The organism is Winogradskyella rapida (assembly GCF_042675845.1).
Taxonomy (GTDB): Bacteria; Bacteroidota; Bacteroidia; order Flavobacteriales; family Flavobacteriaceae; genus Winogradskyella; species Winogradskyella rapida.
Map to the genome: position 1 here is coordinate 1,140,189 of NZ_JBHTKM010000063.1, position 57,671 is coordinate 1,197,859.

At 36.6% G+C, this 57,671-nt stretch carries 52 protein-coding genes and 1 tRNA gene (2 of these 53 cut by a window edge); 32 read left to right on the top strand and 21 right to left on the bottom strand.

Features of this window, described 5'->3' with window-relative positions; all coding sequences use genetic code 11:
• A protein-coding gene (locus ACFQ13_RS12275) for a glycosyltransferase family 117 protein (RefSeq protein WP_386117730.1) crosses the window boundary here: on the top strand, positions 1-2,403 show its 3' portion. 1,014 nt of this gene lie to the left of the window's left edge; only the last 2,403 of its 3,417 coding nucleotides appear in the window; its start codon lies beyond the left edge, outside the window; the stop codon is at positions 2,401-2,403.
• A gap of 6 nt (positions 2,404-2,409) precedes the next feature.
• The gene (locus ACFQ13_RS12280; protein ID WP_386117731.1) at positions 2,410-3,066 is read left to right on the top strand and encodes a polysaccharide deacetylase family protein; all 657 of its coding nucleotides are present in this window, start codon (positions 2,410-2,412) and stop codon (positions 3,064-3,066) included.
• A 62-nt stretch (positions 3,067-3,128) separates the two neighbouring features.
• On the opposite strand, the gene ACFQ13_RS12285 is transcribed toward ACFQ13_RS12280, so the two are convergent.
• Both ACFQ13_RS12285 and ACFQ13_RS12290 read right to left on the bottom strand, forming a co-directional pair.
• On the bottom strand, positions 3,129-3,425 hold the full coding sequence (locus ACFQ13_RS12285; RefSeq protein WP_386117733.1) for a thioredoxin family protein: 297 nt from the start codon (positions 3,423-3,425) through the stop codon (positions 3,129-3,131).
• A gap of 99 nt (positions 3,426-3,524) precedes the next feature.
• Positions 3,525-4,754, bottom strand: coding sequence for a metallophosphoesterase (locus tag ACFQ13_RS12290; protein WP_386117735.1), 1,230 nt, complete (start codon positions 4,752-4,754; stop codon positions 3,525-3,527).
• 301 nt (positions 4,755-5,055) lie between these two features.
• Here ACFQ13_RS12290 and ACFQ13_RS12295 point away from each other — a divergent pair, with 301 nt between their 5' ends.
• Positions 5,056-6,729, top strand: a complete 1,674-nt coding sequence (locus ACFQ13_RS12295; protein WP_386117738.1) for an MFS transporter — start codon at positions 5,056-5,058, stop codon at positions 6,727-6,729.
• Positions 6,730-6,765: 36 nt separating this feature from the next.
• Here the strand turns inward: ACFQ13_RS12295 and ACFQ13_RS12300 are convergent, their stop codons facing one another.
• Entirely contained in the window at positions 6,766-8,178 is a 1,413-nt protein-coding gene (locus tag ACFQ13_RS12300; RefSeq protein WP_386117740.1) for an aldehyde dehydrogenase family protein, read from the bottom strand.
• A 275-nt stretch (positions 8,179-8,453) separates the two neighbouring features.
• On the opposite strand from ACFQ13_RS12300, the gene ACFQ13_RS12305 reads away from it, so the two are divergent.
• The 4 genes from ACFQ13_RS12305 (at position 8,454) to ACFQ13_RS12320 (ending at position 14,329) form a co-directional block, all read left to right on the top strand.
• Complete coding sequence (locus tag ACFQ13_RS12305) at positions 8,454-8,714, top strand: hypothetical protein (RefSeq protein WP_386117742.1); 261 nt, start codon at positions 8,454-8,456, stop codon at positions 8,712-8,714.
• A 318-nt stretch (positions 8,715-9,032) separates the two neighbouring features.
• Positions 9,033-11,885 (top strand): DNA polymerase I, encoded by a 2,853-nt coding sequence (gene polA / locus ACFQ13_RS12310; protein WP_386117745.1) that lies wholly within the window; start codon positions 9,033-9,035, stop codon positions 11,883-11,885.
• 102 nt (positions 11,886-11,987) lie between these two features.
• The gene (locus tag ACFQ13_RS12315; protein ID WP_386117746.1) at positions 11,988-13,253 is read left to right on the top strand and encodes a DNA cytosine methyltransferase; all 1,266 of its coding nucleotides are present in this window, start codon (positions 11,988-11,990) and stop codon (positions 13,251-13,253) included.
• Positions 13,250-14,329: an HpaII family restriction endonuclease gene (locus ACFQ13_RS12320; protein ID WP_386117748.1), complete on the top strand. Its 1,080-nt coding sequence runs from the start codon at positions 13,250-13,252 to the stop codon at positions 14,327-14,329. Before ACFQ13_RS12315 ends, ACFQ13_RS12320 begins: the two co-directional genes overlap by 4 nt.
• A 287-nt stretch (positions 14,330-14,616) precedes the next feature.
• Here the strand turns inward: ACFQ13_RS12320 and ACFQ13_RS12325 are convergent, their stop codons facing one another.
• Positions 14,617-14,856 carry a hypothetical protein gene (locus ACFQ13_RS12325; RefSeq protein WP_386117749.1) on the bottom strand — a complete coding sequence of 80 codons (240 nt, stop codon included), beginning with the start codon at positions 14,854-14,856 and terminating at the stop codon, positions 14,617-14,619.
• A gap of 174 nt (positions 14,857-15,030) precedes the next feature.
• Here ACFQ13_RS12325 and ACFQ13_RS12330 point away from each other — a divergent pair, with 174 nt between their 5' ends.
• From ACFQ13_RS12330 to ACFQ13_RS12350, 5 genes are all read left to right on the top strand, one after another.
• Positions 15,031-15,171: a hypothetical protein gene (locus ACFQ13_RS12330; protein WP_386117751.1), complete on the top strand. Its 141-nt coding sequence runs from the start codon at positions 15,031-15,033 to the stop codon at positions 15,169-15,171.
• A 40-nt stretch (positions 15,172-15,211) separates the two neighbouring features.
• A complete protein-coding gene (locus tag ACFQ13_RS12335; RefSeq protein ID WP_386117753.1) occupies positions 15,212-16,102 on the top strand; it encodes a YitT family protein in 891 nt (296 codons plus the stop codon).
• The gene (locus ACFQ13_RS12340; protein WP_386117754.1) at positions 16,102-16,683 is read left to right on the top strand and encodes an HD domain-containing protein; all 582 of its coding nucleotides are present in this window, start codon (positions 16,102-16,104) and stop codon (positions 16,681-16,683) included. The genes ACFQ13_RS12335 and ACFQ13_RS12340 overlap by 1 nt, the downstream gene beginning before the upstream one ends.
• Before the next feature lie 212 nt (positions 16,684-16,895).
• Positions 16,896-17,390, top strand: coding sequence for a hypothetical protein (locus tag ACFQ13_RS12345; RefSeq protein ID WP_386117756.1), 495 nt, complete (start codon positions 16,896-16,898; stop codon positions 17,388-17,390).
• Positions 17,391-17,399: 9 nt separating this feature from the next.
• On the top strand, positions 17,400-19,316 hold the full coding sequence (locus ACFQ13_RS12350; protein ID WP_386117758.1) for an adenylate/guanylate cyclase domain-containing protein: 1,917 nt from the start codon (positions 17,400-17,402) through the stop codon (positions 19,314-19,316).
• 19 nt (positions 19,317-19,335) lie between these two features.
• Here ACFQ13_RS12350 and ACFQ13_RS12355 read toward each other — a convergent pair whose 3' ends face one another.
• Positions 19,336-21,321, bottom strand: a complete 1,986-nt coding sequence (locus ACFQ13_RS12355) for a YgiQ family radical SAM protein (RefSeq protein WP_386117761.1) — start codon at positions 21,319-21,321, stop codon at positions 19,336-19,338.
• A 400-nt stretch (positions 21,322-21,721) separates the two neighbouring features.
• Positions 21,722-23,353, bottom strand: a complete 1,632-nt coding sequence (locus ACFQ13_RS12360) for an ABC-F family ATP-binding cassette domain-containing protein (protein WP_386117763.1) — start codon at positions 23,351-23,353, stop codon at positions 21,722-21,724.
• Positions 23,354-23,525: 172 nt separating this feature from the next.
• On the opposite strand from ACFQ13_RS12360, the gene ACFQ13_RS12365 reads away from it, so the two are divergent.
• The 13 genes from ACFQ13_RS12365 (at position 23,526) to ACFQ13_RS12425 (ending at position 36,901) form a co-directional block, all read left to right on the top strand.
• The gene (locus tag ACFQ13_RS12365) at positions 23,526-23,675 is read left to right on the top strand and encodes a hypothetical protein (protein ID WP_181858339.1); all 150 of its coding nucleotides are present in this window, start codon (positions 23,526-23,528) and stop codon (positions 23,673-23,675) included.
• 44 nt (positions 23,676-23,719) lie between these two features.
• Positions 23,720-24,691: an L-threonylcarbamoyladenylate synthase gene (locus ACFQ13_RS12370; RefSeq protein ID WP_386117764.1), complete on the top strand. Its 972-nt coding sequence runs from the start codon at positions 23,720-23,722 to the stop codon at positions 24,689-24,691.
• A 160-nt stretch (positions 24,692-24,851) separates the two neighbouring features.
• Positions 24,852-25,307, top strand: a complete 456-nt coding sequence (gene rplM, locus ACFQ13_RS12375; RefSeq protein ID WP_114307813.1) for a 50S ribosomal protein L13 — start codon at positions 24,852-24,854, stop codon at positions 25,305-25,307.
• A complete protein-coding gene (gene rpsI / locus ACFQ13_RS12380) occupies positions 25,307-25,693 on the top strand; it encodes a 30S ribosomal protein S9 (protein ID WP_092446510.1) in 387 nt (128 codons plus the stop codon). The genes rplM and rpsI overlap by 1 nt, the downstream gene beginning before the upstream one ends.
• A 221-nt stretch (positions 25,694-25,914) precedes the next feature.
• Positions 25,915-26,691 carry a 30S ribosomal protein S2 gene (rpsB, locus tag ACFQ13_RS12385; protein WP_114307814.1) on the top strand — a complete coding sequence of 259 codons (777 nt, stop codon included), beginning with the start codon at positions 25,915-25,917 and terminating at the stop codon, positions 26,689-26,691.
• Positions 26,692-26,775: 84 nt separating this feature from the next.
• Positions 26,776-27,750, top strand: coding sequence for a translation elongation factor Ts (gene tsf / locus ACFQ13_RS12390; RefSeq protein ID WP_114307815.1), 975 nt, complete (start codon positions 26,776-26,778; stop codon positions 27,748-27,750).
• A gap of 278 nt (positions 27,751-28,028) precedes the next feature.
• Positions 28,029-28,736: a UMP kinase gene (gene pyrH / locus ACFQ13_RS12395; RefSeq protein ID WP_386117767.1), complete on the top strand. Its 708-nt coding sequence runs from the start codon at positions 28,029-28,031 to the stop codon at positions 28,734-28,736.
• A 42-nt stretch (positions 28,737-28,778) separates the two neighbouring features.
• Positions 28,779-29,333, top strand: a complete 555-nt coding sequence (gene frr, locus ACFQ13_RS12400; RefSeq protein ID WP_114307817.1) for a ribosome recycling factor — start codon at positions 28,779-28,781, stop codon at positions 29,331-29,333.
• A 79-nt stretch (positions 29,334-29,412) separates the two neighbouring features.
• The gene (locus ACFQ13_RS12405; protein ID WP_386117769.1) at positions 29,413-30,687 is read left to right on the top strand and encodes a DUF5686 family protein; all 1,275 of its coding nucleotides are present in this window, start codon (positions 29,413-29,415) and stop codon (positions 30,685-30,687) included.
• A 166-nt stretch (positions 30,688-30,853) separates the two neighbouring features.
• Positions 30,854-33,268, top strand: a complete 2,415-nt coding sequence (locus ACFQ13_RS12410) for an efflux RND transporter permease subunit (protein ID WP_386117771.1) — start codon at positions 30,854-30,856, stop codon at positions 33,266-33,268.
• Between the two features lie 31 nt (positions 33,269-33,299).
• Positions 33,300-34,733, top strand: coding sequence for an asparagine--tRNA ligase (gene asnS / locus ACFQ13_RS12415; RefSeq protein ID WP_386117773.1), 1,434 nt, complete (start codon positions 33,300-33,302; stop codon positions 34,731-34,733).
• 79 nt (positions 34,734-34,812) lie between these two features.
• Positions 34,813-36,282, top strand: a complete 1,470-nt coding sequence (gene rpoN / locus ACFQ13_RS12420; RefSeq protein WP_386117775.1) for an RNA polymerase factor sigma-54 — start codon at positions 34,813-34,815, stop codon at positions 36,280-36,282.
• Between the two features lie 10 nt (positions 36,283-36,292).
• Positions 36,293-36,901, top strand: a complete 609-nt coding sequence (locus ACFQ13_RS12425) for a hypothetical protein (protein ID WP_386117777.1) — start codon at positions 36,293-36,295, stop codon at positions 36,899-36,901.
• Here the strand turns inward: ACFQ13_RS12425 and ACFQ13_RS12430 are convergent.
• The 9 genes from ACFQ13_RS12430 to ACFQ13_RS12470 form a co-directional block, all read right to left on the bottom strand.
• Positions 36,896-37,594: a porin family protein gene (locus ACFQ13_RS12430; RefSeq protein ID WP_386117779.1), complete on the bottom strand. Its 699-nt coding sequence runs from the start codon at positions 37,592-37,594 to the stop codon at positions 36,896-36,898. The two genes, ACFQ13_RS12425 and ACFQ13_RS12430, sit on opposite strands and share 6 nt — an antisense overlap.
• Positions 37,595-37,688: 94 nt before the next feature.
• On the bottom strand, positions 37,689-38,153 hold the full coding sequence (locus ACFQ13_RS12435) for an ExbD/TolR family protein (protein ID WP_114307824.1): 465 nt from the start codon (positions 38,151-38,153) through the stop codon (positions 37,689-37,691).
• A 12-nt stretch (positions 38,154-38,165) separates the two neighbouring features.
• Entirely contained in the window at positions 38,166-38,801 is a 636-nt protein-coding gene (locus ACFQ13_RS12440) for an ExbD/TolR family protein (protein WP_386117781.1), read from the bottom strand.
• A gap of 8 nt (positions 38,802-38,809) precedes the next feature.
• Positions 38,810-39,247: a hypothetical protein gene (locus tag ACFQ13_RS12445; RefSeq protein ID WP_386117783.1), complete on the bottom strand. Its 438-nt coding sequence runs from the start codon at positions 39,245-39,247 to the stop codon at positions 38,810-38,812.
• Between the two features lie 9 nt (positions 39,248-39,256).
• Positions 39,257-40,021 (bottom strand): MotA/TolQ/ExbB proton channel family protein, encoded by a 765-nt coding sequence (locus tag ACFQ13_RS12450; RefSeq protein ID WP_114307827.1) that lies wholly within the window; start codon positions 40,019-40,021, stop codon positions 39,257-39,259.
• Positions 40,022-40,094: 73 nt separating this feature from the next.
• Positions 40,095-40,182, bottom strand: a tRNA-Ser gene (locus ACFQ13_RS12455).
• Positions 40,183-40,256: 74 nt separating this feature from the next.
• Complete coding sequence (locus ACFQ13_RS12460) at positions 40,257-41,285, bottom strand: asparaginase (RefSeq protein ID WP_386117785.1); 1,029 nt, start codon at positions 41,283-41,285, stop codon at positions 40,257-40,259.
• A gap of 1 nt (position 41,286) precedes the next feature.
• Positions 41,287-42,054 (bottom strand): TatD family hydrolase, encoded by a 768-nt coding sequence (locus ACFQ13_RS12465; RefSeq protein ID WP_386117787.1) that lies wholly within the window; start codon positions 42,052-42,054, stop codon positions 41,287-41,289.
• A gap of 120 nt (positions 42,055-42,174) precedes the next feature.
• A complete protein-coding gene (locus tag ACFQ13_RS12470) occupies positions 42,175-43,470 on the bottom strand; it encodes a hypothetical protein (RefSeq protein WP_386117789.1) in 1,296 nt (431 codons plus the stop codon).
• Between the two features lie 238 nt (positions 43,471-43,708).
• Here ACFQ13_RS12470 and ACFQ13_RS12475 point away from each other — a divergent pair, with 238 nt between their 5' ends.
• Both ACFQ13_RS12475 and ACFQ13_RS12480 read left to right on the top strand, forming a co-directional pair.
• Positions 43,709-44,149, top strand: coding sequence for a retropepsin-like aspartic protease (locus ACFQ13_RS12475; protein WP_114307831.1), 441 nt, complete (start codon positions 43,709-43,711; stop codon positions 44,147-44,149).
• Between the two features lie 152 nt (positions 44,150-44,301).
• Positions 44,302-44,931: a response regulator gene (locus tag ACFQ13_RS12480; protein ID WP_386117791.1), complete on the top strand. Its 630-nt coding sequence runs from the start codon at positions 44,302-44,304 to the stop codon at positions 44,929-44,931.
• Positions 44,932-45,470: 539 nt separating this feature from the next.
• Here ACFQ13_RS12480 and odhB read toward each other — a convergent pair.
• Together odhB and ACFQ13_RS12490 are read right to left on the bottom strand one after the other, a co-directional pair.
• Positions 45,471-46,685, bottom strand: a complete 1,215-nt coding sequence (gene odhB, locus ACFQ13_RS12485) for a 2-oxoglutarate dehydrogenase complex dihydrolipoyllysine-residue succinyltransferase (protein WP_386117793.1) — start codon at positions 46,683-46,685, stop codon at positions 45,471-45,473.
• 78 nt (positions 46,686-46,763) lie between these two features.
• Positions 46,764-49,523: a 2-oxoglutarate dehydrogenase E1 component gene (locus ACFQ13_RS12490; protein ID WP_386117794.1), complete on the bottom strand. Its 2,760-nt coding sequence runs from the start codon at positions 49,521-49,523 to the stop codon at positions 46,764-46,766.
• Positions 49,524-49,646: 123 nt separating this feature from the next.
• Between ACFQ13_RS12490 and ACFQ13_RS12495 the strand changes: the two genes are divergently transcribed.
• On the top strand, positions 49,647-50,183 hold the full coding sequence (locus ACFQ13_RS12495; protein WP_386117796.1) for an alpha-ketoglutarate decarboxylase: 537 nt from the start codon (positions 49,647-49,649) through the stop codon (positions 50,181-50,183).
• An 8-nt stretch (positions 50,184-50,191) separates the two neighbouring features.
• Here the strand turns inward: ACFQ13_RS12495 and ACFQ13_RS12500 are convergent, their stop codons facing one another.
• From ACFQ13_RS12500 to ACFQ13_RS12515, 4 genes are all read right to left on the bottom strand, one after another.
• Positions 50,192-50,641, bottom strand: coding sequence for a pyridoxamine 5'-phosphate oxidase family protein (locus ACFQ13_RS12500; protein ID WP_386117798.1), 450 nt, complete (start codon positions 50,639-50,641; stop codon positions 50,192-50,194).
• A gap of 21 nt (positions 50,642-50,662) precedes the next feature.
• Positions 50,663-51,487, bottom strand: coding sequence for a universal stress protein (locus tag ACFQ13_RS12505; RefSeq protein WP_386117800.1), 825 nt, complete (start codon positions 51,485-51,487; stop codon positions 50,663-50,665).
• Positions 51,488-51,666: 179 nt separating this feature from the next.
• Positions 51,667-52,017, bottom strand: a complete 351-nt coding sequence (locus ACFQ13_RS12510; RefSeq protein WP_386117802.1) for a hypothetical protein — start codon at positions 52,015-52,017, stop codon at positions 51,667-51,669.
• A complete protein-coding gene (locus ACFQ13_RS12515; RefSeq protein WP_386117804.1) occupies positions 52,017-52,991 on the bottom strand; it encodes a polyprenyl synthetase family protein in 975 nt (324 codons plus the stop codon). The genes ACFQ13_RS12510 and ACFQ13_RS12515 overlap by 1 nt, the downstream gene beginning before the upstream one ends.
• A gap of 184 nt (positions 52,992-53,175) precedes the next feature.
• Here ACFQ13_RS12515 and ACFQ13_RS12520 point away from each other — a divergent pair, with 184 nt between their 5' ends.
• The 4 genes in view from ACFQ13_RS12520 to ACFQ13_RS12535 are tightly spaced (at most 14 nt apart) and all read left to right on the top strand, a layout consistent with a single transcriptional unit that may run on beyond the window.
• Positions 53,176-53,778, top strand: a complete 603-nt coding sequence (locus ACFQ13_RS12520) for a TetR/AcrR family transcriptional regulator (protein ID WP_386117805.1) — start codon at positions 53,176-53,178, stop codon at positions 53,776-53,778.
• 3 nt (positions 53,779-53,781) lie between these two features.
• Entirely contained in the window at positions 53,782-55,128 is a 1,347-nt protein-coding gene (locus tag ACFQ13_RS12525) for a TolC family protein (RefSeq protein WP_386117808.1), read from the top strand.
• 14 nt (positions 55,129-55,142) lie between these two features.
• Positions 55,143-56,324, top strand: coding sequence for an efflux RND transporter periplasmic adaptor subunit (locus ACFQ13_RS12530; protein ID WP_386117810.1), 1,182 nt, complete (start codon positions 55,143-55,145; stop codon positions 56,322-56,324).
• On the top strand, positions 56,324-57,671 hold the 5' portion of the coding sequence (locus tag ACFQ13_RS12535) for an efflux RND transporter permease subunit (RefSeq protein ID WP_386117813.1). Its footprint extends 2,144 nt past the window's final position; only the first 1,348 of its 3,492 coding nucleotides appear in the window; it begins with the start codon at positions 56,324-56,326; the stop codon falls past the right edge of the window. The genes ACFQ13_RS12530 and ACFQ13_RS12535 overlap by 1 nt, the downstream gene beginning before the upstream one ends.

The window sequence follows — 57,671 nt, forward strand, 5'->3', positions numbered from 1 at the left end:
CAATACCCAGAGACCCACTTATTTTATGGGCCCTTCTTTACCGAGGTGTATTCTGGTGCTGATAAAGACGAGCCATTTATAGATGACAAAAAGAATTATGAGCGTGATGATGAAGCTGGAAAATACGTGATTATTAACGATTGGGAAAAGAGCAAGCAAAACTATAATCATGAACATGCCTCAATTCTTCCCAGAATGTGGAGTTCTGAGCATGCCGAAAATTACATGATGTTTACCGGTTTAATCGATTTTAAAGTGGATCCTGCTTTACAATCTAGAGCTTATAATGAAGCTTTAAATGCTGGTTTATCCGATGAGCAAGCGAGTCAATATGCTTTAGGTGAAAAACAACAATTTGATCAGTTGGTTAATGATTTTAGAATGCGTGTAGCCAATGGTGAAATAGATTATGAAGGTTATGATGCTTTTTTAAAGCGCTACGGACAACAATACTTAATTATTGAAAAACCAACCTTTTTAGACAACCTAGTTTACATGTTTCAGTACCAATTTGGTTATATGTACTGGCGTTATTTTATGTGGAACTTTACAGGACGTCAAGACGACATCCAAGGCCGTTACACTTATAAGAATGGAAACTGGATTTCTGGAATCGATTTTATTGATGCTTGGCACCTTGGAATGTCTCAAGACAACTTACCGACCGATGTATTAGAAAACAAAGGACGAAACACCTACTACTTTTTACCTTTATTATTAGGATTAGCAGGGTTCTTCTTCTTAATGTATTCCGACTTAAAACGCTTTTGGGTCTTATTAGTATTCTTTTTATTAACCGGTATTGCCATTCAGTTTTACACCAATGTAAGACCTTTTGAACCGAGGGAACGTGATTATTCCGTAGTAGGTTCCTTTTATGTCTTTGCCATTTGGATTGGATTTGGAGTTTATGCTATTTACGATCGTTTAAAAGCATTCACATCTACTAAAGTCTTAGCGCCAGCAATCACATTAGTTTGTCTTATTATAGTACCAGGTGTATTAGCCGCTAACAATTGGGATGACCATGATCGTTCTGGAAAATACACAACCAATGCCATGGCCCGAAAATATTTAGAGTCCTGCGCACCAAACGCTATTCTATTTACTATTGGAGATAATGACACCTTCCCGCTATGGTATTTACAAGAAATTGAAGGCGTACGTACCGACGTCCGTGTAATTAACACCAGCTTGTTTCAAACCGATTGGTATATAGACCAAATGAAACGTAAGGCTTATGAAAGTGACCCGATTCCTTCGCAATTAACCCATAAGCAATACCGTGGAGAAACTAGAGATGTTGTCGCTTATAAAGAAATAAGTCCAAGAATTGCCAATGATACCTTAGATATTAAACAATTTATGGACTTTGTGGCTAGCGAAAAGCCAAATACTAAGGTTAAGTTTGCGGTTGAAGCACAAGGTGATGATCCTAGTCGTTACCCTAAGCACCTTTTAAATTCTAACTATTACCCATCGCGTCATATTAGCATTCCTGTTAATAAAGACGTCGTGCTTAAAAACGGTACCGTACAACCTAAAGATGCTGATAAGATAGTCGATAACGTATATACAACAATTAGCGGAGGCTACCTTTACAAGAACCGTCTCTTAATGTTAGACATCCTCGCAAACAACAATTGGGAGCGCCCTATTTATTTTACCGGTGGAGCCTTTGGAGATGAAGACTATGTTTGGCTGAAGGATTACTTACAGTTAGACGGTATGTGTTACAAGCTCGTTCCTATTAAAACACCTGTCGATAGAGCTAATCCGTATGATATGGGCCGTGTAGACCCAGATCTCATGTATGACATGGTTAAGAACTGGAACTGGGGAGGCAGCGGTGAAGACATCTATTACGATGTGGAAACACGTAGAAACGGTATTACCTATAGAGGAAATTTAGCACGTCTTATCCAAGAACTTATCAACGATAAACAATTAGATAAAGCGGAAGAAATTACCGATTTAGCTATGGAAAAAATGCCTGTAGATCAGTTTGGCTTTTATTCCTTATTAGAACCTTACGTCAGTGCTTATTACGAAATTGGTAATGTAGAAAAAGGACGTGCCTTATATAAAGACGTTGCTAAAAAGTACCAAGAAAAGTTAATGTACTACAGCAGTCTGTCTTTAGAGAACCAAGACCGTATTGTTGGGGATGACATCTTTATGGACATACAACGTTACCGATCTTTAATTGATCTTTTAGTTATATATAATGATAAGGATTTTGCTTTACAGGAAACTAAGACATTCAATAGCTATTTAAGTTTATTTGATGCCTTAATGAATCGTTATAGTGATGGCGAAATACCTGCGGAAGTTCCTGATGAAGACTTAGATATTCAAAACGCTATTAAGGACACTATAGACCTTATTGCACCAGAGCAGTAACACCAAATGAAGCTAATTCCTGTTAAAACACCCAAGATTGTAAAATCTTTGTTTCCACGTTATACATGGAATGTCAACACGCTTCAAAAAGAACTATATCTTACTTTTGATGATGGTCCCACTCCCGAAATTACGGAGTGGGTACTGTCTATCTTAAAAGCTTATAAGGCCAAAGCCACATTTTTCTGTGTTGGCAATAATATTAAAAAGCACCCCGAGCTCTTTCAGAAATTAATACAAGACCAACACACTGTAGGCAACCACACTTTTAACCACCTTAAAGGTTGGAAAACCGCAACAGCAGCCTATCTTGAAGACATAGAAGAGACCCAACAACTTATTGAACATTACCAAAACCACTCTAACCCCAAGAGCACATCGGCCACAAAACTGTTCCGCCCACCTTATGGTAAGTTTTCAGCAGCACAAAGCAAGCAACTCTTACGAAAAGGTTACACTATTGTATTATGGGATGTTTTAGCTTTTGATTGGGATCGTAAGCTTACCGAAGAACGCTGTTTTAAGAACATCTGCACCAATGCCAAAGAAGGTAGCATTGTTGTGCTTCATGACAGCCAGAAAGCCTCAAAAAACTTAAGGTCTGTGCTGCCAAAAGTGCTAGAATATTACAGTAACTTAGGCTATCAATTTAAGGCACTCTAAGTCTTATCCACTTCCTTAGGAAACAGCTTTAAGATTCCAACTGAAAACAATTAGAGTGAAGATTATAAATAGGTTTGTACAATATCGATTAAGGCATTAGCATCTTGCATACCACTATGCCTCCATTTCATTTCGCCATGTTTATAAAGCATTAAGGTCGGTAAACTACTTACCCGTAAGGCTTCGGCCAATTCCATGTTTTTATTGATATCTATTTTTATAATTTTAGCTTTATCCCCAAATGCAGCTGCTACTTCTTTAAGAACAGGATGCATGGCTGAAGACTCTAAATTGCCTTCAGTATAAAAGTCTAAAAGAACTGGTATATGAACATCTATTAATTCCCCAAATTTCGACATACGTTATGATGGTTTTAATCTCATTACTACCCAGCGCTCGCCTCAAAAATCCATGATCAGCACTATCGGCATTATATAAAAATAAACAATTCTTTACAATTACGCACTTTTAGTCCCTTTTTTGAGTTCAATGACTGTGATTTCAGGCCAAATCCCTACACGACCCGGATAGCCTAAATACCCAAAGCCTCTATTCACATTTATGTATTGTCCGAGCTCTGTATAGATTCCCGCCCAATGCTTGTAGCGCCATTTGGCAGGACTCCATTTTATCCAACCCGGAATTTCGATCCCAAATTGCATACCGTGGGTATGACCACTTAAGGTAAGATGATAATGGTTGGGATCGGGTATGACTTGTGCTTCCCAATGGCTCGGATCGTGACTCATTAAAATTTTAAAATCGTCGGCTTGGACGTCTGCACTCGCCTTTGTTAAATCGCCTGCTTTTTTAAATCCACCTTTACCCCAATTTTCAACACCCACTAAAGCCAAACGTTGTCCGTCTTTTTCAAGAAAACGACTTTCATTAAGTAATAAATCGAAGCCCATTTCTTTCTGGATGGCTTTTAATTCTTCAAGATTTTGATGCTTAGCTTCCGGAGAAGGCCACTCTACATAATCCCCATAATCATGATTTCCTAACACCGAAAACTTTCCATCTTTAGCGTTTAGGCGACCAAAGGTTGCTTTCCAAGGTAACATTTCAGATGCTTTATTATTCACCATATCACCGGTAAATAATAAGACATCTGAAGCCTGTTCATTAATTAAGTCTATGGCATATTCAATCTTATTCTTATCATCAAAACTTCCGGAATGGATATCACTAATCTGTGTAAGGCGATACCCATCAAAAGCTTCAGGTAAATCTTCAAAATGCAAGGTATATTTTAGCACTCTAAAATTGTATTTCCCTTTATACATCCCGTAAAGTAAGGAGGCCAAAGGAACGGCTGCTAACCCTAAGGCTATCTGACTAATAAACCGACGACGCGACGGCAAGTAAAATCCTGTTTTCTTAATAACCACTTTATCATAGAGCCCAATAATACTACGGATAATATCTTCCCCAAATAAAATAGGTACTAAGACCAAATTAAAAGCCATAAAGGCCAATAAAAATCCAAAAGCAAAACTCTTAGGTGGGGTAAGTACACGACCTTCACTAGCCGCAGTAAACTGATAGATAAAATTACCAACCACCGCTAAGGTGACTATAAAAAAGAGGTAATACACCCATGTTTGTTTGGTAACGGTTCTTATGGCTTGAAATCCATAGGCCGTAAGAATAATGAATAAAATAGCAAAAAGTATCCAGCGAATCATCGTTATTATTTAGAATTACAAAATTAAGCAACTGCCTCAGGACTTATCTTATCAATATGTTAAAGGTTTAAGTTCTCGGTTTTAAGGGCTTAAGTCTACCTCAACCATGACTAACACTTTTAATACGTCAACACGGTTTTTGAGACCGCGTTAAGGCAAAGCCATTTTTTTTAGGTTTAGAACGTCTAATATTAGTATTTTGCAGGGTATAAATTTTAATCTATTACGCTTTTCAAAAGCAAAACAAAGTGTATTTTCACTTTTATATTAACTTTAGACCACTTAACAAACACCCCATAGAATGAGCAGTAATCAAAATAACAAATCGGCATTAGCAACCTTATGTACAGTGTTCTTCTTTTGGGGATTTATAGCGGCATCCAACAGTGTTTTTATTCCGTTTTGTAAAACCTATTTTAATATCGACCAATTCCAATCGCAATTGGTAGACTTCGCCTTTTATGGTGCTTATTATATAGGAGCGCTTTCCTTATTTGTAATGTCTAGTGCTGTGAAGCGCGACATCTTAAATAACTGGGGTTATAAAAATGGTATTGTCTATGGTTTATTACTCTCTGCCATTGGAGCCTTTGTGATGTTTCCGGTAACCGCAGGTGCCGAACAAGGACAAACTGGGGTATTCTATTTGGTACTCATTGCCTTTTTTATTGTGGCTTTAGGCTTTTCTTTACAGCAAACGGCAGCCAATCCGTTTACGGTAGCGCTTGGTGATCCTAAAACCGGATCGCACCGTTTAAACTTAACCGGAGGTATAAATTCTTTCGGAACCACAATAGGGCCTATCGTAGTAAGTTTAGCCATTTTTGGTACTGCCTCTTGGTCTACCGATCAGTTGGCCGAAAAAATTAATTCTAATGAAATCACCCTAGTTACCGTACAAGTCTTATATATGTGTGTTGGTGCCTTGTTTTTAACCGCAGCCGCACTATTTCATTTTTCTAAAAAGCTACCGGCACTAAAATCTGACACCGCTTTTGAGCCTGCCAATAAAGCAAGAAACCTATTAATTCTATTAACCCTTATTATTATCGGTTGCTTCGGTTATATTTTTAGCACTTATGCCGGAGATGCTGTAGCCACAGATCAGTTGGAACACACGAGACTCCTTATCCTATTTATTGCCTTGTTTGCGGTTATTGCTACGGTTTTTGTAGCCAATAGCAGTGCCGCTAAAAACCCAATAGGATGGGGCGCCATGAAATACCCACAATTGGTTTTAGGGATGCTCGCCATCTTTACCTATGTTGGGGTTGAAGTGACGATAGGAAGTAATTTAGGTGAACTCTTAAAACAAGGTTTTGAGGGCACTGGTTTAAATGCCCTTGGCTTTCCCGTTTTAAACGATTCGGAATTGGGAAAATACATCTCTTTATATTGGGGCGGATTGATGATTGGCCGTTGGGTAGGTGCCATTACCGTGTTTAATCCAAGTAAAGGCCTTAAGAAAGTCTTATTAATTGTTGTCCCTTATGTAGCCTTTGCCGTAATCTTACTCGCTAATTTGGTAAAATACAGTTTTACCTTAAATGAAATTCTTTACTTCGGAATTTGTATTGCCGTACAAATCGCAGGATTCTTATTTGCCAAAGATAATCCCGTGAAGACCTTAAAAACATTTAGTTTATTAGGAATCCTAGCCATGCTTATTGGCTTATTCTCTTCAGGAAATATTGCCTTATTTGCATTTTTAAGTGGCGGCTTATGCTGTTCTATTATGTGGCCTTGTATTTTCACCTTAAGTATAGCAGGTCTAGGAAAATATACCTCTCAGGGTTCTGCCTTTTTAATTATGATGATTTTAGGAGGGGCTATTATCCCACCTGTTCAAGGGAAGTTAGCCGATGTCTTTAGCATTCAATCTTCATATTGGATGGCCGTGGCTTGTTTTGCATATCTATTATTCTACGCGTTTAGAACTAAACGTGTGTTAGACAAACAAGGTGTGAGATACTAAAACATTAGCAACATCAACCAATTATCGGCTTTAGCCTTAAAACCATTTAATAGTAAAGCGCGTTAAGCGTTCTTTGATTCCGGTATACGGTGGAAATAAAAACTCCGTCATCCCAAAACTATACTGCGTCATTACAGATCGTGCATTACTAAAAGCTTGAAAGCCATAAAATCCATGACTTTTACCAATACCACTATGGTTTACCCCTCCAAAGGGTAAATTATGGTTGGCATAATGCAACACGCTATTATTAATGCAAGTCCCTCCTGCCCTTGTGTTTCGGATAATTTTACGGGTTGTTGTTTTATTTTCACTATAAATATATAAGGCCAAAGGTCTTGGTTTCGCATTGATATAGGCAAGGGCCATATCTAAACTCTCATAGCTAACAATAGGCAAGATGGGACCAAAAATCTCTTCCTCTAAAAGCAAAGCTTCTGGCTTTAAGTCTGAAATAAGTGTTGGTGCCATATATTTTGACGCCCTATCGGTTTCACCTCCCGTTTCAAACGTAGCGCCTAAATGTTTAGCATTGTCTAAATAGGTTTGTAAACGATCAAAATGTTTTTCTGTTACAATCCTTCCGTAAGACGACGAGGCTTTAGGCTGGTTGTCATAAAAATGTTGAAGCCAGGTTATACAGGCCGCAATAAATTCTGATTTTACAGAGGCATCCACCAACACATAATCTGGAGAAACACAGATCTGACCACAATTAAGAAACTTAGCCCACATTATTTTTTTTGCCGCCCGACTAAGGTTCGCCGATTTATCTACAATAGTTGGTGACTTTCCGCCTAACTCTAGAGTTACGGAGCTAAGGTGTTTGGCCGCTGCTTTCATCACAATTTTTCCTACTTGAGGCGATCCCGTAAAGAATATATGATGAAACGGTAAAGCTAACAAGGCTGTGGAAGCTTCAACTTCACCTTGAACCACCGCCACCTCATCTTCAGGAAAAATAGACTCAATAATTTTGGCCATTAAGGCAGACGACTGAGGTGTCATTTCCGAAGGTTTAATCACAACAGTGTTCCCCGCAGCAATTGCCGATATTAAGGGGCCAAAGGTTAAATTAAATGGAAAATTCCAGGGCGATATAATAAGACAGACACCTTTAGGTTCATAACGAATATACGAACGCGAGCCCAAAAGTGCCATAGGTGTGGCCACTTTCTGTTTCCGCATCCAACGGTGTAAATACGTTTTGGCATGTTTAATGTCCCCAATAATGGCATAGATTTCGGTTAACTCCGTTTCCAAAACTGGTTTTCCTAAATCCTTTTGCAAGGCCAATTGAATCGCTTCTCTATACGTTACCGCAATAGCCTGGTGCAAGGCATCTAAAACGGCTATTCGTGCTTTATAATCACGATTCCCTATATAAAACTGATTTTCTTGCTGTTTGCAAAACAATTCAAAGTAGGGATTATCCTTAAAATCTTCCATAAATGACCACTATTTTTTGGGGCTTCAAACTTAAATATTGCACTTTATCGATATGCGCTTCAAAAAAGTGTATTTCATCTAAGAAACTAACACCTTTAACCGTAATAAAAGCGTTTTTAAAGGGCTATAGGCGCATTTTATGTATTTCATCGATGTTTTTTACGAGCCATTTCCACTTAACCGTTTATCGATTGTTTTCATCTAAAAATTTCAACAAGGTGTGTAATGTTACGTTTCTTTGACCCGAAGTTAAAACAATCTTGTTACTTACAATTATGAAAAACGCTTTATTCATCTTATTATTCTTAACCTTATCTTTCGCAGGATATGCACAGCAAGAATCTATTGCTCTTACAGAGACGGAAGTTGTTGACACTAAAAAAGCTGAAAACACCGAAGCGAAAACTATAGATATGTCTGCTGCGATTAAAGCTAAGGTTATTAAAATGAACCGTAAAAAAAGTAAGGCTATTATTAGTATTAAAGCGTACAGAAAAAGTCTTCAGATTAAAGTAAAAACAGTAAAACTTTGCTAATCGATTTACCTTAACATATATCTAAAAGCCGAAATTTACGTTTCGGCTTTTTTTATGCTCTTGTTTTTATAAGAAAGTTAAATTACTACCTCCAAAACACCTTTACGTCTCCCAAGGCTACAACACTTTAAAATCCCCACAGTTAAGACCTTCCCTTCTATTAGGATTAGAAAGGCCTTGTTATTTCTGAAAAACCCATAAAAACCTCATGACTTGCAGAAGTGCTAAGCTTCGGAAATAAATACAGGTGAAGCCTTTAAAAGCGCCATCGGTCTGCTAACTTTTTCGTAGTTTTGAAGTCCTTTCAAAACACATATAATGTCAGATAAAAAACGCCTATTTTTAGTAGATGCCTATGCTTTAATTTTCAGAGGTTACTACGCTTTTATAAAGAACCCAAGAATAAATTCTAAAGGAGAAGACACCTCCGCCATCATGGGTTTTATGAATTCCCTTTTAGATGTCATTAAACGTGAACGTCCCGATCATTTAGCTGTTTGTTTTGATAAAGGGGGAAGTGCAGATCGTGTAGAACTCTTTGAAGCTTATAAAGCCAATAGAGATGAAACGCCTGAAGGTATAAAAACGGCCGTGCCTTATATCTATGAGATTTTAAAAGCCATGCATATTCCTATTATGGTTAAAGAAGGTTTTGAAGCCGATGACGTTATTGGAACGCTCGCTAAAAAAGCCGAAAAAGAAGGTTACCAAACCTTTATGGTGACACCAGATAAGGATTTTGCCCAATTGGTTTCGGAGAATATTTTTATGTACCGTCCTGTTTTTGGTGGTGGTTATGAAACTTGGGGAATTCCGGAAGTACAAAAGAAATTTGAGGTTACCGACCCTATTCAGGTTATCGATTACTTAGGCATGATGGGTGATGCCTCTGATAATATTCCAGGTTTACCAGGCGTTGGTGAAAAAACAGCAAAGAAGTTTTTAGCCGCTTATGGGACTATGGAAAACCTTTTTGCCAATACCCATGAGCTTAAAGGCAAGATGAAAGAGAAAATTGAAGCTAATAAAGAACTCGGTTTATTATCGAAACAGCTGGCCACGATTATGCTCGATGTTCCGGTAGAATTTAATGCCGAAGATTTTGAAATGTCTGAACCCGATATCCCTAAAGTCACTGAGATTTTTCAAGGCTTAGAGTTTAGACGTTTAATCGATAATTTTACTAAAACCTTTACCTCAGCAACAGAGGCCACAGCAAAAACAAGTAGCAGCACAACAACCAAGGCTTCGACCCCAGCAGCAGCAGAAAACACGAGTGCTAATGCCGGTGCAGGTCAGTTTTCATTATTTGGTGGTGGCGAAGCTTCAGCGACCGATGGTTCAACCCCACTAACCCGTAAAACTGCCGAGAACACCTCGCACTTTTACCAAAGTGTAGCTCCAGGAATGGCCACAACGCTTTTTGTAAAGACCTTAATGCAACAAACATCGGTTTGTTTTGATACCGAAACTACCGGGTTAAATCCGCTAACAGCAGAGCTTGTTGGTATTGCTTTTTCTTGGGAAACCGGAAAAGGGTTTTACGTCCCATTTCCTGAAACTAAAGACGACGCCCAAGAGCTTATTGAAGTTTTCAGACCTTTTTTCGAATCGGAAAACATTGAAAAAGTCGGTCAGAATTTAAAATACGATATCAAAGTCTTAGCCAAATACAACATTCAGGTTAAAGGCAAATTATTTGATACCATGTTGGCCCATTATTTAATTAATGCCGATATGCGCCATAACATGGATGTACTTGCGGAAACCTACCTCAACTACACGCCAATTTCTATTACAGAACTTATTGGTAAAAAGGGTAAGAATCAATTGTCTATGCGGGATGTTGCGTTAGAAAAGCTTACCGAATATGCCGTTGAAGATGCAGATATCACCCTTCAGCTCGCTGCTCATTTTCAGAATGAATTAGGCGAAGCCAATACCCAAAAATTATTCGACGAGATTGAAATTCCATTGCTTCGTGTTTTAGCGGCTATGGAATTGGAAGGGATTAACCTGGATCAGGACTTTTTAAACTCCCTTTCCGAAGCCTTAAATAACGACATTCAAAATTTAGAACAAGAGATTTATACGGCTGCCGGCGAAGAATTCAATATTGCCTCTCCAAAGCAATTAGGGATTATATTATTTGAAAAAATGAAATTGGTAGACAAACCTAAGAAAACCAAAACCGGACAATATTCTACCGCAGAAGATGTGCTGAGTTACTTGGCTAAGGAGCACAAAATTGTTCAGAATGTCTTAGACTACCGAGGGCTTGCCAAACTAAAAAGCACCTATGTAGACGCCTTACCTTTACAAGTACAGGAGGCGACAGGACGTGTGCATACCGATTATATGCAAACCGTTGCTGCCACAGGACGTTTAAGTAGTAACAACCCGAATTTACAGAATATTCCAATTCGTACGGAGCGCGGTCGCCAGGTGAGAAAAGCCTTTGTGCCACGCAACGAAGACTATACCTTACTCGCTGCCGATTATAGCCAAATTGAACTACGAATCATCGCAGCTTTAAGTGAAGAAGAAACCATGATAGAAGCCTTCAAAAATGGTGAGGATATTCATGCCTCTACCGCTTCTAAAGTCTTTGGTGTTCCGTTAGAAGAAGTAACCCGAGAACAACGTAGCAATGCTAAAACGGTTAACTTCGGAATTATCTACGGCGTTTCGGCCTTTGGCCTAAGCAACCAAACCGATTTATCGCGTGGTGAAGCCAAAGAACTTATTGATACCTATTACGAGACCTACCCAAAACTTAAAGCTTATATGAGTAAGCAAGTCGATTTTGCAAGAGATCATGGTTATGTGTCTACGGTTTTAGGGCGTCGTCGTTACCTTAAAGACATCAACTCCCGTAATGCCGTGGTTAGAGGTGCCGCAGAACGAAATGCTGTGAATGCACCTATCCAAGGCTCTGCTGCCGATATTATAAAAATTGCCATGATAAATATTTATAACAAACTGGAAGCTGGTCAATATAAATCGAAAATGCTCTTACAGGTGCATGATGAATTGGTCTTTGATATCTACAAACCTGAACTTGAAGAACTCACCAGCTTAATTAAAACGGAAATGGAAAATGCCTTTAAATTAGAAGTGCCGTTGGATGTTGAAGTGGATACTGGTTTGAATTGGTTGGAGGCGCATTAAGGACTTAACAGAAGTAATAACAAGTATTTCAATGCACAGTTATAGAATAACTACAATAACAATTTTTATTTAACTTGCATTTTTAATTTATAGACTATTTAAGTGAGTTTAAAAGAAAAAATATCGATTGAAAATTTTGAAGATAAAAAATTCAAAATAAGACTTATAGAATCTGAAAAAGATACAGAAGCGGCGTTTACACATTATTTGCATAATCAAAAAAATAAAGCTTCTAAATTCTATAAAACTGATGCATTAGAACATGTAAAAAATCTACTTGAATACAAATATCCTGATGTAGATGTATCTGATAAGACAGCTGAAGAAGCTCTTCAATATTTAATCTTTCAACAAGAAGATATACCTTTTCCTGCGCCAAAAAAACCTGATTTTAAATTTATTGATCTTTTTGCAGGTATTGGGGGTTTTAGATTGGCATTTCAAAACCTTAAAGGTAAATGTGTTTTTACGAGCGAATGGGACAAATATTCAAAGTTAACTTATAAAGCAAATTTTGGAGAAGTCCCTTTTGGAGATATAACCAAACCATCAACTAAAAATTATATTCCCAATGAATTTGATGTTTTGTGCGCTGGATTTCCTTGTCAAGCATTTTCAATCGCTGGGAAACGAGGTGGTTTCGAAGACACAAGAGGTACACTGTTTTTTGATGTTGCTGAAATAATAAAAGACAAGAAACCAAAAGCAATTTTTCTTGAAAATGTCAAAGGTTTAAGAAGTCATGATAAAGGAAAAACCTTAGCTACAATTCTAAATGTTTTGCGAGAAGATTTAGGTTATTTTGTACCAGACCCAAAAGTTATGAACGCTAAGGAATTTGGAGTTCCTCAAAACAGGGAACGAATATTTATTGTAGGCTTTAGAAAAGATTTAAATATAACTGAATTTGATTATCCAAACCCTGCTAAAAAGAAAGTAACACTTGAAAATATTTTAGAGAACCAGACAGTTTCAGTAAAGTACTATTTATCGGAAACATATATAAACACTTTACGAAATCACAAAGCACGACACGCGAGTAAAGGTAATGGATTTGGTTACGAAATCATACCAAATAATGGAATTGCTAACGCTGTTGTTTGTGGTGGAATGGGACGTGAAAGAAATTTAGTCTACGATTTTAGATTAACAGATTTCACTCCTGTAACTAATATCACTGGAGAAGTAAACAAGGAAGGTATTCGAAAAATGACACCAAGAGAATGGGCAAGATTACAAGGTTTTCCAGACAATTATAAAATTGTAGTTTCTGATGCTCAAGCCTACAAACAATTTGGTAATTCTGTAGCTGTTCCTGCAATCCAAGCTACTGCAAAAAAAATAATTGAAAAACTTAAGAATATATGATCACTGGAAACATAGGAGAATGGAGTGAAATCTATACCCTGTTCAAACTTCTAGGTGATAAACAATTATTTCTTGGAAATAAAGACATTGAAAAGTTAGAAGGAATCGTTTATCCGATTTTACGTGTTTTAAGAACAGAAAATAACGGGAATTTTGAATATTCAATTGAAGATGAAATTATTCTTATTTCAGGAGGAGAAGCAGTTTTGAAAATTGCAATTTCAGAATTTAAACAAAAAGCAAAATTCTTACTTGAAAAGATTAAAACAAATAATAAAACAACCTTTTCAGTGCCAGAAATTGAAGAGTTTATGCTGTCTATTAATTGTCTTTCTTTAAAAGCAAGTTCCACTGCAAAAACAGATATTACAATCGTTGTTCATGACCAAATAACAAATCAACAACCAACTTTAGGTTTTAGCATAAAGTCACAATTAGGAAATCCTTCTACTCTACTTAATGCAGGAAAAACTACTAATTTTATTTTCAAAATTTCAAATATTAAACTCACAAAATCACAAGTAAAAGATATTAATGCTATTTCCTCTAGAAGTAAAATAATGGATAGAATTAATTCTATTGTAGATTTAGGAGGTTTATTTAATTTTATTAAAACAGAAAGACAAATATTTTCAAATAATTTAATTCTTATAGATAGCCGATTACCTGAAATTTTATCCGAAATTATATATGAGTTTTATTCAAGTAAAAAATCAAGTATTATTGATTTAGTTGAAAGTATAAATTCTCAAAATCCACTCAATTTCGATATTTCTAACGAACATAAATTTTACGAATATAAAATTAAACGATTTTTAACAGATATTGCATTAGGAATGATGCCCTCTATAGTATGGACTGGTCAATATGATGCAACTGGAGGTTATTTAATAATAAAGGAAAATGGCGACGTTTTATGTTACCATATTTACAATAAAAATCAATTTGAAGATTATTTATTTAACAATACTAAATTAGAGACAGCAAGTTCTAAAAGACATGATTTTGGTTTTATTTATGAAGAAAAAGGCGAATATTATTTCAAACTTAATTTACAAATAAGATTTATAAAATAAACCACATCTGAACTAAATATTTTTTAATTTGTATAGACAATAATATAATTCAAAAATTATCGCTCTCACCAACTTCCAAATCTTTAGTTAGTTGGAAATGACAATTATTGAAAGCTTAAATATTTACTTTTTAACAAATTAATTAATAGATAATTATTTTAAGTATTAACCGCTATCAAGTATCTATAATTTCACAATTTGCCTTTTTCTATTTAATTAACATAATTATGTCAACTCGACATACTACTAAAATTAATTGTGATCAACATAAAATCAGTAGCATTTAACTATTTTAAAATCTGCCTTGTAATAATAGTAATAGCTTCTTCTTTACCTAAAATATTATTAAACTCTCTTAAAGAATCTTCATCTTGATAAACACCATTTCTATCATTCCAAGTCAACCACTCAATTAAATCCAACCGAGACCAAGAATTCAATTCAACTTGAAGTTTATCATTACTCAAATCCATAATTTTGTAATATGGATGTCTTAGCTTTTCTTCTTCATTTATACTTAAATACATATTTTTTATTGTTCGTTTCTACATACTTAAATATAAGAAAAACAAACTTAAAAACATAACAATCAAACACTTAAATACAATATTTAGTGAAAAGCAAAAAATGAATTTGGTAATAGTTTAGAGTATGATTTTATTGGAGAAGGCACACCGAAAGACCATTATGGCTCTAAACCAATGAGTATTAATTGGGAACTTAGTGAACCTATGCCGCATTACTTTTGGAATGATGCTGCTAAATTATCAATTGGACAAACCCCATCTAACCCGCATAAACCCCTAAAAACCAACAACTTTAAAAATAAATGCTTAAATTAGGTAGGTAAAGATTACAAGGCTATTAATTAATCTTCATCTCATGAGCAAAAGTCATTTAAATCCCTTAGACCTCAGATCTGTTCTTTCTTTTAAATCCCTACTCTTAAAAATCATTGGCGTCTCTTGTACGGTAATTGCCATTAAAGGCTTTATGATCCCTAACCTCTTTTTAGATGGTGGCCTCCTAGGCATTTCCATTCTTATTCATGAGTTTTACCACATCGATGTTTCCATTCCCTTAATACTTCTCAACCTGCCTTTTGTTTATATCGGTTATAAAAAATTCGGAAAAAACTTTGCGGCCCACACCTTTATATCCTTGGTATTCCTTGGCCTACTCTTAAGTGTGTTAACCGTCCCAACGGTCACCCAAGATCATTTTTTAGTGGCTGTTTTTGGCGGCGTTTTTATAGGGCTTGGCATTGGCCTAATCATAAGAGGCGGCGGTGTTATTGATGGTTTAGAAGTTATTGCGGCTTACACCAATACCAAATTCGGACTTACCACTACCGAAATCATTATGGCCATTAACACCACCATCTTCTTAATTATTGCCTTTTTCTTAGGTCTAGAAAAAGCCATGTATTCCATTATTACCTTTTTTACAGCTTTAAAAATTTCAGATTATGTGGTCGATGGTTTCGAAAAATTAATCTCCCTAACCATCATCTCCCCCAACGATCAACTGATTAAAGAACTTATCGTAAATCAATTCAACAAACCCATCACCATCTATAAAGGCGAACGCGGAAACCTTCCTGGAAGCTACGACATCAAACACGATTGCGAAGTTATTGTTACTGTGGTCACCCGACTAGAGGTTCATAAAATGCGAAAAGCCATAGCCAAAGCAGACCCCAAAGCCTTTATGTTTATACAAAATATTAATGAAGTCGATGGCGGCCTGATTAGCAGAAAAACTGGACACTAATGAAACCGAGTCTCTCTACCATATGCAATGCTGTTATTCGTTATTTAAACGAAAACCTACCGGAGTATTACACCTACCATAACAGCCAACACACCTTGTATGTGTATGAAAAAGCCCAGTATATTGCTGAAAAAGAAAAGGTGAATACTACCGATTTAACCTTAGTTAAAATTGCCGCTTTATACCACGATATTGGTTTTACAAAATCGCATATAGCGCACGAAAAGATAGGTTGTGCCATGGCCACAAAACAATTAAAGGCCTATGGGTTTTCGGAAGTAGAGATCAACACGATTTGCGGAATGATCATGGCGACCAAAATTCCACAAAATCCCAAAACCTTGTTAGAACAAATTTTAGCCGATGCCGATTTAGAATATTTGGCCACCGCTAATTACCCAAGCATAAGCCAAGCCTTATACCAAGAATTACTGCATTTTAATCCAAATCTGAGTGAAACCGAATGGCATAACATTCAGATCGCATTTATTAAAAATCATAACTACCACACCGCCTACTGCAAACGCTATAAAACGTTCCGAAAAAATAAAAATTTAGCACGTTTAGAAGCCACACGTTAGGCATCCTCGGCGTATAATTTTAACTATTTTTACGTTAATAATCGCAATAACAGCAATTTACAACTAATTATTCACTATATTTAGTAACCTTCATCAGACGCTTCAAAGAACAACAAACCTATTCTACTTAGAGCTGTGTACGCCAAACGATTTTCAAATTAAACCTTTAGTTTGAGTGTCGTGACTATTAATTCATTCTAACTAATCAACTCATGAAAACATCGCACCGATTATTTCAAATGCTTGTTGTTGCACTGATTTTTAATGTAACCAACTTGTTTGCCCAAGACCTCTACTACATCACCATTCATGTTGAAACCGACAAGATTTCTAATCAAAATAAATTAGGAGTCTGTTATTTTACTTCGGAAGCGCCAAACGGAGACATCACCACTTCCACCGGTAATATTGAAGATTTCAATATTGAGGTCAAGCCATCAGATATGATTATTTGGAGAGGGGTCTCTAGTACCAATCCTGAGGGCGATATTGTTAATATCCGATCTATAAACCATCAAGGCGGCCAAAACGTCTTTGATAGAAATATATTACACGGCAATGGCCAAACACCAGAAGTGGTGATTGGCGAGGTAAACCCAGGTACTCAGGGTCGTATTCAAAAATACGCCATTAAAATCACGGTTTATAATGAAGACCGCAAACGTGGCAACTACCGTATTGACCCCAAAATAACCGTTAAACCCTAATCTTCTAAAATGAAACTCAAGGCCGCACGTTTGTTCTTAACGTCTTTAAAAACCTGTTTGCTTGCAGGTTTTTTTTGCCTCTCTGCCTTGGGCATCAGTCAAGAAAAATTAGAAACGCATCCTCTTGAAATTAAATACAGTAATAACAACTTTTCTAAAGAAGAAAAACTGGCGCTTCTCAATGAATTGGCTCAAAACCATCCCGATCCACAAAAAAAGCTACACTACAGTATCGTATTTATAAAAAACGCCAAAGCCTTAGATTCTATCCATCTGCTGTTTCAAGGTTATATGCACAAAGGCGCTGCGCTTAGATTAAAAAGCGATTTTACCCAAGCCTTAGAAAGTTATTTTAAAGCGGCCCGTAGGGCTGTTAAAGACAACAACCAGCGCAACCTCGGTTTGGCCCATATTTCTATTGCTGATGTGTATTCCATTACCAGTAATCATGAAAATGCCGTAAAATATTACACCTCAGGTCTCGATTTACTAAAGCAAGAAAATGATCTTGAAAATTATGCCAACGGCCTATTAAACTTAGGCGATGCGTATTTTAATGAGAAGGACTACGATCGGGCTATGGAATGTTTTATGGAATCGGGGCTCCTATTCCGTAAAATTAATTCTTTAGAAGGGCACGCCTTTGTATTAGGCAATATGGGAATGGTCTATGCCGAACAAGGGAAGGACGATTTAGCCGAAGCCAATATCAATGAAGCCATTAACCTCTTAGAAGATCTGCAATTGCACTACCCCATTTCGGTGTACCTCATTTATATGTCCGACATCTATGCCGCTAAATCCAACAGAAGCGCCGCTTTAGCCTATGCCAACAGAAGCTTGAAATTAGCCAACAAATACGGCCTAAAAGAGCAAATAAGTGATGCTAATCTGCAACTCTCGCTCTTATACGAACAGCAAGGCGGATACAAGAAATCTTTACAACATTTTAAAGCACACGTCGCCTTTAAAGATAGTGTGGCCAATATTGAAAAAGTGCAAAAAATGGGCGATTTACGGACCGCCTTTGAAGTTTCAAAAAAACAAACTGAAGTAGACCTGCTCACCCAACAGCAAAAAGTTCAGAATATTCAAGTCGCTTTATTAAACCAACAAAATAAGAACAGACAGCATCTCGCCATTGCCACCATCATTGCTTTGTTTTTAATCTTAATGATTGCCTTTGGGTTATACAGACGTAACAAATACATCACTAAAACCAAAATTATCATTGAAGAGGAAAAGCAACGTTCAGAAAACCTATTACTCAATATTCTACCCGAAGAAACAGCCTACGAGCTTAAAACCAAAGGTAAAGTCGAGGCCAAACGCTTCAATTCGGTAACCGTTTTATTTACGGATTTTAAAAGCTTTACCAGCTTTTCTGAAAAGCTCACCCCAGAGAAATTAGTAAAGAGTGTGGATTATTATTTTTCAGAATTTGATACCATCATAGAAAAATACGAACTAGAAAAAATAAAAACCGTAGGCGACTCTTATATGTGTGCCGGAGGCTTACCCTTCCCAACCACAGATCATGCCATAAAAATGACATTAGCGGCCTTTGAGATTCTTCAATTTACCGAAGCGACGAAACAGTTAAATCATCCGGATATTGCGCATTTCGATATTCGTATTGGCATCAACACAGGTCCTGTAGTCGCCGGTGTTGTGGGCACAAAAAAGTTTGCCTATGACATTTGGGGCGATACGGTAAATGTGGCCTCACGAATGGAATCGAATTCCATCCCCGGAAAAATAAATATTGCCGAAAACACTTATCAATTAATTAAAGCTGCTTTTGACTGTGAACACCGTGGAGAAATTGAGGTTAAAAACAAAGGCCAATTACATATGTACTTTGTAAAAGGTATAAAAGAAAAAACCTTCTATACGTTTATGAACGGACAGAAGGCTGGTTTATAAAAAAAGAAAGCGTCATCGCTTAACGACGCTTCTTCTTATTTCGTTTCTTGGGTTTCCCTTTCCCTTTAAAACGCACTTTATCCTCAGGCTTACGCTGATTAAAAGGTACCGCATCATTAAAGGTATTTTTAGCTTCACCTTTCGGTTTATTTTTACGCCATTTTTCTGTTTTCTCAGGGAGTAAAACATTGAGTAGATCTTGACGACCTACTTTATTTAAGGTCTTTTTAATCCAAGCTTTATTTTCATCCTTATACCAGAAGAAAAAACGGTGCTGTTCCTCCTTTTCCTTACGCGTTTTAGGCGTATTCACCTTTTTTAAGGTGTAGGGATGGTATCCACTATAATAAATAACTGTGGCTACCGTCATCGGCGTTGGTGTAAACCCTTGCACCTGCTCTAACTGGAAGCCCATATCTTTAGTTTCCGCCGCTAAATTGGCCATATCCTCAACCTCACAAGCCGGGTGGTTAGAGATAAAATACGGAATCAACTGCAGCTTTAAGCCTTTCTTAATATTAATTTTATCAAAGCGCTCTTTAAACTTATGGAAATACGAAAACGACGGTTTACGCATTAGCTTTAAAACCGGATCACTCGTATGTTCTGGCGCTACTTTAAGACGTCCCGAAACGTGCTTGGTCATCACCTCTTCAGTGTAATCATCCAATTCCTTAGGATCGGCATTTTTATTAAATTCTGGCACCAACATATCATGGCGAATTCCAGATCCAATAAACGATTTCTTAACCTTCGGGTGTTTATCAACCGCCTGGTATAATTCCGTTAGCGGCTTATGAGAGGTATCTAAATTACTACAAATTACGGGCGAAATACAACTTGGCGCCACACACTTATCGCAAATAGACTGTACCTTCCCTTTCATCTGATACATATTGGCACTAGGCCCTCCAATATCAGACAAATACCCTTTAAAATCGGGCATATTCGCAACCGTATCCACTTCTTTTAAAATAGACTCCTGACTACGCGAGGCAATAAATTTCCCTTGGTGTGCAGAAATGGTACAGAAGCTACAGCCTCCAAAACATCCTCTGTGAATGTTAATGGAGAACTTAATCATTTCAAAAGCCGGGATTGGTCCACGCTTATTATATTTTGGGTGTGGCAATCGGGTGTAAGGCAAATCAAAAGACGCATCAATTTCCGCTTCCGTCATGGTTGGGTATGGCGGATTAATCATCAAGGTCTTCTCACCTATTTTCTGAAATATACGTCGAGCCGCTAATTTGTTAGACTCCTGCTCAATGACTTTAAAATTAGAAGCGTACTTCTTTTTGTCCTTTAAACAAGTTTCATGCGAGGCAATTTCAACATCTTCCCAATTGCTATTTTTCGGAATTTTATCGGCTTCATTAAGCAGTACTGCCGTTTGGTTAACCGTATTAATGCTATTAAAAGGCACCCCTTTCTCTAACAAACGTACAATCTCACGTAGGGGTTGCTCTCCCATACCGTACACCAACATATCGGCCTTAGACGTTTCCAAAATGGAAGGCATCAACTGATCGCTCCAAAAATCGTAGTGCGTAACACGGCGTAACGAACCTTCAATACCACCAATTAAAACAGGGGTATCGGGCCATTTTTCTTTTAAAATCTTACTATAAACGGTAGAGGCGTAATCCGGTCTAAAACCAATATCACCATTTGGCGTATAGGCATCCTTATCGCGCTTCTTTTTATTCGCATTATAGTTACTAATCATAGGATCCATACAGCCACCAGTGACACCAAAAAACAATCTTGGCTTCCCTAGTTTTACAAAATCCTGAAGATTATCATTAACGTTTGGTTGCGGTACAACAGCCACACGTAAGCCAAAACTCTCTAGGAGACGGCCAATAACGGCAGGTCCAAAAGTAGGGTGATCTACATACGCATCGCCGCTAAACAGGATAACGTCAAGCGCTTCCCATCCGCGTATTTTTACCTCTTTGTTTGTGGTAGGCAACCAATCTGAAAGTTGTAATTCATTCTTCACCGTGCAAAAGTAGTTAAAATATTGCCGCTAAGGCATTAGAAAACGTTAAGGTCATTATTTTGGGCGTTACCACGCTTATACCGAAAAGGTTTCAACAGCCAAAACAAATTGGCGTTTCCCCTTTTCGTTAACGCTTTGGTCGTGCTCTCGGCCGTCGCTTTTTGTTGTGGCATATGCGCCACCACAACAAAAGAGCTTCAATAAAGGCCTCCATCACTAACGCAGTACGCTAAGAGACTTTGGGTACAAATAATATGGACATTAAAAACGCAGGTTATAAACTCTTAGCTCAAGTTAGGTTAAACATAGAAAACGCGTATTGAAAATGAAGCTTATGTAGAACCCCAACCCTTCAATACACGATGTTTTAAATTATAGTTTGGTTATTAAAACGCTTAAGCTATAGGTCTAAGGCTTTAACACTCTCAATTCTATTGCGTTCTAAAAAGGCGTCAATAGTTTCAAAATGTTCAATAACACGTTGGTCTTTAAATTCAAAAACCTTTTTAGATAATCCTTGTAGAAAATCACGATCATGAGATACCAAAACAAGGGTACCGTCAAAATTCTGAAGTGCTGTTTTTAAGACGTCTTTAGATTTTAAATCCAAGTGATTTGTAGGCTCATCCAGAATCAATAAGTTCACTGGCTCTAATAATAATTTCACCATGGCTAATCGGGTTTTTTCACCTCCAGAAAGCACACTGACTTTTTTATCAATATCATCACCTCTAAACATAAAACCTCCTAAGATGCTTTTTATTTGCGTTCTAACATCGCCTTGCGCCACTTCATCAACGGTCTGAAAAATGGTTAAACTTTCATCTAACAAAGCCGCTTGGTTTTGGGCAAAGTAGCCCACCTTTACATTATGTCCTAAACTACAAGTCCCTTCTACATCAATTTGACCTAAAATGGCTTTGATCATTGTCGATTTTCCTTCACCATTTCGTCCTACAAAGCAAACCTTCTCTCCTCTGGCAATAGACATATTGGCATTCTTAAACACCACATGATCGTCATAAGACTTAGACACGTCCTTCACCGTTACTGGATAATCTCCAGAACGACTACTCGGTGGAAAGCGTAGTTTTAAAGCCGAGGTATCAATTTCGTCTATCTCAATACGCTCTAATTTTTCTAGCATACGCTCGCGAGAGGATACTTGGTTGGTTTTAGAATACGTGCCTTTAAACCGTTCTATAAAAGCCATATTATCTGCAATAAACTTTTGCTGTTCTTGGTAAGCCTTAATCTGATGCGCACGGCGGTCTTCTCGTAATTGTAAATAATGGGTATAATTAGCTTTATAATCGTAGATCCGCCCCATAGTAACTTCAATCGTTCTGTTAGTAATATTATCTACAAAAGCTCTATCGTGAGAAATTACTACAACCGCTTTGGCTTTATTCACCAAAAAGTCTTCCAACCAAATCACCGATTCTATATCAATATGGTTAGTAGGCTCATCTAATAAGATTAAATCGGGTTTTTGTAATAGAATTTTAGCCAACTCTATACGCATACGGTAACCTCCAGAAAAAGCATTGGTTTGTTTTGTAAAATCTTCAGGCTTGAACCCAAGACCTTTTAAGGCTTTTTCTACTTCAGCATCATAATTAACATCTTCTAAGGCATAGTACTTCTCCCCCAAATCAGACACCCGTTCAATAATTTTCATATAGGCTTCAGACTCGTAATCCGTACGGGTTTCAAGTTGCTTGTTAAGCGCTTCCATTTCGTCGCGCATTTCAAACACATGACTAAACGCCTTAGAGGCTTCATCAAAAACCGTGGTATCGTCTTCGGTAAGCAAGTGCTGTGGCAAATACGCAATAACGGCGTCTTTAGGACATCTTACATTACCACGAGTGGCCTTTTGCACCCCGGCAATAATTTTCATCATGGTCGACTTTCCGGCACCATTTTTACCCATCAGGGCAATTTTATCATTTTCATTAATCGTAAAAGAGACCTCACTAAAAAGGGTGTGGCCACTAAATTCTACGGCTAAATTATCGACTGAAATCATATTCTAAATTTTAAAGCTGCAAAACTACTAAATGGTAAGGCATTATTTTTATATGTCTCTAAAATAATATCAGAAGGCATTTCAGTTAATCCTCATCCCGATAAAGCTAAGTCTTACCACAGTAATCCTGTAATTTTAAAGTCCTTATTCAATTCATTTAAATACAAACCTTATGATTATTACAAAACTATTAGGCGTAACCAGCGCATTCACAAAAAGTAAAAAAGCTAAAATGGTCATTCTTGGCGTAGAGATGGCTGTATTAGGCTATGCCCTTTATCAACAAAAACAAGAAAAGAAAAATAAGCGTCTTAAAGCATAGACGTATGAGATTTTGAAGTAATTTTGCAGCGTATTTTTAAGATTATGAGCATTATTTCAAAAGACATCGCTAAGGCGGTTCAACTATTAAATGACGAGCATATTGTAGCCATTCCTACAGAAACGGTTTATGGTTTAGCAGGAAATATATACAGTCCTAAAGCTATTACTGCAATTTTTGAAACCAAAAAGCGCCCGTTCTTTAATCCTTTAATTGTTCATATTCCAGCCATAGAGCAACTCGCTACCATTGTAGCGCATATTCCACCAAAAGCAAAGTTACTCGCCAAAGCCTTTTGGCCAGGCCCTATTACCTTAGTTTTAGAAAAACAAGATCATATCCCCGATTTAATTACCGGAGGGAAACCCACCGTAGCCGTTAGAATTCCTAACCACCCCGTAACGCTTAGCTTGCTAAACGCTTTAGATTTTCCTTTAGCGGCACCATCGGCAAATCCGTTTAGTAGCATCAGCCCTACCACAGCACAGCATGTAGAAAACTATTTTAAAGACCAAATTCCTATGGTTTTAGAAGGTGGTCCTTGCCGTAGCGGTATAGAATCAACCATTATTGGTTTTGAAAACGACGAACCTATAATTTATAGATTAGGTTCTACCGCCCTTGAAGATATTGAAGCCGTTGTTGGTGCAGTGACGGTAAAAAATACGGTAAAACAAAAAACAGAAGAAGCACCTACGGCACCTGGCATGCTAGATCGCCACTATGCGCCAAAGACCACAACCGTATTAAGTAATAATCTTTTAAAGAGCCTAGACCAGCATGCTAACAAACGTGTGGGCCTCTTAGTTTTTAAGACACGTATTGCCCATAGTGCGGTAAAAACACAAGTTGTTTTATCTGAAAATGGCGACTTAAATGAAGCTACAGCGCATCTCTATGAGGCCTTGCATCAGTTAGATCAGGAAAATTTAGACCTTATTATAGCCGAAGAATTTCCAGATTACGGACTCGGAAAATCCATAAACGACAGGCTAACCAGAGCGACAAAAAGCTAAGCCCTACCCCCGTTTTCAAAACGTACTGATTCTCAGTACAAAAAAACATTTCATTAAGATTTGGTATTCCCATTCTTTATCGTAAATTTGCAAACTCTTTTTTGAAGAGGAATGTTTAATCTATTGTGTCATTTAAGGCACAATTATAAATCAAATTAGTGTGGATACATTAAGCTACAAAACAGTTTCAGCAAACAAAGCTACCGTTAATAAGGAGTGGGTTTTAGTTGATGCTGAAGGACAAACTTTAGGTCGCTTAGCTTCAAGAGTAGCAATACTTTTAAGAGGTAAGCACAAACCTAATTTTACGCCACACGTTGATTGCGGTGATAACGTTGTTGTTATCAATGCTGAAAAAATCAACTTAACTGGTAACAAATGGACGGAAAAAAGTTACATCCGTCACACAGGTTATCCAGGTGGACAAAGAAGTCTGACAGCTACTGAATTGTTTGAGAAAGACCCAAGCAGATTAGTAGAAAAGTCAGTAAAAGGAATGTTGCCTAAAAACAAATTAGGAGCAACCCTTTTTAGAAATTTAACCGTTGTTACAGGTACTGCGCACTCTCACGAGGCTCAAAAACCTAAAGCAATTAAATTAAACGAAATTAACTAATGGAAGTAATTCACAAAATTGGCCGTAGAAAGACGGCTGTTGCTCGTGTGTACGTTGCCGAAGGAACCGGTAAAATCACAGTGAACAAAAAAGACATGGCGGATTATTTTAGTACTGCAACATTGCAATACAAAGTAAACCAACCTTTAGCCTTGACTAACAATGATGGCAACTTTGATATTACTGTTAACGTATATGGAGGTGGTATCACCGGCCAGGCAGAAGCAATACGTTTAGGATTAAGTCGTGCTATGTGCGAACTAGATCCTGAAAACAGACTAGTATTAAAGCCAGAAGGTCTATTAACGAGAGACCCTAGAATGGTTGAGCGTAAGAAATTCGGACAGAAGAAAGCGCGTAAGAAATTCCAATTCTCGAAACGTTAATATCCAAACAACACTTAATTCAGAACTTGATATTTCATGTTCTGAATTATTTTATTTTATTGAATTTAAGACGGTCTTGAACCTTGTTCAAGATCTTTTAATAGTTCCCAGAATAATTTTGGGACATAAGTTTAGCATCTAAATGAAGCCAACGGATTATAGGTTAACCCTAAAATCTCACTGGAACATTGCTAATTTAACAGAACGTAAACGATTACAAAATGGAAAAAGTAGAAGTAAAAGAATTACTTGAAGCAGGTGTACACTTCGGTCACCTTACACGTAAGTGGAACCCAAACATGGCCCCTTACATCTATATGGAGCGTAATGGTATCCATATTATCAACCTTTACAAAACAGCAGCAAAAATTGAAGAGACTTCTGAAGCTTTAGCTAAAATAGCAGCTTCTGGAAAGAAAATCTTATTCGTTGCAACTAAAAAACAAGCTAAAGACATCGTTGCTGAAAAAGCAGGTGCCGTAAACCAACCGTACATTACTGAACGTTGGCCTGGTGGAATGTTAACAAACTTCGTAACTATTAGAAAAGCGGTTAAGAAAATGGCCTCTATTGATAGAATGAAGAAAGATGGAACATTCAACTCTTTATCTAAAAAAGAACGTTTACAAGTAAATCGTTTACGTGCAAAATTAGAAAAGAACTTAGGTTCAATTTCTGATATGACACGTTTACCAGGTGCTTTATTTGTTGTAGATATTATGCGTGAGCATATTGCAATTAAAGAAGCTCAAAAATTAAACATTCCAATCTTCGCTATGGTAGATACAAACTCTGACCCACGTGAAGTTGATTATTTAATTCCTGCAAATGACGATGCTTCTAAATCTATTGACAAAGTTTTATCTATCGTAACTTCTGCTGTAGCAGACGGTTTAAACGAAAGAAAAGCTGAGCGTGCTGACAAAGACGCAAAATCTCAAAAAGGTGAAGCAAAAAAAGCTCCTAAAGCGGCCGTTGCTGATCAAGAAGAAGAATAAATAACATTTAGAATATATACAAAAGTCGTTTAATTCTTTTCTTGCAAAGAAAAATAATTAATCGACTTTTTTAATTTAGAAACTATGGAAAATACTGTAAAAGTTACTGCAGCAGAAGTAAACAAGCTTAGACAAGCAACTGGTGCTGGTATGATGGATTGTAAAAAAGCTTTAGTTGAAGCTGGTGGAGATTTTGATAAAGCCATTGAAGTTTTACGTAAGAAAGGACAGAAAGTTGCAGAAAAAAGAGCCGATAGAGATTCTTCTGAAGGTGCTGCAATCGCAAAAATTAATGCAGATAACACTTCTGGTGTTGCTATTGTATTAGGTTGTGAAACTGACTTTGTTGGTAAAAACGAAAACTTCGTAGCCTTAGCAAATGACTTAGCTGATATCGCTTTAAACCATGACACAAAAGAAGCTTTCTTAGCAGCTGACTTTGGTGGCATGACAGTGGCTGAAAAATTAGTAGAGCAAACAGGTGTTATTGGTGAGAAATTAGACATCACTGCATTTGAAAAATTAGAAGCTCCTTACGTTGGACAATATGTTCACATTAATAAAATTGCAGCTTTAGTAGGATTATCTTCTAAAGTAGATAACGCTGAAACTTTAGTTAAAGACGTTGCTATGCAAGTTGCTTCTATGGGCGCTACATCATTATCTTACAAAGATTTTGATCCTGCTTATGTGGCTTCTGAAACTGAAGCGCGTATCGCAGTAATCGAAAAAGATAACATCGAATTAGGACGTTTAGGTAAAACTTTAAAGAATGTACCAAGTTACATCTCTATGGCACAATTAACGCCAGAAGTTATCGCTGAAGCTGAAGAAGCTGCGAAAGCAGAATTAAAAGCTGAAGGGAAACCAGAACAAATCTGGGACCGTATTTTACCTGGTAAAATGGAGCGTTTTATTTCTGATAACACAACTTTAGATCAAGAACAATGTTTATTAGATCAGAAGTTTATCAAAGATGAAAAGAAAACTGTTGCAGATTACGTTGCTTCTTACGGAGACGTTGCTGTAACTGGATTTAAACGTGCTACAGTAGGATAATTAATCCACCTTTAGTACCGAAATCACATATTAAAAACCACTATTCTTTAAGGAATAGTGGTTTTTTTTTGTACCACCTATAAACACTGAACTTCAAGCAAAACGCTTCAAAACTTTTTAGATAAAATCTACTTTTGTCTTTTTTTTCACTTTTACGGATGCTAATAATTACGTAGCTTTGCTCAACTTTTAAAAGGTGTAGAAAAATAGGTTCTAAAACAGTCTTATTTCAATATACACCTTACTTAGCGCCAATTAAAAGCAATAGACACGATCTAATGAAATATAAAAGAGTACTACTTAAATTATCTGGTGAAGCCTTAATGGGAGATCGCCAATACGGAATTGACCCAGAGCGTTTATCAGAATATGCCAAGGACATTAAAGAAATCACAGCATTAGGTGTGGAAGTTGCAATCGTAATCGGAGGAGGCAATATTTTTAGAGGTGTTGCTGGCGCCATGCATGGTATGGACCGCGTACAAGGGGACCATATGGGAATGTTGGCAACCGTAATTAATGGTTTAGCCTTACAAAATGCCTTGGAAGACGCCGATATTAAAACGCGTTTACAAACTGCGATTAAGATCAATGAGGTTGCTGAACCGTTTATAAGACGTAAAGCCCTAAGCCATCTTAAAAAAGGACGTGTTGTTATTTTTGGTGGAGGAACCGGAAACCCATATTTCACCACAGATTCTGCGGCTGTTTTAAGAGCCATTGAAATTGAAGCCGATGTTATTTTAAAAGGTACCCGTGTGGATGGGATTTATACCGCAGATCCAGAAAAGGATTTAAACGCTGTAAAGTTTGATCATATTACCTTTGATGACGTGTTACGAAAAGGTCTAAAAGTTATGGATACCACAGCTTTTACCTTAAGTCAAGAAAACAAATTGCCTATTATTGTTTTTGATATGAATAAAAAAGGAAACCTTCTTAAAGTGATTTCCGGAGAGAATATAGGGACTACAGTAAATCTATAATTTGGCATAAATTTTAATCAGATATCATTAAGATTTTAAACTATGAACGAAGACATTACATTTATAATTGACAGCACAAAGGAGGCTATGGATGCCGCCTTAAAACACTTAGAAAAACAATTTGTTAACATTAGAGCTGGTAAAGCTAGCCCTGCCATGTTAGGAAGTGTTATGGTAGATTACTACGGGTCTCAAACTCCGTTAAGTCAAGTGGCCAATGTGAATACTCCAGATGGAAGAACCATTACCGTTCAACCTTGGGAAAAGAACATGTTACAAGAAATAGAACGTGGTATTATGATTGCCAATTTAGGGTTTAACCCAATGAACAATGGAGATCTTATTATCATTAACGTACCCCCATTAACAGAGGAGCGTCGTAAAGACCTAGCGAAGCAAGCCAAAGCGGAAGCCGAAGATGCTAAGATTGGAATTAGAAATGCTCGTAAAGATGCCAACCACGAGATTAAAGATTCGGATACTTCTGAAGATTTACAAAAAAATGCGGAAATCGATGTTCAGAAATTAACGGATACTTACGTTAAAAAAATTGACGCCCTTCTAGAGGTCAAAGAAAAAGAGATTATGACCGTATAAGCGTTATAATCTTTTATATCGCATCCCAAACCTTCTAGGTTTGGGATCATTTTTTATATCCTAAATTTAAAGATTCAAAATGCTAAAGCATCTGTTTGTCGTTTTATTACTAACGCTTGCCACTTACAGTCATGCCCAACAGCAGCCTATCCCACAATCAAAAAAAGCAGAAAGAGACTCGATAAAACGTACCGAGTTTATTAAACAAATTGGCAATGGTTATTTGCCTTTTAACTACTTTAATATTGATCTGCGTTACCTTATTAAATTCAATCAATACGAAGGCCTACGAAGTGGATTAGGCGGAATAACCAATGATGCGTTTTCAGAAAAGTACCGCATTGATGGCTATGCCGTTTATGGCTTTAAAGACAAAGCCATAAAATATAAAATTGGCGGCGGCTTTAGAATTGATGAATCCACCGATACTTGGATTAACCTCGCTTATGTTGACGACTTACAAGAAACCGGAAGCTCTAAATTTTTAACCGATAAGCGTTTTTTTACCTTTTTTGAACCGCGCTTATTAAATATTGATTTGTTCCATAGACACATTACCAAGTCTATAGCCATTCATCATAAACTCTCTAACCACCTGCTTACCGAAACCCAGGTGGCCACTTCTAAAATAGACCCCACCTATAATTATAGCTACCTCTTAAACGGAGAAAGCTATAGCAATTTTAACCTCACTACAGCACAGATGAGTTTGCAATGGAGTCCTTTTAGTACCTATAAATTTATTAATGATAACCTTCGAGAAACCAAAGACGGCTACCCTAAATTTACGCTTCAAGTTACGCAGGCCTTTAAATCTATTTTAGGAAGTGATTTTAATTTTTCTAAACTCGATTTTAGAACCATACAGCAATTCACCCATAAAAACAATGCGAAAACAAGCATTACCTTAGTGGCCGGTATCGCCGGTGGCAATGCGCCATTAACTCACTTGTACCACGCCTACCCTAATAATATTACTAAAGAAACCATTATGCAACGGTTTTCTGTAGCGGGATTAAATAGTTTTGAAACCATGTATTTTAATGAGTTTTTTAGCGACAAGTTTTCAACCTTACAACTCAAACATGCCTTTAGTCCCTTTAAGATTTCTAGCCGTTTTAAACCACAGTTAGTACTTATTTCTCGTTATGCTGTTGGTGATATGAACAGTATTGATCGACACCAAGGGATTGCCTTTAAAACCTTAGACAAGCTTTACTCGGAATCGGGCTTTGAAATTAACAAGCTTCTCTTTGGCTTCGGACTTAGTTTTGCCTACCGTTATGGGGGCTACCACTTACCAAATTTAGAAGATAACATTGCCTTTAAGTTTACCTTTAACATTTCCTTGTAAGCGAAATTATATTCCTGTTAATTAAGTTACAATTCCTTAGGTTTTTTCTACCTTTGCCGCTCATTTCTCTCAAGGGAAGTGATTTATGAATGGGAACCAATTCATTAAAAAAAATCGTTATTTCAACCCGTATCTTAAGAGCTGGCTCTGAGAAATATATTAATGCATGTTTAAAATTTTAACCACAGGATTTTGGGAAGCTATTGCAAGACTTATTCTTCGTAATAAAATCATCATACTCATTGCCATTGTTTTGGCCACGGTCTTTTTCAGTTCGCAATGGAAATACATGCAGTTTTCATCTACAGAGGCCAATTTATTGCCCGATGATCACGAAACCAACCTTGTTTATAATGACTTTTTAGAAATTTTTGGAGAGGAAGGAAATCTTGTGGTCCTTGGAGTTAAAGACTCTACCATCTTCACGGTAAAACAATTGAATGCTTGGAATAACCTAGCGGATTCGTTTAAAGGCTATGATGAAGTCGATGCGGTTTTATCCATTAAAGACCTTCAAAAATTAGTTAAAAACACGGAGAAAGAACGCTTCGATTTAAAACCGTTTATTAAAGACTCTATTGCCAATAAGCAACAAATTTTAGCCTTAGAAAAGGAGCTTTTTGAACAGTACCCTTTTTACGATAATTTCTTATTTAATGCCGAGACTAAAACCATAAGAACGGCCATCTATCTTAAAAAGGATATTATTAATACTCCGGCAAGGAAAGTATTTATCCTTAATGTCCTTCAAGAAAAAATTGATGCTTTCGAAGCCCAATCGGGTCTCGATGTTAGAGTGTCTGGAATGCCGTACATCCGTACATTAAATTCTAAAAGTATTATTGACGAAATTCCAATTTTTATTGGCGGGGCGCTTTTTGTCACCTCTCTAATTTTCTTTTTATTCTTTAGGTCTTTTAGAGCCACATTTATTTCATTAATTGTGGTCTGTGTTGGGGTGATGTGGACTTTTGGTATTCTAGGTATGTTAGGTTATGAGATTACCGTACTTACCGCTTTAATTCCGCCGTTAATTATTGTTATTGGAATTCCAAATTGTGTTTTCTTAATTAATAAATACCAACAAGAGGTTAAATCGCATGGTAACAAAGTAAAATCCTTACAGCGTGTTATTACTAAAGTAGGGAATGCGACCTTAATGACCAACGTGACCACGGCTTCTGGTTTTGGTACATTTATATTAACGGAAAGTACTTTATTAAAAGAATTTGGTATCGTTGCCTCCTTAAGTATTTTGGCAATTTTCATGTTGTGTTTGTTAATCATTCCTATCATGTACACGTTCTTACCTTTTCCTAAAGAACGTCATTTAGAGCACTTAAACAAACGTTGGATTGGCGCTTTTGTACATTGGATGGAGTCTATGGTGAAGAACAAAAAAATTAGCATCTACATCACCACCCTTATTTTAATTATCACAGGAATTATAGGAGTCTACCAAATTAAAATTTCAGGAAGTCTTATTGAAGACATGCCGCAAGACACCGAGTTTTTTAGCGATATCCGATTTTTCGAATCTGAGTTTAATGGGATTATGCCCTTAGAGATCATGATTGATACCAAACGTAAAAAAGGGGTGATGAAATTATCTACCTTAAAGCGTATGGATGAATTGGAAGATCTCATTATTGAAATTCCAGAATTATCACGTCCTATTTCTGTTGTGAGTTTGGTAAAATACAGTAAGCAGGCTTACTATAATGGAAATCCTAAATATTACCAATTACCGACTAGTCAAGAAAACAGCTTTATTCTGTCTTACGCTAAAAACTCTACTTCCAACACGGATATGTTAAGTGATTTTGTAGATAGTACAGGGCAATATGCACGCATCACGACATTTATGAAAGATATTGGTACGGATAAGATGGAGCGTATTCAAGAAGATCTTCAAAATAAAATTGATAAATTATTTCCAAAGGAACGTTACGAAGTGACCATCACCGGAAAGGCTTTAGTCTTTTTAAAAGGGACAAAATACTTGGTTAAAAACTTATTGATTTCATTGACCTTGGCCATTGTTCTTATTGCCTTATTTATGGCTTACCTTTTCCGTTCGTTTAAGATGATAGTGGTCTCGCTAATTCCTAATCTACTCCCTTTATTAATTACGGCCGGTATTATGGGCTTTATTGGCGTACCGATTAAGCCATCGACTATTTTAGTCTTTAGTATTGCCTTTGGGATTTCTGTAGATGATACCATTCACTTTTTAGCCAAATACAGACAAGAATTACAAGCCAATAACTGGAAAATTAGAAAATCGGTTTACGGGGCTCTGAGAGAAACTGGGGTGAGTATGATTTATACCTCTATCGTTTTATTCTTCGGGTTTTCAGTATTTACCATCTCTAGTTTTGGTGGAACCGTAGCTTTAGGAGCCTTAGTTTCTATAACATTGTTATTTGCTATGCTCTCTAACTTACTATTATTACCATCGTTATTACTATCTTTAGAACGAAATATTGCAAATAAGGAAGTCTTGAAAAAACCGTCGATAAATATCATTCCTCCAGAGGGTGACGACGAAGCTCCTCGCGATAACAAAAAGCACGATTAAATTAAATTTTAGCATTCAAAATAATAAAAAAATGACTTCAAAAACTGTAGCTGAACTACTATCTCAAGAGGTAACTTTACAAGAAGTGACCATTAAAGGTTGGGTGAGAACTTTTAGAGCCAAGCGATTTATCGCTTTAAATGATGGGTCTACCATAAACAATATCCAATGTGTCGTTGATTTTGAAAATTTTGACGAGGCTACTTTAAAACGTATCACCACAGGCGCTGCCATCCATGTTACAGGAGATTTGGTAGAAAGCCAAGGGAAAGGACAATCCGTAGAGATTGTTGTAAAAACATTAGAGATTTTAGGCGATTCTGATCCTGAAACCTACCCGATTCAACCTAAAAAACACTCTTTTGAGTTTTTAAGAGAGAACGCACACTTACGTACAAGAACAAACACTTTTAGTGCTGTAATGCGTTTACGTTCGTCATTGTCTTTTGCTGTTCACAAATATTTTAATGAGAATGGTTTTAACTATATGCATACACCAATTATTACCGGAAGTGATGCTGAAGGTGCAGGTGAAATGTTTAAAGTGACCAACTTAGATGCAAAAAATCCACCATTAAATGAGGATGGTTCTGTAAATTATAAGGAAGATTTCTTTGGAAAGGAAACCAATTTAACCGTATCTGGACAATTAGAAGCTGAGACGTATGCCATGTCTTTAGGAAAAGTCTACACATTTGGTCCGACCTTTAGAGCAGAAAACTCGAACACCTCACGTCACTTAGCTGAATTCTGGATGATAGAACCAGAAGTAGCTTTTATGGATTTGGCCGGTAACATGGACTTAGCAGAAGATTTTATGAAATCGGTGTTAAGCTATGTTTTAGAGCACAATAAGGAAGATTTAGAGTTCTTAGATAAGCGTTTAGCAGATGAAGATAAAACCAAGCCACAAGCCGAACGTAGTGCTATGGGCTTAGTTGAGAAAATTAAATTTGTTGTCGATAACAACTTTAAACGTGTAAGCTATACAGAAGCGATTGATATTCTTAAAAGCTCGAAACCTAATAAAAAGAAAAAATTCAACTATATCATTGAAGAATGGGGTGCTGATTTACAATCTGAGCACGAACGTTTCTTAGTTGAAAAGCACTTTAAATGTCCGGTAATTTTATTTGATTACCCTGCAAATATTAAAGCGTTTTACATGCGTTTGAACGAAGATGGTAAAACGGTAAGAGCCATGGATATTTTATTCCCTGGAATTGGTGAAATGGTCGGCGGATCGCAACGTGAAGAACGTTTAGACGTTTTAAAAGAAAAAATGAAAGCCTTAGATATTGACGAGGAAGAATTATGGTGGTATTTAGACCTCCGTAAATACGGTTCTGCAGTCCACTCTGGCTTTGGTTTAGGATTTGAGCGTTTGGTGATGTTTGCTACAGGAATGAGTAATATTAGAGATGTTATTCCTTTCCCTAGAACGCCACAAAATGCGGAATTTTAATGGATATATCATATAACCTGATGGGATTTTAGAATCCTATCAGGTTTTTTTCATTACTTTTATAAGCAACAGAAATTTTATGTCTCTTAAGCAGTTTTTACAATTTAAGCTCTCACAAAAGCTCTCGCCACAGCAGATTCAACTTATGAAGTTGATACAACTGCCTACGCAAGCTTTTGAGCAACGTTTAAAACAAGAATTAGAAGAAAACCCAGCCTTAGATACGGGGAAAGAATCGGAAGCTTTAGAAGATAATTTTGATGAGTTTGATAACTCTGATACCGAATACGAAGAGGACAGCGACAATATTGATGCGGAAGATATCAATATTGACGAATATCTCAGTGATGATGAAGTCCCAGAATACCGTACACAAGCTAATAATTACAGTGCGGATGATGAGGAAAAAACCATGCCTTATGCTGCAGGAACCTCATTTACCCAGCATCTTATTAACCAACTCAACACCTTTCGTTTAACCGAAAACCAAGAGGAAATTGCTTATTTCTTAGTGGGTAGTGTAGATGAGAGTGGTTACATCCGTAGGTCTTTAGCCGACATCACAGACGATTTAGCTTTTACCCAAAACATCTATACTACAGAAGAAGAGGTAGAACAGGTGTTAAAAGTGGTACATCAGTTAGATCCGGCCGGGGTGGGCGCAAGAAATTTGCAAGAATGCCTAAGCATACAACTGCACAGAAAAGAGCAAAGTCCAGATGTGGCCTTAGCCACCACTATCATTGATAAAGGTTTTGAACAGTTCACTAAGAAGCATTATAAAAAATTAATGCAGAAGTTCAATATCACTGAAGAAGAACTCAAGGAAGCTATTGAAGAAATAGAGCGTTTAAACCCAAAACCAGGAGGCTCTTACGCTGGGAACAACAAGATGGTAGAACATATTGTACCCGATTTTGCCATTAAAATTGTAGATGGCGAATTAGAGTTGACCCTTAATGGTAGAAACGCACCAGAATTACACGTTTCTAGAGAATATAATAACATGCTTAAAGGGTATAAGGCTACCAAAGAAAAGTCTAAAGCCCAAAAGGATGCCGTAATGTTTATTAAGCAAAAACTAGATGCCGCTAAATGGTTTATTGAAGCAGTAAGGCAACGCCAGCAGACTTTGTTTGTAACCATGAGCTCCATTATGCATTACCAAAAGGAATATTTCTTAACCGGTGATGAGCGCAATTTGCGACCGATGATCTTAAAGGATATTGCCGACGAAATTGATATGGACGTTTCCACCATATCGCGTGTGGCTAATAGCAAATATGTAGACACCCCATATGGTACAAAATTGATTAAAGAATTCTTTTCAGAATCGATGACCAATGACCAAGGTGAAGAAGTTTCTACACGAGAAATTAAGAAAATACTAGAAACGGTTATCGAGGAAGAAAGCAAAAAGAAGCCTTTAACTGATGAAGCGCTTTCTAAGATTTTAAAAGAAAAAGGATACCCTATTGCAAGACGAACGGTTGCCAAATATAGAGAACAACTTGACATTCCTGTAGCAAGACTGAGAAAAGAACTCTAAGAACACTCCGATGAAAAATTTTATTTTAAAGGGAGTATCGTTTGTATTTCATCCGTTAATCATGCCACTGTTGGGGGTGTTATTTTACTTTTCTAAAACGCCGAGATATATTCCAACGGCGGTTATGAAAGCTAAAATATTCTCTATTGTTATTTTAACGATCATCCTCCCTATCCTCTTATTTTTCTTACTTAAAACAATTAACAAGGTTCAGAGTATCTATTTAAAAAGTACCCAAGAGCGTTTAATACCACTTTTCATCAATTGTATTATTCTAGCTTTAATTTTAATTAGAGTCCTTACCCCTAATGAGATTATAGAGCTGTATTATTTCTTTTTAGGGATTCTATTTTCAACCTTAATCTGCTTTATTTTAGCCGTGTTTAAATTTAAAGCGAGTATCCATATGATTGCGGCATCGGGCTTCTTTATGTTTGCCGTTGGCCTTAGTTTACATTATCATATTAACATTAACGGCACTATAGCGCTCATGATGATTATTATGGGGGCTATAGCAACCTCTAGACTGCATTTAAAAGCACACACCAACAAAGAACTCCTAATTGGTGTTTTAACGGGCTTAGGGCCGCAATTTTTACTCTTAAATTATTGGTTATAGAATATAGAACATCAACCCTAATTTGATGGCTTTTGTATCTAACGCGTTACCATTAAAGGTCGATTCCTTATCAAAAATGGTATTTAAACCGTAATACATATGAAAATTCCAAGTGCCATAGCCAGCGCTTAAGGTTAAGCCATATTGTAGGGGTTCAAAACGATCGCTATTACTAATTTTAACGTCCCCTAAATCACTTTTAAACTTAGCGATACTCTGCACGAGGTAACCGACTTTAAAACCGGTATAAATACGCCAAAAATTGTAATCTGTAGCGGTAGAGGTCCGCCATCGGATCTCAAAAGGAACTTCAATAAGATAGGTTTCAAATTTATTTTTAGACACATTATAGTCATCTTCATCAATAGCTGTAAAAACAACCTCGTTATCGACCTCTTGAATTAAAATATTTTTCTGATTATAACTATTTCCAGAAATTCCTAAACCAATACCTATAGCCACGTTACGGCGTTTATTAATGGGCATATCTCTAATAAAGCCAAAATGGAATCCCGCAGAAAACCCGTTTTGAGAAATCCCTGAAGGTTTATCATTAAGTAAATCATAGGTTACAGACGCATAAAACTGATCTTCTCTATAATCCTTATAGCGTTCTGCTAAATCGGTATTATCATTCTGAGAAAACCCCATTACACCAATAAACCCAAGTAAAAGTAAGACATGCCTTTTCATGTTGATAAAGCTACAAAATCTTTAAAAGTAAATAAACAAAAAAACGTCCTGATTGCTCAGGACGTTTTCTATATAAAATTAAGAAATTTTACATTTATTGTGGCGCTTTTGTATTTGCAATGTACATTACTTTTAATGCATTTGCTTTACGTAGCTCTTGTTTAATATCGGATACCAAACCTGCATTTGTCTCTTTGTCTACTTTAAGACCGATAACAACTTTACTTTGCAGTTCTTCATTCATTTCGCTGATCCCTTGGTACACTGAAGACTGAACATCTTCAACGGTAATAAAAGCATCATTAAACTGAATTCTTGGCTCTTCACCAAATTGCTTATACTGACTACTTGGTTTCCCTGCATAAATAAAGATTGTTCTATCTTTTTTAAGCTTTTCAACCTGATCTGCACTAGGCAATCTGTTTTCAATCATTAGCGAACTGTCTCTCATAACAGTAGCAACCATAAAAAAGAAAAGCAACATAAATACAATATCTGGAAGTGATGCCGTTGAAATCGCTGGCAATTCACCTTTCTCCTTTTTTCTAAATTTAGACATACTTATTTGTTTTTAACTTTTATCTGGTTCTGCTTCAGACAATTTCATTGGGAAAAGTTTCTTAATGGTCTCAATACGTCCATTAAGGACTTCATCCTTACTAAATTGATTCTTCTCTTTCTCTTCTAACATTGCAGCGTAAACATTGTCTGCATTTGGATAATACTTCTTGTATAATCTTTCGGCCTCACGTTCTCTTAAGAAGTTGTAGGCTGCGACCAATTCATTCTGTACATCCATGTACTTCTCGTAAGAAGTCTCTCTGTCATGCTTCATTGAGATAATTGCTTTATCCGGGTGATCAGAAGACTCTTCTAATCGTTTCCCTTTACAATAATCACAAGATTCACCTGCTGGGTTAGTACCACCACCATTATCTAAAAAGTCAATTGCTGCTTGTCTTAATTCACTAATAGGCATTTCCTCTTCTTCTACTAAGAGTTGGTTATTCCTGTTAATGTTTACAGTAAATAGATTTTTTTGTCTAATGATAGGAGGCTCTACTTGAGTATCGTCAATAGGTGGCAAACTTCTTAATAATCCTTTATCCTTTTCAATAGTAGTTGTTACTAAGAAAAATATAAGTAATAAGAAGGCAATGTCAGCCATTGATCCTGCATTTACTTCGGGTGCTGCTCTTTTTGCCATACTATTAATTATTTACTTATTACTTTTTTAACACCTGAGAAAGTCATTGTAACAGCCGCAATTGCTAATAGAATATAAAATGCTATTAAACCTGCGCCTACCATATGAGACTCTCCTTCTGTAGCCATTACGTCTCCGTTTTTATAACCCATTGGGTCACCACCAGAAACGACATAAGAAATAATTAATACTACTGCAAAAGCACCAATACCAATTAAAGTACTCTTTAGAGAACCTGTGTTTGTAAATAGATTTTTTAAAACAAAAACTACTACAAATAGCACAGCTAATCCTAATATAACGTAAGCAGTGTAAGCCATAGGCTCAAACAACCCTGCTTTTTCGCCTGTCTCCATAGCTTCATCACCAGCAGCCAAAACTCTTACTAGAGAAATGATACCGAACAAGCTAAGAACAGCGACTAATATTTTTAATATTTTGTGCATAATTAATTTTTATTTTTTGTGTCTTACTAATAAATCCATCAATGTGATAGATGCATCTTCCATATCATTTACAATACTATCAATCTTAGCGATGATGTAATTATAAAAGATTTGAAGAATAATCGCTACGATAAGACCAAATACAGTTGTTAAAAGTGCTACTTTAATACCACCTGCTACTAAAGAAGGTTGCATATCACCTGCAGCTTCAATTTTATCGAAGGCTTGAATCATACCAATTACCGTACCCATGAAACCAAGCATTGGTGCCAAAGCGATAAATAAAGAGATCCAAGACACATTCTTTTCTAATTGACCCATTTGTACACCACCGTAAGCAACGACAGCTTTTTCAGCAGCATCGATACCTTCATCGGTTCTGTCTAAACCTTGATAGAAAATAGAAGCAACAGGTCCTTTTGTATTTCTACAAACTTCCTTAGCAGCCTCAACACCACCTGAATTAAGGGCATCTTCTACATTTTGGGTTAATTTCTTTGTGTTTGTTGTGGAAAGGTTTAAGAAGATAATTCTCTCAATAGCAATCGCTAATCCAAGAATTAAACATAGTAGTACAATACCCATAAAGCCTGGACCACCTTCAATAAAACGCTTTTTTAATTCTTGATGGAAACTTACATCCTCAGAAGCAGGCTCTTCTTGAGCTAAAGTTGTTACAGTTGCTGTTGTAGTTGCCAATGTTGTTGCATTCGCATTAACAGTTCCGATCGCCATTAAACATGTTATGGCAAGGATAGAAAATAATCTTTTCATTGTCTAAATCTTAATTTTATTAGTTAAAGTGTTAAAGATAAAAAAAAATATGCAATTACAACCTAAATATCAGCAGAGAGGAAGGGATTCGAACCCTCGATACCCTTTTGGAGTATACACACTTTCCAGGCGTGCGCCTTCGACCACTCGGCCACCTCTCTCTAAATTTATTTCAAAATTACATTGTGCCAAATAACGAAAAAATCTTCAAACACTAAAATTTATACTGTTATTTTTAGGACATTTCTCCGCGTAATGACGTTTCAAAAATAGTTTTAAATTCTTTATGATTTACATTTTCTCCTAAAAGATACATCAATTTTGTAACGGCTGCTTCCGTAGTGATGTCTCTTCCAGATATTACGCCCAATAATTTAAGATCGGAGCTGGTTTCATACTGTCCCATATTAACACTTCCACCAGCACATTGGGTCACATTCACAATGTGTAGTCCGTTTCTTATCGCATTTGCGATTAGCGTTAAAAACCAAGGTTCGGTCGTGGCATTTCCGGAGCCATAAGTTTCAAGAACAAGCCCTTTAATGAGCTTACTTGTAAGAATAGCCTCGCAAATAGGTTGTGAGATTCCGGGAAAGAGTTTTAAGACGCCAATTCTGGTGTCCATTGCCGTTCTTAAAATCAGTTTACTATTAGGTTTCGGTCGCCATAAGGAGTCCGTATTCACCTTTAAATGCACACCCGATTCTGCTAAATTAGGGTAGTTAAACGATTCAAAAGCTTCAAAATGTTCGGCATTTAATTTTATGGTGCGGTTACCACGGTATAATTTGTATTCAAAATACAATCCGACTTCCCGAATTACAGGTTTCCCTTCTATTTGAAGGGACGCCATTTGAATAGAGGTAATCAGATTTTCTTTGGCATCGGTTCTTAAGTCGCCAATAGGCAATTGGGACCCGGTTAAAATTACAGGCTTAGCAAGATTTTCTAACATAAAACTTAAGGCTGATGCCGTGTAGCTCATGGTATCGCTGCCGTGCAAGACTACAAATCCGTCAAAATCTGAATAATGCGTTCCTATTATTGTGGCAATATCGGCCCAATATTTCGGATGCATATTAGAGGAATCTATAGGCTCTTCAAAAGAAATGGTTTCTATACTACAATCTAAGAGTCTTAGTTCCGGAATTTTCACCAGCAAACTATTAAAATCGAACGCTTTTAAAAACCCGGTATCAACATCTTTGATCATACCAATGGTTCCCCCAGTATATATTAATAAAATGTGCGGTTGTTTTCCCATTTTAGATTCCGAATACGGCTTTTGAATTTTCTGTAGTTACTTTAGCGATCTCTTCTACAGAGACGTCATAAAGTTCTGATAATTTCTCTGCCACTTTATAGATGTAAGCACTCTCATTTCGTTTTCCACGGTAGGGTTTTGGTGCTAAATACGGCGCATCTGTCTCTAAAACAATATGCTGAAGGTCAATTTGATTTATAAACTGATCGATCTTCCCATTCTTAAAAGTCACCACACCACCAATACCAAGTTTCATTTGATACGATATAGCTTGCTCTGCTTGCTCCAAGGTCCCAGTAAAACAATGGAAAATTCCGAATAAATCATCAGACTTCTCCTCCTCTAATACCTGAAAAACTTCATCGAAAGCCGCTCTACAGTGAATTACAATCGGTAACTTGTACTGTTTTGCCCATTGTATTTGTTGTCTAAAGGCTTCAATCTGAATTTCTAAAGTAGTCTGATCCCAATACAAATCAATTCCTATTTCTCCGATGGCCACAAACGAACGTGTTGCCAATTGGGTTTCTACATGACGGAGCTCTTCTTTATAATTCTCCTTAACAGAAGTGGGGTGTAAACCGGCCATTAAAAAGACATAATCAGGAAAATCAGCTTCGAGTTGCAACATAGACGCGGTATGTGAAGCATCGATGGCAGGAATAAAAAATCGAGACACACCAGCCTCTAAAGCTCTTTGCATCATCGCCGCACGATCTTCATCAAAAGCATCGCTATATAAGTGGGTATGGGTATCGGTAATTATCATGCTGCAAAAATAAAAAAGTCAACGTGGATAGGCCTACTTTCATAAGAGTATTTGCTCCGTTACCTTTAGGTCCGTCAAACCCACATACACCTCCTCACCTACACGGCATTGCAACTTGTTTTATTCTAAACGCTTGAGCAATTGCTGCGCCTTCATATAGGTATTTGCGTCTTGAGGTATACTTTTTAAAACTTCAATACAAGCCGCAATATTATCTTGCTTTAAATGGCTTAAGGCTAAAATCCACTTTGCCTTAGCCCTATAGGCCGAACTACCCTCTATAATTTTTAACAGTAAATCATTAGCCTCTTTAAACTGGTTGGTTTCTACCAAAGCTATACTTTTATACATTTGAATCTCTAAATTGGCAAAATCGGCCTCTAGAATTTCATTAAACGCCTCCAAAGCTCCGGCATAGTCTTGCGTATAAAAACGTTCTTCCGCTAATTTGGTGGTGATATCATCCGGACTTCGCTGCATTAAACTAATGCTTTTAAAATCGTTATAATCTTCATAACTAGGATTTGCAAAAATAGAGAACAGCAACACGGCACCTATTAAAAAAACAACCGCCACAATAGCAATTGTCCAAGTTTGAGATTTTTTTGATGGTTTGGATTGAAGTGCTTCAGCCTCTAAAGCATTAAAATATTGATTTGAAATAACATCGAGGTTGGCCTTAAAGTCTCCAATTTCTTGTTCGTGTTTTAGACCATCTTCTAAATAAACTTGAAGGCTACCATAAGTTTGAAAGGCCATTTTAAGATAACCATCGCCATTTAACTCGGCTTCAAACTTCAAACGGACATCTGAAGATATCGTTTTGGCTTGGTACTTTTGAAACCTATCGAAATCTTCCGTATTTAACTTTACATGGTTACTCGCGTCTGACTGCTGCAAAACCAAAGTGGTCCATTCTGCTAAACAAGTGGTTTTGTTATTCTCTTTCGCTGAGGGATTCTTCAATAGAGAAAGGTCTTCTTCAAAAGTTAGCAACACGTCTTTACACGCGTTAGACAATTGCTGAAAACCGGCTTCAAACCTACGGTTTTCATTTTCGTGAGCGATGGTTTTAGAAACCCACATTTCTACAGTGGCTTCCGAAGGAGCTAATGCATTAAGATCAACTCGCCGGTTTGTATCGCGGCGCTGTAATTCTAACCCCCAACGGTGTTGACAAAGAGATAAAAAGTAGGTGCCAAACGCACAAGGAAGCGCAACATTATGCTGCCTAAAATAATGGTAGATAACAATGATCGTTTCTTGAATGATATCTTGAGCATCATAAACATCACCGTGCTGTTGCTTAATAAAATCAATAACGCTTGGTGCCCACTGCTTATATATCGCTTGAACAATAGCGGTATCGTTAGCAACTAATCCTTCACAATAATTTTGATCCTTGTGGTTTTGCATTTCGGAATGTATTTATAAACGAATTTAAAACATTTTCATGTAACACAAGCCCATAAACCCTAGGCTTAATGCTAAATTTTAAAAAGAATAAACCAAGTATGATTCTTATAAAATGAAACCTTTACCGATTCAACAAAATGGCAGATGTAAAAAGCTCTATTTTACACATTTCGTCATTATTCATCCTAACGGCTTGATAATTGCATTATAACTATTCGATAAAAACGATATAAACCACATGGAAACGCTAAAAGATTTTCTCTTAACCAAAGGGTATTCTAAAATAAAATTGAAATACACCAAAACCAATCACTTTGAAATTAAAGCCACTGTCAATGGTGTAAAAGGCCGCTTTATCTTAGATACTGGAGCTTCTAATAGTTGTGTAGGTTTTGAAGCCATAGAACGTTTTAACCTTAAAGTGAAGGATTCTGAAATTAAAGCCGTGGGAGCAGGTGCTTCTGACATGATGACACAGATTTCTACCTCTAATGCCATTAAAGTGGGGAAGTGGAAAAAGAAACGCGTCTCCCTAATCCTCTTTAATCTGTCTCATGTGAATAACGGTCTTATTAGCCATGATGCCGATCCGGTAGACGGGATATTAGGTGCTGATATTTTAAAGAAAGGGAAAGCCGTGATTGATTATGAGAAAAAGTACTTGTATTTAAAATTGTAATGGAAATAACAGCGTTGCCCTCCTTGGCAAAACAACCTATCAATTATTATAACCTCAACTAAACCCATTTTTTAAAGGAAACAATTGTAAGAAATTCCATATACCATAGATTATTTTTATCTTTAGAATCTATTTCTTGAATTAATAGCAATATGAATCCTACCATTATAATTGCCGATGATCATCCATTGGTCTTAAAAGGCCTACATGATTTTTTAATTGAAAAAGAATTTAATGTTATCGCCAGTGCAAAAAATGGCAAGGAAGCCTTAGCCTTGGTTAAAGCCCATAAACCAGACATTGCTATTTTAGATATAAAAATGCCTTTTTACACGGGTTTAGAGATTGCTGAACAATGTAAATCTGAAGAAATCCCCACCAAAATTGTTTTAATAACATTTGAAAAGGACGAACAAACTTACAATGATGCTAAAGCTTTAGGGATTTACGGATATGTCTTAAAAGAGTTTGCCTTAGTTGAAATTGAAAATTGCATCCTCTCTATCCTAGATAACAAACCGTATTTTAGTCCGGAGTTGCTCAACTTCCTAGAACTTCAGGAGCTTCCTAAATATTTTGACACGCTTACCAATCATGAAAAGGGTATTGTAAAACTTATTTCGGAAAATAAAACTGGGGTTGAGATTGCAGATCACCTAAACATATCTCCTAGAACTGTAGAAAAACACAAGAGCAATATTATTAAGAAACTTAATTTAGAACCTAAACAGAACAGTTTGTTGATTTGGGCCAAAGAACACTCTAAATTTTTAACATCTTAACACGACCTCTACCTTAGAAAATACGTAAAGTTACGTATAGTATGCCATTTTATTTTTTATGACCTTTACTCTATGTTACAAATGTAGGGGTTGTAGCATGAATTTTGTTATTAGTTAATTCTAAAACAATTGGATTAATTAATTCTTAGGGATTATTATGGGCCTTGAACATTCGTTCGAGGCCTTTTTTTGATTTAACCTTTAAAAATTTACGTAAAGTTACGTATTGCGCTGTAAACTAATTATTTGCAATTTTACATCAGCTATTAATTCTAACTTAGGTTAAATCCTAAAAAAGCTCTGGATAGCATTATTTATTCAGAGCTTTTTAAAACGTATTAAGACTATGGAAACAATGAAAAATCATTCAACAACAAAAAGGGACAGAGTATTTATCATCTTGTTAATTGTGAGTTCAGTCATAGTAATCTCAGCGAATCTAGCTGTTAATTTTTATAGTTCATAAACATTTTAATAAGGGGAAAAAAAAGCGCCATCTCTAAGGAGATGGCGCTTTTGATATATCTATAAGTACCGGCTTATAATTCTAAAGCCTTAGTTACATTATTATCCATTAATAATTCTTGTGGATTTTCTAATGCTTCTTTTACCGCAACTAGGAACCCAACAGATTCTTTACCATCAATAATTCTATGGTCATAAGATAATGCCACATACATCATTGGGTGAATTTCAACTTTACCATCTACAGCGATAGGACGCTCTATAATATTGTGCATTCCTAAAATACCACTCTGAGGAGGGTTAATAATAGGTGTAGACAACATACTTCCAAAGACACCACCGTTAGTAATTGTAAAGGTACCACCAGTCATTTCATCTACAGTAATTTGTCCGTCTCTAGCTCTAAGTGCTAAACGTTTTACTTCAGACTCAACACCTCTAAACGATAGGTTTTCTGCATTTCTAATTACAGGAACCATTAAACCTTTAGGTCCAGAAACAGCAATACTGATATCTACAAAATCATAGGTTAACATCTGCTTACCATCAATCATAGAATTTACAGCAGGATACATTTTTAATGCTCTTACAACCGCTAAAGAAAAGAAACTCATAAACCCTAAGCTTACACCGTGCTTAGCCTTAAATTCTTCTTTGTATTGCTTACGCAATTCAAAAATAGGCGTCATATTAACCTCATTAAAGGTGGTTAACATAGCCGTCGTATTTTTAGCTTCCACTAAACGTTCTGCAACTTTACGACGTAACATAGACATTTTACTATGCGTCGTTCCTCTATTTCCTCCGGTTGGTGTTCCCATAGAAGGTACCGCTTTTACAGCATCTTCTTTAGTTACTCTCCCATCTTTACCAGTACCAGAAACAGCACTTGCATCCATACCTTTTTCAGCTAAAACTTTCTTTGCAGCCGGACTTGCAGTCCCTGTCGCATAGGTTTTAGATTCTGAAGCTGCTGGTTTTGGCGCTTCTGCTTTAGGCGCTTCTTCCTTAGTTTCAGTGGCTGCTGGCGCTTCTCCACCTTCTGGCTTTTCGGCACTTGTATCAATTAAACAAACTACCGCACCAACGGCAACCGCATCACCTTCTTCAGCTTTAAGTGTAATTGTTCCACTCACTTCCGCTGGCAACTCTAATGTTGCTTTGTCACTGTCTACCTCAGCAATGGCCTGATCTTTTTCTACATAATCTCCATCTTGCACTAACCACTCTGCAATTTCCACCTCAGTAATTGACTCGCCTGGTGAAGGCACTTTCATTTCTAAAATCATATTGTAATATTTATAACCTATGGTTTTAAGTTGTTCTTGTTTGACGGTATCTTTTCTAAAGAAAAGATCCTTAATTTATTATCGCTGATTATTTTTAGTTTTATCAAAAACAAAATCAATCACTTCTTTGTGTCTTATTTTTGAACGTACAGAACTACCTGCTGCAGGAGCTCCATAAGGTCTTCTACTTGCCACTCTAAAGTTCTTAGATTCTTCGAAGTTCATTAACATATGTGCATAAGCTCCCATGTTTCTTGGTTCTTCTTGAGCCCAAACAATATCATCTGCATTCTTGTACTTCTCCAATACCGCTCTCATATCTTGAGCTGGTAATGGGAATAACTGTTCTATTCTAACTAAAGCAACATCATCTCTTTCAAGTTTTTCTTGCTCTTCTAATAAATCGTAATAAAATTTACCCGTTACAAACACTAAAGTTTTTATCTGCTCTACTTTTGCTCTAGCATCATCAATTAACATTTGGAAACTACCGTTAGCAAACTCGTCTACGGTAGACACCACTTTTGGATGACGTAATAAACTTTTTGGTGTAAAAACGATTAATGGTTTTCTATACCCCGCTTTTACTTGTCGTCTTAATAAGTGGAACATGTTGGCTGGCGTTGTACAATCTGCAATAAACATATTATCCTTAGCACAAAGTTGTAAATAACGCTCCATACGACCCGATGAATGTTCTGCACCTTGACCTTCATATCCATGAGGCAATAGCATAACCAATCCATTCTGTAATTTCCATTTATCTTCAGCAGCAGAGATATATTGGTCTAACATAATCTGTGCTCCATTACTGAAATCTCCAAATTGTGCTTCCCAAATGGTTAAGGTTTTAGGACTTGCCATAGCATAACCATAATCAAAACCTACAACACCATATTCTGACAATAAGGAATTATAAATATAGAATTTACCTTGATCATCACTTAGGTTATTCTGAAGTACAATTTCTTCTTCACTGTCTTCCACTTTAACAACGGCATGACGGTGCGAGAAGGTTCCTCGTTCTACATCTTGTCCAGAAATACGAACATCGCTACCTTCTAATAATATAGAACCGTAAGCTAAGTGCTCTGCCATAGCCCAGTCTAATCGATCTTCATCAAACATCGCTTGTCTCGACTCGATTAAACGTTGAATTTTTCTAATGAATTTCTTGTCTTCAGGAAGATTTGAAATGGTCTTAGTAATTTTCTTAAGCGCTTCTACAGGGTACGTTGTATCTACCGGCTTCATCATTTTATCTTCTTCAACAGAAGTAAAATCTACCCATTCATTTTGCATAAATGGAGTAATCTCCGTCTTTTCGACCTTACGAGAATCTACCAGCTTTTCTTCAAGCTTATCTTTATATTCTTTTTCTATTTTAGAAACAAAACCTTTATCAATAACACCTTCAGACATTAAGCGCTCTGCATAAATATCTCTTGGATTTTTATGTTTTGCAATAGCTTTATAGAGTAAGGGTTGTGTAAACTTAGGCTCATCACCTTCATTATGCCCATATTTTCTATAACCTAACATGTCTATAAAGACATCACGTTTAAATTTCATTCTGAAATGCAACGCAAATAAAGTCGCATGTACTACAGCTTCTACATCATCTGCATTAACGTGCAATACTGGAGATAAGGTCACCTTACCAACATCTGTACAATAGGTACTAGAACGCGCATCTAAATAATTAGTGGTAAACCCAATTTGGTTATTAACCACGATATGTATAGTTCCTCCTGTTTTATAACCATCTAATTGTGCCATTTGCACCAGCTCATAAACTAAGCCTTGTCCTGCAATAGCAGCATCACCATGTACAATAATTGGTAAGACTTGCGATGGATTATCAGGGTATTTATCATCTTGTTTAGCTCTGGCTATACCTTCTACAACTGCACCAACCGTTTCTAAATGCGAAGGGTTTGGAGCAATATTTAGGTTAATTCTTTTACCAGAATCGGTAACACGATCACTCGTCCAACCTAAGTGGTATTTTACATCCCCATCAAAAATAGCTTGCTCGTAATCTTTACCATCAAATTCGCTAAAGATATCTTTGGCTGATTTTCCGAAGATGTTTGTTAATGTACTTAAACGCCCTCTGTGCGCCATACCCATAACGAATTCTTTTACATCATAACCTGAAGCTTGCTCAATTAAAGCATCTAAAGCAGGTATTAAGGCCTCACCCCCCTCTAAAGAGAATCGTTTTTGACCGACATATTTGGTATGTAAAAAATTTTCGAAAGAAACCGCTTCATTAAGCTTTCTAAGAATAGTTTTCTTCTGATCTGGAGAAAACTGTGGGTTGTTATCGTTGACATTAAGCTTTTGCTGAATCCATTTAATTTCTTCAGGCTTTCTAATGTACATATATTCCACACCGATAGAATCGCAATACACTTTTTCTAAATGATCTATAATCATTTGTAAAGTTGCCGAAGATCCTAAACCTAAAACTTCACCTGCAGAGAACACGGTTTGTAAATCGCTCTGAGATAAGCCAAAGTTTTCAACTTCTAAGGTAGGGGCATATTTTCGTCTGGCACGTACTGGATTTGTTTTGGTAAACAAATGGCCTCGACTTCTATAGCCTTCGATAAGTTTTAAAACTTGGAATTCTTTTTGAATTTGTTCTGGTATTTGCGTAGAAACACCTTCAATAATTTCACCATCTACACCATAATTTTCGGATCCAAAGTCGTAACCTTGAAAAAAGGCCCGCCAGCTTGGCTCTACAGAATCTGGGTTTTTGAGGTATTGGTCATATAAATCAGCAAAATATGCTGTATGTGCCGCGTTGAGAAAGGAATATTTATCCATTTTACTTTTTGAGACGTTGTCGTTTCAACATAATTTAGTCAAAAATACAACTTTTAACAAATATAGATAAGGATTTATTATATTTATAACATATTGATTTGAACTTCTAAAAACAGACCCAACGTGAAACCTCATTTTACCTTTAAAATACTTATTGCGAGCCTTCTTTACTTTTTGTTTACAAACCTCTCTTTTGCGCAAAACTCAAGATCTTACCCAAGTGATTTTTGGAGTCATATGGAATATGGTGGTGGGATAGGACTTAATTTTGGCGATGGTTATTTTAGTGCCTTTGTTGCCCCAAACGCCTTGTACCGTTTTAATCCTTATGTGGCTACAGGAATTGGCTTAAACTACTCGTACAGCAGCCAAAAAGACATTTATAAATCGACGGTTTTAGGAGGAAGCCTTATCGCTTTAGTGAACCCTATTAGTGAAATACAGCTTTCTGCGGAATTTGAGCAATTACACGTCAGCCGTAATTTCGACAATCGGTACGTCGGAAATGCGGATGAAGACTATTGGTATCCGGCCTTATTTTTAGGAGCAGGTTACAGCAGTGGCAATGTAACCATTGGAATTAGATACGATGTCCTTTACGATACAGATAAGAGTATTTACACCGAAGCTTGGATGCCTTTTGTTCGCTTCAGGTTTTAAGAAACCTCTTAATACTGCCTCATTTTTCCTGTAAATTCTTCAATATGAATTACAAATATAACCGCAACCTCATCCTTATTGATTTTTGCGGAGAACTCACTGATATAATCGAGGTCGCGCCTCTCGGTGCGCATCACGACGTCTTTTACGCCAAGTGAAAATTCGTGCAGTAATGCTTTGGCATCGCAGCCGTCGAGTTCCTCATATATTCCATGAGCGACCACCGACCTCCAGCTATTGATGTTTTTTATTTCTGCGACCTCTAAAGCTACTTTTCCATGTAGCCGCAAGGCATTAATCTTATGCCCTTCATTAGAGTAACATATAATACGGTTATTCTTATAAAAGTAAGTAATAGGTACAATAAACGGTTCATTATGATAAATGTATGCTAAATGACCTACGTAATGTTCACTTAATAGCAACATGCAGTCTTCTTGTGGTAATGATTTTATCATAATGTTTCGGTTTAAATTATACTATTGGCTATGTAATACTAACAAGGGTAGGTTCATTCTCGATTTTACTTCTTTATTAGGTGAGGCACTAAATAGACGTTCTACAAAGGATTTATCTTGGGCAACATAAGTGGTTATATCTATAGGGTGTGTTTCCAAATACGTGGCCACAGCCTTATCAACGTCATCGGTCTCAACCCTTTGGTAACGCGCCCCTAAATAGGCTAAATTATCCAGATCATTAACCACCACAGTGGTATCTTCTATATTTTTAACCAAACGCAGCACATGCAATTTCAGCTTAAATCGTGTTATAAACGTAATAATGGTATCCATTAAATATTGGTCTAAAACCGTTGTTGCATTTAAAACCACCAAAAACTCATGAGGCAACTGAAAACGATAAGCACTAGGCACAACCAAAGTTTTACAACTTACTTTTTCAATGACATTAATGGTATTGCTCCCCATAAGTACTTCTTTTACATTAGAAGCGCCGTTACTCCCCATCACAATATAGTCTAGGGAAAATTTACGTACGGCCTGCTTAATCGCATCGGTGAACACATCATAGTCAATCACGGTTTTAAACTCGTAATGTTCATGAGCGTAATCTTTTATTAACCTTGCTTTTAAGGTCTTTAATTTCGCTTTTGGTTTTTCAGCAATGGCTTCATACACGCTATCTTTAGAATTCACCAATAAATCATCAGAAATATAGCTTTCAACCTTATGCACATACATTAAATAAAAGGTACAAGGGTTGCCACTAAAAAACTGCATAGCATACAAAATAGCATTGGTTGCATTCTTTGAAAAATCCGTAAGTAATAGTATCTTTTTCATAACTTTAAGACTTGTCATTAAAGCTAATAGAACCTTCTCAAAAAAACTATGACAAGAATCAGTTTCATTAAAAAGAGACAAAAACGCGGCCCCTCATAGCCGCCTCTATACCAGCCCTTTAAAGATACGTATAAATAAATTTAAAATTGAAATAAAACTTAGGTTTACCAAGTTCGTTTTTAAGAATATTGGGCTTTGTACCACACTTTTTGCCACTCGCGCTGCAGAATGATGAAAGCCACTTGTTCGGAGAGTACATAAACGTCACTGCCATCGAGGCTTTTAATGGTAGCCTCGGGAACGTCTACGATATATAATAGATTGAGATAGTCTGAAAACTTAGAATTGATAAGATGCAAAATGGTTTCGTGAAGTAGCATCTTTAAACTCGTTGGCAAAATATCGTCCTTAAACTCAAGATCTATATTAGCATATAAGAGATCCTTATTGAGTTGTGCCACCAGTTTATGATAGAGCTTTAAGCCTTCGGCCTCTTGGATTAAATGATCAAAATTAGAAGGCAATTTCATTACACACGTCTATTCATTAACTGTTCACCAAATAATAGTAAACCTTGTTTTTTAGCGGCATCAACATTTAAGGTTTCTAGGACTTCAAATGCTTTTTCTGTATAGGCTTTAACTGCCTTTTGCGTAGCTTCAGCCGCTCCCGATTTTAAGAATAAAGCTTTTACGCTACCCACCTTTTCCTCATGAGAGAGCTCCGCATTATTCATGGCTGCTTTTAAACTTACAGTATCCGCTTCTGTTCCCAATTCTAAGGTTTTAAGGTAGAGATAGGTTTTTTTATTCTCAATAATATCACCGCCTACTTGTTTCCCAAAGGTTTCAGGATTTCCAAAGGCATCTAAATAATCGTCTTGCAACTGAAAAGCAATCCCCAATAAACGACCAAACTCGTAAATAGCGTTCTGATCTGCATCGGATGCTTTGGCAACAATAGCTCCCATTTTCATAGCTGCTCCTACTAATACCGCGGTCTTATACTCAATCATTTTCAGGTATTCTTCAATAGTGACATCATTACGCGTTTCAAAATCGATATCGTACTGCTGGCCTTCACAAACTTCTAAAGCCGTTTTACTAAACAGTTTTGCTAAGTCTTGAAAGGTTGAAGAATCATAGTTTTCAAACAACTGGTACGCCATTATTAACATGGCATCTCCAGATAAGATTCCGGTATTAAGATTCCATTTTTCATGTACCGTTTCTTTCCCTCTACGCAAAGGTGCATCATCCATAATATCATCATGGACCAATGAAAAGTTATGAAACACTTCTATAGAAAGTGCCGCATCCATAGCTTTTTCAGCCGAAGCCCCAAAAACCTCAGCGGTCATTAAGGTTAATATTGGTCGCAAACGCTTCCCTCCTAATTGAAGAATATAGTTTATAGGTTGATATAAATTTTGAGGTTCTTTATGTACAGTAAAACGTTCTAAATATTTTAGAAATGGTTTTTGGTATTGTTCAATGTGTTGCATAGGGCAAAAATAAATCAATTGTTTTAATAATAAAGACTGTCTAGTTTTAAAAAAACAGAAGCCTTTAAGGTCCACCGAAAAAAAGATTTTTAAACTTTGGAAACTATTTTGGTTTTTAAAGTTTCCTGCCGTAGTTTTGCAGCCTGATAAAAAAAGCTTTCCACAATTGCTGGAGAACCAAATTATGAAAGACAAAATAATACTTAAATCTGTTGATCTCTTCTTAAACTTAGGGTTTAAAAGTGTTACTATGGACGATATTGCCAATGAGATGGGCATTTCAAAAAAAACCATTTATCAACATTTTCAAAACAAAACCAAATTAGTTGAAGCGACCGCCATGAATGTTTTTAGTAACATTTCTCAAGGTATTGACTGTATTTGCGCTTTGGACAAAAACCCCATTGAAGAACTTTACGAAATTAAGAAGTTTGTGATGCATCATTTAAAAAATGAAAAATCATCACCGCAATATCAACTTCAGAAGTATTACCCTAAAATATTTTCGAACTTAAAGCGTAAGCAATTTGACAAAATGATGACCTGCGTTACCCATAATTTAGAACGTGGTGTAGCCCAAGGTATTTATAGAGACTCTATTAATATTGATTTTGTAGCACGCCTCTATTTTAACAATATGCTCTCTTTAAAAGACCCTTATATTTTCCCGAGAGAACATTTCTCCATGACCTTATTAATGAACAACTATTTAGAATATCATATTAGAGGTATTTGCTCAGAACAAGGTTTAAAAACACTAACTCAATTACATATCAAAGAAAACTAAGCAATGAAAAAAATACGCTTTATTTTAATCGCTTTTATTCTTTTTCAAATGGGCTATGCGCAGCAGGAGCCTACAAGTCTTTCGCTTCAAGAAGCTATTGACTATGCTTTGGAAAACAATAGATCTTCCCTTAACGCCTCTCAAGATATTGAAGCTGCCAAACGCCAAAAGTGGGAGACTACCGCTTCTGGGTTACCCCAATTAAGTGGAAGCGTTAACTACCAAAACAATTTAAAACAGCAAGTTTCTGTTATTCCTGCTGAATTTTTTGGCGGTCAACCTGGAGAATTTACGGAAGTTATTTTCAGTACCAAACAAAGCATGACGGCTTTTGCGACTTTAAATCAGAAAATATTTGATGGCTCTTATATTGTAGGACTACAATCTGCTAAGGTTTACCTTAAAATATCAGAAAATGCCAAAGTTAAAACCGACCTAGAAGTTAGACAGGCCGTTATTGAAGCTTATGGTAATGTGCTTTTAGCGGAAGAGAGTATCGCTATTTTAGAACGTAACATTAGTGTGCTTGAGAAAAACCTTTACGAAACCAACAAGATTTTTGAAAATGGTTTGGAAGAAGAAGAAAGTGTAGAGCAACTAAAAATTACACTCTCTAGTGTAAAAAGCAATTTAAACAACACCAATAGACTCAAAACTTTGGCCTACCAAATGCTGAATATTACCTTAGGTCTAGATGTTTATAAGCCTATAGAACTCACAGATAACTTAGAAGCCTTAACTACGCAGAATATGGCTCTAGACATCTTAGATTCTGACGTTAACCCAGAGAACACTATAGATTATCTTATTGCACAAAACGATGCCGAATCTAAAGCGCTTTTATTAAAGTTAGAAAAAAGTAAAGCCTTACCAACATTAAACGCTTTTATTAATGGTGGGTATTCGGGTTATAGTGATGAGTTCACTTTTAACAAAAAGAGTCAAGACTGGTTTGGATCGTCTTTATTCGGTGTTAGCTTAGACATTCCTATTTTTAGTTCTGGAATGCGTACGGCCTCTACCCAAAGAGCACAAATCAACTTAGAAAAAGCAGAAACGGAATTAACGGAAACCGAGCAACGCATTAAATTAGAAATTGCATCGGCTAAAAGTGATTACCAATTTGCTATTGAAGACTACCAAAATAAAAAGGAAAACTTAGCGCTTGCAGAACGCATTGAGACCAAAAACCAAACTAAATTTTTTGAAGGTATAGGCTCTAGTTTTGAACTTAGACAAGCCCAAACCCAATTATACGCTGCCCAACAAGAACTGCTTCAAGCTATGCTCGATGTTGTAAACTCTAAGGCAGACCTAGAAACCGTTTTAAACACTCCAATCCAAAATTAAAAATAACGACTCCGATGAAATATATCTCTCTATTAATAATTGTTGCTGCCTTAACAGCATCATGCACAGGAAAAAAGAAAAATTCCGTAGAATATGTCTTAGAGCAGGGCAATCTAGAAACCATAAGAACTAAACGAAGTGAACTTGTGGCAGACCAGCAAGCCATTAACGATAAAATTAAACTTTTAGATCAGAAAATAAAAAGCTTAGACACCACTAAAAACGTTCCGTTAATTACAACGTTTAAAGCTGAAGGGCAAGTTTTTAATCACGTTTTAGAATTACAAGGTAACGTGACCACTAAAAACCTTTTAACCATTACGCCAGAGTTTAATGGGATCTTAACTAAGGTTTATGTTAAGGAAGGACAAAAAGTAACAAAAGGACAGACCTTAGCAAAAATTGACGATGGCGGACTTAGCCAGCAATTGGCACAATTAAAAATTCAGGCCGAACTAGCAAAAACTACCTATGAGCGTCAACAACGTTTATGGAAACAAAACATTGGTAGTGAAATTCAGTACCTGCAAGCGAAATCGACTTACGAGTCGCAACAAGAAGCGGTAAACCAACTTAATCAGCAAATTGCAAAGGCTACCGTTAAAGCACCTTTTACAGGAACTATTGACGATATTATTACAGAGCAAGGTAGTGTTGTGGCTGCAGGCCAAACGCCATTAATGCGTATTGTAAATTTAGAGGATATGTATATTGAAACTGAAGTACCAGAACGTTATGTTTCTGATGTAACTAAAGGGAAAAGTGTTCATGTTAACATTCCTGTTTTAGGTAAAACAATTGAAACTCAAATTCGTCAAGCCGGAGATTTTATCAATCCTGCTAACCGTACTTTTAAGATTGAAGTTGAAATTCCTAATAAGGACAAAACGATTAAACCTAATTTATCGGCACGTTTAAAAATTAACGATTACACGAGTGAAAATGCAGTATTAATTCCACAAAGTGTGGTTTCAGAAAACTCAGATGGCGAGCAGTATGTTTATGTAGTTTCAGATAAAAATGCTAAAGGTATTGGTACAGCTAACCGTGTTATTATTACCACCGGAAAAACACAAGAAGATGTTATTGAAGTTTTAGAAGGTTTAGAACCTGGTGCAGAAATTATAAAAGAAGGTGCTCGTAGCGTTAGAGACGGACAAGCTGTAGAAGTGATTAATTACGAAATTAAAAACTAATGACTGAAAACAAAAAAAATACCGAAAAGGAATTTGGTTGGTCATCTTGGGCCATCAACAATAAGACCACGATGTATGTGCTTATTGCTGTATTTTTCTACTTAGGAATTTCAGCATTTTTCGACATGCCAAGAGAGGCTTTTCCGGAGGTTAACGAAACCAAGATTTACGTAAGTACCATCTACCCTGGGAATACCGCGGAAGATATTGAAAAGCTCATTACAAATCCGGTTGAAGATCAGCTTAAAACCGTAAGTAATGTTGTAGAAATTACCTCAACCTCACAAGAAGATTATTCTATGGTGGTTGTAGAATTTGATGAGCATATTACGGTAGAGCAAGCCAAACAAAAGGTTAAAGATGAAATTGACTCGGAAACGGCAAGTGAAGATTGGCCAACTTTTAATGGCGCTAAAGTAGAGCCTGATGTTTTTGAATTAAGCCTTTCCGAAGAAATGCCTATTCTTAACATTAATATTTCTGGAGACTACCCTATTGAAAAATTAAAGGATTATGCCGAATACCTTCAAGAAGAAATTGAAGATTTACAAGAAATTAAAAAGGCAGATATCCGTGGAGCTCAAGAGAAAGAAGTTGAAGTGGCTGTGGACATCTATAAAATGATGGCTGCAAAAGTGACCTTCAATGATATTATTGGTGCTATTAGCAGCGGAAACGTTACCCAATCTGCAGGAAACCTGAAAGCGAGCGGTCAACGCCGTACCATTAGAATTATTGGAGAGATTGAAACCCCGTCAGAACTGGAAAACTTTGTGGTTAAAGCCGAAAATGGTAATCCTATTTATTTAAAAGACGTGGCTACAGTTTCTTTTCATGAAGAAGACAAAACCACCTTTGCCCGTAAATCTGGAAAACCGGTTGTAATGCTAGACGTTAAAAAACGTGCTGGTAAAAACATGGTGGCCGCTGCAGAACAAACCCAAGCGATTGTTCAGAATGCTATAGATAATGAATTCCCTAAAGACCTTGAGGTGACCATTACTAATGACCAATCTCCTGTAACCATAGGTAAGGTAGACGATTTGGTAAACAACATCATCTTTGGTGTTATCTTAGTCGTTACCGTCCTTATGTTCTTCTTAGGGTTTAAAAATGCCCTATTCGTTGGTTTTGCAATTCCAATGTCTATGTTTATGTCCTTAATGATCTTGGGACTTATTGGTTATAGTTTAAATACCATGGTTTTATTCGGACTTATCATGGGACTCGGAATGTTAGTGGATAACGGAATTGTGGTTGTAGAAAACGTGTACCGTCTTATGGAAGATGAAGGCATGAACCGTATTGAAGCTGCAAAAAAAGGAATTGGTGAAATTGCCTACCCTA

Bases quoted from the DNA above. Each gene is read 5' to 3' on its own strand.
- polA (WP_386117745.1), top strand. From the start codon at position 9,033: ATGTCAGATAAAAAACGCCTATTTTTAGTAGATGCCTATGCTTTAATT.
- asnS (WP_386117773.1), top strand. From the start codon at position 33,300: ATGACTTCAAAAACTGTAGCTGAACTACTATCTCAAGAGGTAACTTTA.
- tsf (WP_114307815.1), top strand. From the start codon at position 26,776: ATGGAAAATACTGTAAAAGTTACTGCAGCAGAAGTAAACAAGCTTAGA.
- rpoN (WP_386117775.1), top strand. From the start codon at position 34,813: ATGTCTCTTAAGCAGTTTTTACAATTTAAGCTCTCACAAAAGCTCTCG.
- ACFQ13_RS12340 (WP_386117754.1), top strand. From the start codon at position 16,102: ATGAAACCGAGTCTCTCTACCATATGCAATGCTGTTATTCGTTATTTA.
- ACFQ13_RS12290 (WP_386117735.1), bottom strand. From the start codon at position 4,754: ATGATTCGCTGGATACTTTTTGCTATTTTATTCATTATTCTTACGGCC.
- ACFQ13_RS12370 (WP_386117764.1), top strand. From the start codon at position 23,720: ATGAGCATTATTTCAAAAGACATCGCTAAGGCGGTTCAACTATTAAAT.
- ACFQ13_RS12505 (WP_386117800.1), bottom strand. From the start codon at position 51,487: ATGAAAAAGATACTATTACTTACGGATTTTTCAAAGAATGCAACCAAT.
- ACFQ13_RS12410 (WP_386117771.1), top strand. From the start codon at position 30,854: ATGTTTAAAATTTTAACCACAGGATTTTGGGAAGCTATTGCAAGACTT.
- ACFQ13_RS12405 (WP_386117769.1), top strand. From the start codon at position 29,413: ATGCTAAAGCATCTGTTTGTCGTTTTATTACTAACGCTTGCCACTTAC.
- ACFQ13_RS12330 (WP_386117751.1), top strand. From the start codon at position 15,031: ATGAGTATTAATTGGGAACTTAGTGAACCTATGCCGCATTACTTTTGG.
- ACFQ13_RS12520 (WP_386117805.1), top strand. From the start codon at position 53,176: ATGAAAGACAAAATAATACTTAAATCTGTTGATCTCTTCTTAAACTTA.
- ACFQ13_RS12490 (WP_386117794.1), bottom strand. From the start codon at position 49,523: ATGGATAAATATTCCTTTCTCAACGCGGCACATACAGCATATTTTGCT.
- ACFQ13_RS12510 (WP_386117802.1), bottom strand. From the start codon at position 52,017: ATGAAATTGCCTTCTAATTTTGATCATTTAATCCAAGAGGCCGAAGGC.
- rpsI (WP_092446510.1), top strand. From the start codon at position 25,307: ATGGAAGTAATTCACAAAATTGGCCGTAGAAAGACGGCTGTTGCTCGT.
- ACFQ13_RS12530 (WP_386117810.1), top strand. From the start codon at position 55,143: ATGAAATATATCTCTCTATTAATAATTGTTGCTGCCTTAACAGCATCA.
- ACFQ13_RS12450 (WP_114307827.1), bottom strand. From the start codon at position 40,021: ATGAAAAGATTATTTTCTATCCTTGCCATAACATGTTTAATGGCGATC.
- odhB (WP_386117793.1), bottom strand. From the start codon at position 46,685: ATGATTTTAGAAATGAAAGTGCCTTCACCAGGCGAGTCAATTACTGAG.
- ACFQ13_RS12525 (WP_386117808.1), top strand. From the start codon at position 53,782: ATGAAAAAAATACGCTTTATTTTAATCGCTTTTATTCTTTTTCAAATG.
- ACFQ13_RS12470 (WP_386117789.1), bottom strand. From the start codon at position 43,470: ATGCAAAACCACAAGGATCAAAATTATTGTGAAGGATTAGTTGCTAAC.
- ACFQ13_RS12460 (WP_386117785.1), bottom strand. From the start codon at position 41,285: ATGGGAAAACAACCGCACATTTTATTAATATATACTGGGGGAACCATT.
- ACFQ13_RS12425 (WP_386117777.1), top strand. From the start codon at position 36,293: ATGAAAAATTTTATTTTAAAGGGAGTATCGTTTGTATTTCATCCGTTA.
- ACFQ13_RS12280 (WP_386117731.1), top strand. From the start codon at position 2,410: ATGAAGCTAATTCCTGTTAAAACACCCAAGATTGTAAAATCTTTGTTT.
- ACFQ13_RS12285 (WP_386117733.1), bottom strand. From the start codon at position 3,425: ATGTCGAAATTTGGGGAATTAATAGATGTTCATATACCAGTTCTTTTA.
- ACFQ13_RS12300 (WP_386117740.1), bottom strand. From the start codon at position 8,178: ATGGAAGATTTTAAGGATAATCCCTACTTTGAATTGTTTTGCAAACAG.
- ACFQ13_RS12335 (WP_386117753.1), top strand. From the start codon at position 15,212: ATGAGCAAAAGTCATTTAAATCCCTTAGACCTCAGATCTGTTCTTTCT.
- ACFQ13_RS12515 (WP_386117804.1), bottom strand. From the start codon at position 52,991: ATGCAACACATTGAACAATACCAAAAACCATTTCTAAAATATTTAGAA.
- ACFQ13_RS12445 (WP_386117783.1), bottom strand. From the start codon at position 39,247: ATGCACAAAATATTAAAAATATTAGTCGCTGTTCTTAGCTTGTTCGGT.
- ACFQ13_RS12295 (WP_386117738.1), top strand. From the start codon at position 5,056: ATGAGCAGTAATCAAAATAACAAATCGGCATTAGCAACCTTATGTACA.
- ACFQ13_RS12480 (WP_386117791.1), top strand. From the start codon at position 44,302: ATGAATCCTACCATTATAATTGCCGATGATCATCCATTGGTCTTAAAA.
- ACFQ13_RS12325 (WP_386117749.1), bottom strand. From the start codon at position 14,856: ATGTATTTAAGTATAAATGAAGAAGAAAAGCTAAGACATCCATATTAC.
- ACFQ13_RS12500 (WP_386117798.1), bottom strand. From the start codon at position 50,641: ATGATAAAATCATTACCACAAGAAGACTGCATGTTGCTATTAAGTGAA.
- ACFQ13_RS12320 (WP_386117748.1), top strand. From the start codon at position 13,250: ATGATCACTGGAAACATAGGAGAATGGAGTGAAATCTATACCCTGTTC.
- ACFQ13_RS12435 (WP_114307824.1), bottom strand. From the start codon at position 38,153: ATGTCTAAATTTAGAAAAAAGGAGAAAGGTGAATTGCCAGCGATTTCA.
- ACFQ13_RS12440 (WP_386117781.1), bottom strand. From the start codon at position 38,801: ATGGCAAAAAGAGCAGCACCCGAAGTAAATGCAGGATCAATGGCTGAC.
- ACFQ13_RS12345 (WP_386117756.1), top strand. From the start codon at position 16,896: ATGAAAACATCGCACCGATTATTTCAAATGCTTGTTGTTGCACTGATT.
- ACFQ13_RS12350 (WP_386117758.1), top strand. From the start codon at position 17,400: ATGAAACTCAAGGCCGCACGTTTGTTCTTAACGTCTTTAAAAACCTGT.
- ACFQ13_RS12360 (WP_386117763.1), bottom strand. From the start codon at position 23,353: ATGATTTCAGTCGATAATTTAGCCGTAGAATTTAGTGGCCACACCCTT.
- ACFQ13_RS12430 (WP_386117779.1), bottom strand. From the start codon at position 37,594: ATGAAAAGGCATGTCTTACTTTTACTTGGGTTTATTGGTGTAATGGGG.
- pyrH (WP_386117767.1), top strand. From the start codon at position 28,029: ATGAAATATAAAAGAGTACTACTTAAATTATCTGGTGAAGCCTTAATG.
- ACFQ13_RS12465 (WP_386117787.1), bottom strand. From the start codon at position 42,054: ATGATAATTACCGATACCCATACCCACTTATATAGCGATGCTTTTGAT.
- frr (WP_114307817.1), top strand. From the start codon at position 28,779: ATGAACGAAGACATTACATTTATAATTGACAGCACAAAGGAGGCTATG.
- ACFQ13_RS12305 (WP_386117742.1), top strand. From the start codon at position 8,454: ATGAAAAACGCTTTATTCATCTTATTATTCTTAACCTTATCTTTCGCA.
- rpsB (WP_114307814.1), top strand. From the start codon at position 25,915: ATGGAAAAAGTAGAAGTAAAAGAATTACTTGAAGCAGGTGTACACTTC.
- ACFQ13_RS12475 (WP_114307831.1), top strand. From the start codon at position 43,709: ATGGAAACGCTAAAAGATTTTCTCTTAACCAAAGGGTATTCTAAAATA.
- ACFQ13_RS12365 (WP_181858339.1), top strand. From the start codon at position 23,526: ATGATTATTACAAAACTATTAGGCGTAACCAGCGCATTCACAAAAAGT.